Source organism: Pseudoalteromonas sp. Ld20 (genome assembly GCF_045064175.1).
Taxonomy (GTDB): Bacteria; Pseudomonadota; Gammaproteobacteria; order Enterobacterales; family Alteromonadaceae; genus Pseudoalteromonas; species Pseudoalteromonas neustonica.
Map to the genome: position 1 here is coordinate 1 of NZ_JBISHB010000044.1, position 57,671 is coordinate 57,671.

The 57,671-nt window shown below is 40.5% G+C and carries 46 protein-coding genes, 2 tRNA genes and 1 rRNA gene (1 of these 49 running past the window's edge); 22 read left to right on the plus strand and 27 right to left on the minus strand.

Features of this window, described 5'->3' with window-relative positions; translation table 11 throughout:
- Positions 1 to 200, minus strand: a 16S ribosomal RNA gene (locus ACJJVX_RS19120); the annotation flags it as partial.
- Between the two features lie 684 nt (positions 201 to 884).
- On the opposite strand from ACJJVX_RS19120, the gene ACJJVX_RS19125 reads away from it, so the two are divergent.
- The 4 genes from ACJJVX_RS19125 to ACJJVX_RS19140 all read left to right on the plus strand — a co-directional run bounded on the left by ACJJVX_RS19125 (position 885) and on the right by ACJJVX_RS19140 (position 4,624).
- Positions 885 to 1,721, plus strand: a complete 837-nt coding sequence (locus ACJJVX_RS19125; protein WP_169326901.1) for a metalloregulator ArsR/SmtB family transcription factor — start codon at positions 885 to 887, stop codon at positions 1,719 to 1,721.
- 104 nt (positions 1,722 to 1,825) lie between these two features.
- Complete coding sequence (locus ACJJVX_RS19130) at positions 1,826 to 2,836, plus strand: ArsJ-associated glyceraldehyde-3-phosphate dehydrogenase (RefSeq protein ID WP_054204808.1); 1,011 nt, start codon at positions 1,826 to 1,828, stop codon at positions 2,834 to 2,836.
- 5 nt (positions 2,837 to 2,841) lie between these two features.
- A complete protein-coding gene (gene arsJ / locus ACJJVX_RS19135; RefSeq protein WP_054454837.1) occupies positions 2,842 to 4,068 on the plus strand; it encodes an organoarsenical effux MFS transporter ArsJ in 1,227 nt (408 codons plus the stop codon).
- Between the two features lie 133 nt (positions 4,069 to 4,201).
- Positions 4,202 to 4,624, plus strand: a complete 423-nt coding sequence (locus ACJJVX_RS19140) for a hypothetical protein (protein ID WP_152960623.1) — start codon at positions 4,202 to 4,204, stop codon at positions 4,622 to 4,624.
- Between the two features lie 48 nt (positions 4,625 to 4,672).
- On the opposite strand, the gene ACJJVX_RS19145 is transcribed toward ACJJVX_RS19140, so the two are convergent.
- A tRNA-Ile gene (locus ACJJVX_RS19145) sits at positions 4,673 to 4,749 on the minus strand.
- 278 nt (positions 4,750 to 5,027) lie between these two features.
- A complete protein-coding gene (rtcR, locus tag ACJJVX_RS19150) occupies positions 5,028 to 6,632 on the minus strand; it encodes an RNA repair transcriptional activator RtcR (protein WP_405633007.1) in 1,605 nt (534 codons plus the stop codon).
- 253 nt (positions 6,633 to 6,885) lie between these two features.
- Here rtcR and ACJJVX_RS19155 point away from each other — a divergent pair.
- From ACJJVX_RS19155 to ACJJVX_RS19185, 7 genes are all read left to right on the plus strand, one after another.
- Positions 6,886 to 6,955 (plus strand) — tRNA-Leu (locus ACJJVX_RS19155).
- A gap of 253 nt (positions 6,956 to 7,208) precedes the next feature.
- Positions 7,209 to 8,378: a slipin family protein gene (locus ACJJVX_RS19160; protein ID WP_405633010.1), complete on the plus strand. Its 1,170-nt coding sequence runs from the start codon at positions 7,209 to 7,211 to the stop codon at positions 8,376 to 8,378.
- A 55-nt stretch (positions 8,379 to 8,433) separates the two neighbouring features.
- Positions 8,434 to 9,657 carry an RtcB family protein gene (locus tag ACJJVX_RS19165; protein WP_405633013.1) on the plus strand — a complete coding sequence of 408 codons (1,224 nt, stop codon included), beginning with the start codon at positions 8,434 to 8,436 and terminating at the stop codon, positions 9,655 to 9,657.
- Between the two features lie 10 nt (positions 9,658 to 9,667).
- The gene (rtcA, locus tag ACJJVX_RS19170) at positions 9,668 to 10,717 is read left to right on the plus strand and encodes an RNA 3'-terminal phosphate cyclase (RefSeq protein ID WP_405633016.1); all 1,050 of its coding nucleotides are present in this window, start codon (positions 9,668 to 9,670) and stop codon (positions 10,715 to 10,717) included.
- A gap of 38 nt (positions 10,718 to 10,755) precedes the next feature.
- Positions 10,756 to 12,033, plus strand: coding sequence for a multifunctional CCA addition/repair protein (locus tag ACJJVX_RS19175; protein ID WP_405633018.1), 1,278 nt, complete (start codon positions 10,756 to 10,758; stop codon positions 12,031 to 12,033).
- On the plus strand, positions 12,020 to 12,847 hold the full coding sequence (locus ACJJVX_RS19180) for a nucleotidyltransferase domain-containing protein (protein WP_405633021.1): 828 nt from the start codon (positions 12,020 to 12,022) through the stop codon (positions 12,845 to 12,847). Before ACJJVX_RS19175 ends, ACJJVX_RS19180 begins: the two co-directional genes overlap by 14 nt.
- 749 nt (positions 12,848 to 13,596) lie before the next feature.
- Complete coding sequence (locus ACJJVX_RS19185; RefSeq protein ID WP_405633023.1) at positions 13,597 to 13,893, plus strand: hypothetical protein; 297 nt, start codon at positions 13,597 to 13,599, stop codon at positions 13,891 to 13,893.
- A 54-nt stretch (positions 13,894 to 13,947) separates the two neighbouring features.
- Here the strand turns inward: ACJJVX_RS19185 and ACJJVX_RS19190 are convergent, their stop codons facing one another.
- From ACJJVX_RS19190 to ACJJVX_RS19200, 3 genes are read right to left on the minus strand one after another with little or no spacing between them, the layout of a single operon-like run.
- Positions 13,948 to 14,292, minus strand: a complete 345-nt coding sequence (locus tag ACJJVX_RS19190; RefSeq protein ID WP_197279067.1) for a low molecular weight protein tyrosine phosphatase family protein — start codon at positions 14,290 to 14,292, stop codon at positions 13,948 to 13,950.
- Positions 14,292 to 14,978 (minus strand): peptide chain release factor H, encoded by a 687-nt coding sequence (gene prfH / locus ACJJVX_RS19195; RefSeq protein WP_405633025.1) that lies wholly within the window; start codon positions 14,976 to 14,978, stop codon positions 14,292 to 14,294. Before prfH ends, ACJJVX_RS19190 begins: the two co-directional genes overlap by 1 nt.
- Positions 14,975 to 16,165 (minus strand): RNA ligase RtcB family protein, encoded by a 1,191-nt coding sequence (locus tag ACJJVX_RS19200; RefSeq protein ID WP_405633028.1) that lies wholly within the window; start codon positions 16,163 to 16,165, stop codon positions 14,975 to 14,977. Before ACJJVX_RS19200 ends, prfH begins: the two co-directional genes overlap by 4 nt.
- 454 nt (positions 16,166 to 16,619) lie before the next feature.
- On the opposite strand from ACJJVX_RS19200, the gene ACJJVX_RS19205 reads away from it, so the two are divergent.
- From ACJJVX_RS19205 to qatD, 7 genes are all read left to right on the plus strand, one after another.
- Positions 16,620 to 17,279, plus strand: a complete 660-nt coding sequence (locus tag ACJJVX_RS19205) for a hypothetical protein (protein ID WP_405633031.1) — start codon at positions 16,620 to 16,622, stop codon at positions 17,277 to 17,279.
- A gap of 2 nt (positions 17,280 to 17,281) precedes the next feature.
- Positions 17,282 to 17,809, plus strand: a complete 528-nt coding sequence (locus tag ACJJVX_RS19210; RefSeq protein WP_405633034.1) for a hypothetical protein — start codon at positions 17,282 to 17,284, stop codon at positions 17,807 to 17,809.
- Positions 17,810 to 17,816: 7 nt separating this feature from the next.
- On the plus strand, positions 17,817 to 18,269 hold the full coding sequence (locus ACJJVX_RS19215) for a hypothetical protein (protein WP_405633036.1): 453 nt from the start codon (positions 17,817 to 17,819) through the stop codon (positions 18,267 to 18,269).
- Between the two features lie 326 nt (positions 18,270 to 18,595).
- Positions 18,596 to 20,359 (plus strand): P-loop NTPase fold protein, encoded by a 1,764-nt coding sequence (locus ACJJVX_RS19220; protein ID WP_405633038.1) that lies wholly within the window; start codon positions 18,596 to 18,598, stop codon positions 20,357 to 20,359.
- Positions 20,359 to 21,231, plus strand: a complete 873-nt coding sequence (locus tag ACJJVX_RS19225) for a hypothetical protein (RefSeq protein WP_405633039.1) — start codon at positions 20,359 to 20,361, stop codon at positions 21,229 to 21,231. The genes ACJJVX_RS19220 and ACJJVX_RS19225 overlap by 1 nt, the downstream gene beginning before the upstream one ends.
- The gene (gene qatC, locus ACJJVX_RS19230) at positions 21,224 to 22,555 is read left to right on the plus strand and encodes a Qat anti-phage system QueC-like protein QatC (RefSeq protein ID WP_405633042.1); all 1,332 of its coding nucleotides are present in this window, start codon (positions 21,224 to 21,226) and stop codon (positions 22,553 to 22,555) included. The genes ACJJVX_RS19225 and qatC overlap by 8 nt, the downstream gene beginning before the upstream one ends.
- Positions 22,555 to 23,283, plus strand: a complete 729-nt coding sequence (gene qatD, locus ACJJVX_RS19235; RefSeq protein ID WP_405633045.1) for a Qat anti-phage system TatD family nuclease QatD — start codon at positions 22,555 to 22,557, stop codon at positions 23,281 to 23,283. The genes qatC and qatD overlap by 1 nt, the downstream gene beginning before the upstream one ends.
- A 231-nt stretch (positions 23,284 to 23,514) precedes the next feature.
- Here qatD and ACJJVX_RS19240 read toward each other — a convergent pair whose 3' ends face one another.
- Positions 23,515 to 24,699, minus strand: a complete 1,185-nt coding sequence (locus ACJJVX_RS19240; protein ID WP_405633048.1) for an NAD(P)/FAD-dependent oxidoreductase — start codon at positions 24,697 to 24,699, stop codon at positions 23,515 to 23,517.
- Positions 24,700 to 25,012: 313 nt separating this feature from the next.
- On the opposite strand from ACJJVX_RS19240, the gene ACJJVX_RS19245 reads away from it, so the two are divergent.
- Positions 25,013 to 27,163, plus strand: coding sequence for a S8 family peptidase (locus tag ACJJVX_RS19245; RefSeq protein ID WP_405633051.1), 2,151 nt, complete (start codon positions 25,013 to 25,015; stop codon positions 27,161 to 27,163).
- Positions 27,164 to 27,268: 105 nt separating this feature from the next.
- Here the strand turns inward: ACJJVX_RS19245 and ACJJVX_RS19250 are convergent, their stop codons facing one another.
- The 5 genes from ACJJVX_RS19250 to prlC all read right to left on the minus strand — a co-directional run bounded on the left by ACJJVX_RS19250 (position 27,269) and on the right by prlC (position 34,025).
- The gene (locus ACJJVX_RS19250) at positions 27,269 to 27,742 is read right to left on the minus strand and encodes a peroxiredoxin (RefSeq protein WP_054204822.1); all 474 of its coding nucleotides are present in this window, start codon (positions 27,740 to 27,742) and stop codon (positions 27,269 to 27,271) included.
- A gap of 72 nt (positions 27,743 to 27,814) precedes the next feature.
- A complete protein-coding gene (locus ACJJVX_RS19255; protein WP_405633054.1) occupies positions 27,815 to 29,740 on the minus strand; it encodes a methyl-accepting chemotaxis protein in 1,926 nt (641 codons plus the stop codon).
- A 118-nt stretch (positions 29,741 to 29,858) separates the two neighbouring features.
- Positions 29,859 to 30,614, minus strand: coding sequence for a class I SAM-dependent methyltransferase (locus ACJJVX_RS19260; protein WP_054204824.1), 756 nt, complete (start codon positions 30,612 to 30,614; stop codon positions 29,859 to 29,861).
- A gap of 57 nt (positions 30,615 to 30,671) precedes the next feature.
- Positions 30,672 to 31,853 carry a PleD family two-component system response regulator gene (locus ACJJVX_RS19265; RefSeq protein ID WP_054204825.1) on the minus strand — a complete coding sequence of 394 codons (1,182 nt, stop codon included), beginning with the start codon at positions 31,851 to 31,853 and terminating at the stop codon, positions 30,672 to 30,674.
- 120 nt (positions 31,854 to 31,973) lie between these two features.
- A complete protein-coding gene (prlC, locus tag ACJJVX_RS19270) occupies positions 31,974 to 34,025 on the minus strand; it encodes an oligopeptidase A (RefSeq protein ID WP_054204826.1) in 2,052 nt (683 codons plus the stop codon).
- Positions 34,026 to 34,155: 130 nt separating this feature from the next.
- On the opposite strand from prlC, the gene gorA reads away from it, so the two are divergent.
- Together gorA and ACJJVX_RS19280 are read left to right on the plus strand one after the other, a co-directional pair.
- Entirely contained in the window at positions 34,156 to 35,517 is a 1,362-nt protein-coding gene (gene gorA / locus ACJJVX_RS19275) for a glutathione-disulfide reductase (protein ID WP_405633057.1), read from the plus strand.
- A gap of 167 nt (positions 35,518 to 35,684) precedes the next feature.
- Complete coding sequence (locus tag ACJJVX_RS19280) at positions 35,685 to 36,512, plus strand: mechanosensitive ion channel family protein (RefSeq protein WP_054204828.1); 828 nt, start codon at positions 35,685 to 35,687, stop codon at positions 36,510 to 36,512.
- 143 nt (positions 36,513 to 36,655) lie between these two features.
- Here the strand turns inward: ACJJVX_RS19280 and ACJJVX_RS19285 are convergent, their stop codons facing one another.
- From ACJJVX_RS19285 to ACJJVX_RS19305, 5 genes are all read right to left on the minus strand, one after another.
- Positions 36,656 to 37,225, minus strand: a complete 570-nt coding sequence (locus tag ACJJVX_RS19285; protein ID WP_064435816.1) for a DUF2799 domain-containing protein — start codon at positions 37,223 to 37,225, stop codon at positions 36,656 to 36,658.
- Positions 37,226 to 37,338: 113 nt separating this feature from the next.
- Complete coding sequence (locus ACJJVX_RS19290; protein WP_197279068.1) at positions 37,339 to 38,274, minus strand: polysaccharide deacetylase family protein; 936 nt, start codon at positions 38,272 to 38,274, stop codon at positions 37,339 to 37,341.
- Between the two features lie 18 nt (positions 38,275 to 38,292).
- Positions 38,293 to 38,832, minus strand: a complete 540-nt coding sequence (locus ACJJVX_RS19295; RefSeq protein ID WP_054204830.1) for a YbhB/YbcL family Raf kinase inhibitor-like protein — start codon at positions 38,830 to 38,832, stop codon at positions 38,293 to 38,295.
- Between the two features lie 35 nt (positions 38,833 to 38,867).
- Positions 38,868 to 39,968, minus strand: a complete 1,101-nt coding sequence (locus ACJJVX_RS19300) for an alkene reductase (RefSeq protein WP_405633181.1) — start codon at positions 39,966 to 39,968, stop codon at positions 38,868 to 38,870.
- Positions 39,969 to 40,168: 200 nt separating this feature from the next.
- Positions 40,169 to 40,573 (minus strand): hypothetical protein, encoded by a 405-nt coding sequence (locus ACJJVX_RS19305; RefSeq protein WP_054204831.1) that lies wholly within the window; start codon positions 40,571 to 40,573, stop codon positions 40,169 to 40,171.
- A gap of 113 nt (positions 40,574 to 40,686) precedes the next feature.
- Between ACJJVX_RS19305 and ACJJVX_RS19310 the strand changes: the two genes are divergently transcribed.
- Entirely contained in the window at positions 40,687 to 41,580 is an 894-nt protein-coding gene (locus ACJJVX_RS19310) for a LysR family transcriptional regulator (protein WP_405633062.1), read from the plus strand.
- Between the two features lie 63 nt (positions 41,581 to 41,643).
- Here ACJJVX_RS19310 and tldD read toward each other — a convergent pair whose 3' ends face one another.
- The 10 genes from tldD to ACJJVX_RS19360 all read right to left on the minus strand — a co-directional run.
- Positions 41,644 to 43,083 carry a metalloprotease TldD gene (gene tldD / locus ACJJVX_RS19315; protein ID WP_054204833.1) on the minus strand — a complete coding sequence of 480 codons (1,440 nt, stop codon included), beginning with the start codon at positions 43,081 to 43,083 and terminating at the stop codon, positions 41,644 to 41,646.
- A complete protein-coding gene (locus tag ACJJVX_RS19320; protein WP_405633064.1) occupies positions 43,080 to 43,898 on the minus strand; it encodes a carbon-nitrogen hydrolase family protein in 819 nt (272 codons plus the stop codon). The genes tldD and ACJJVX_RS19320 overlap by 4 nt, the downstream gene beginning before the upstream one ends.
- A gap of 10 nt (positions 43,899 to 43,908) precedes the next feature.
- Complete coding sequence (locus ACJJVX_RS19325) at positions 43,909 to 47,757, minus strand: YhdP family protein (protein ID WP_405633066.1); 3,849 nt, start codon at positions 47,755 to 47,757, stop codon at positions 43,909 to 43,911.
- Complete coding sequence (gene rng, locus ACJJVX_RS19330; protein ID WP_054204835.1) at positions 47,757 to 49,229, minus strand: ribonuclease G; 1,473 nt, start codon at positions 49,227 to 49,229, stop codon at positions 47,757 to 47,759. The genes ACJJVX_RS19325 and rng overlap by 1 nt, the downstream gene beginning before the upstream one ends.
- 1 nt (position 49,230) lies before the next feature.
- Complete coding sequence (locus ACJJVX_RS19335) at positions 49,231 to 49,800, minus strand: nucleoside triphosphate pyrophosphatase (RefSeq protein WP_054204836.1); 570 nt, start codon at positions 49,798 to 49,800, stop codon at positions 49,231 to 49,233.
- Positions 49,800 to 50,279: a rod shape-determining protein MreD gene (gene mreD / locus ACJJVX_RS19340; RefSeq protein ID WP_054204837.1), complete on the minus strand. Its 480-nt coding sequence runs from the start codon at positions 50,277 to 50,279 to the stop codon at positions 49,800 to 49,802. The genes ACJJVX_RS19335 and mreD overlap by 1 nt, the downstream gene beginning before the upstream one ends.
- On the minus strand, positions 50,272 to 51,114 hold the full coding sequence (gene mreC / locus ACJJVX_RS19345) for a rod shape-determining protein MreC (protein WP_170173838.1): 843 nt from the start codon (positions 51,112 to 51,114) through the stop codon (positions 50,272 to 50,274). The genes mreD and mreC overlap by 8 nt, the downstream gene beginning before the upstream one ends.
- Positions 51,114 to 52,157 (minus strand): rod shape-determining protein, encoded by a 1,044-nt coding sequence (locus tag ACJJVX_RS19350; protein ID WP_016709506.1) that lies wholly within the window; start codon positions 52,155 to 52,157, stop codon positions 51,114 to 51,116. Before ACJJVX_RS19350 ends, mreC begins: the two co-directional genes overlap by 1 nt.
- 137 nt (positions 52,158 to 52,294) lie before the next feature.
- On the minus strand, positions 52,295 to 54,325 hold the full coding sequence (locus ACJJVX_RS19355) for a formylglycine-generating enzyme family protein (RefSeq protein ID WP_054204838.1): 2,031 nt from the start codon (positions 54,323 to 54,325) through the stop codon (positions 52,295 to 52,297).
- Positions 54,326 to 54,694: 369 nt separating this feature from the next.
- Positions 54,695 to 57,671 carry the 3' portion of an H-type lectin domain-containing protein gene (locus ACJJVX_RS19360; RefSeq protein ID WP_064435810.1) on the minus strand. 767 nt of this gene lie beyond the right edge of the window, so the window shows 2,977 of its 3,744 coding nt (coding positions 768-3,744); the start codon falls outside the window, past its right edge — the gene reads right to left on this strand; the stop codon is at positions 54,695 to 54,697.

Sequence of the window (57,671 nt, forward strand, 5' to 3'; positions counted from 1 at the left end):
CACTTTGGTCCGTAGACATCATGCGGTATTAGCAGTCGTTTCCAACTGTTGTCCCCCACCAAAAGGCATATTCCCAAGCATTACTCACCCGTCCGCCGCTCGTCAGCAAAGTAGCAAGCTACTCTCTGTTACCGCTCGACTTGCATGTGTTAGGCCTGCCGCCAGCGTTCAATCTGAGCCATGATCAAACTCTTCAATTAAAAGTTTTTTCTGTTCTCATCCAATAAGGAATGAAGAACCTGCTCAATGAATTCTGAATTTATTTAATATCTTTCGATATTGAATTGACTGTGCTGAATAATTACCGAAATAACTATTCTGTTGGTCACTCAGTTTCTCTTTCGAGAAATCACATTGAGACTCTAAATTTTTTGCCTTGCTTACCTATCTAAAAAGAAAGTTAAGTTCGGCTGTTAGAACTCAATCTGCACGAGTGCCCACACAGATGATTGCTTTATATTGTTAAAGAACGTTGCGATTAAAGTTAAACTTTATCTCGCTAGGGCTGCGCATACTACGCTTTCCTATTTTTTTGTCAACACTTAAATTTAAACTTTATAAAAATTCAAACTCAAGTTTTACTCGACTCACTGATTAACTCTTGCCCCGCTATGCGTTGCGCTCTGCCGTCTCAGTGGGGTCGCATTATAGGGCGCGGCGGATTTTACGCAAGCGTTATTTGAAGAAAACTTGAAATAAAGTACTGTTCGAGCAAATATCAAACGAAACGTTCGAAAACACATCTAAACTAAGCCAGTATTTAGTAATTAGAGCAAGGTGCACTTGAACAAGTCACTACATCGGACAAAAAAACAGCAAAACCATTTGTATATATGAAATTTCATATATATAATATTGAAAAACACCTGATTGATACACTCTTTATGCCTAACAGTTGTAAACCAAAAATAACCGTGCTGTTTATATGTACTGAAAACTCAGCACGTTCACAAATTGCTGAGGCTCTACTACGCCATAAAGCAAATGAGCGGTTTGAAGTATATAGTGCGGGTACTACACCAAGCATTATCGACCCACGAACGCTTTTGGCTTTAGAGACATTTGCTATTCCAACATCATCACTACTTGCAAAAAGTATTAAGTATTTTGAAAGTAGGCAATTTGATTACGTTATTACGTTATGCGATCAAGCTAATCAAGAATGCCGTGCTTATCCATATGCAGTAAATCAACTTGCATGGGATCTTCCAGATCCCAAAACACGCTCAGGCTTAAACCCATTTTTAATGACTATTAATGAATTGAATAATCGTTTAATTATGTTTCTTAAGGTAATAAACAATACCGAGCAAACCACACACGATGAACTCACCAAAAATACTTTTATAAATGAACAAGCGCAGCCAGTGCATTTTGATCCCATTGTTTTTTATAAATGCCTAACGGATGAGATACGCTTAAAAACACTTATGCTTGCCAATTACCATGGCGAACTATGTGTATGTGAATTAATGATAGCGCTAAATGAACAAAGCCAACCTAAGGTATCCCGTAATTTAGCTGTACTAAAAAAAGCAAACATAATCACTGATAGAAAGAATGGCCAATGGGTATTTTATCAAATCAACCCGTTTTTACCTGATTGGGCTAAAGCAATCATTAACCAAACGACTGAAAGTAACATTGCTTTAATAACTGACGACTTAAAAAGATTAGCTGTAATGCATGACCGCCCAGATAAAGTCAGCTTTTGCCGCTAACGACTATTAATAAGAGTTTCATTTAAAATTAAACACATACACATACACATACACATACACATACACATACACATACACATACACAACCAAGTAAGGATTTAACAATGGCTATAAAAGTGGGTATTAACGGTTTTGGCCGTATGGGACGTTTAACAATGCGCGCAGCGTATGATTGGGCCGATATTGAAATTGTTCATATTAACGACCCCGCAGGTAATGCTGAAACATTTGCGCATTTAATGACGTTTGATTCTGTCCACGGTAAATGGCACCACGAAGCAGAGCATACTGACAATACAATAGTTATTAATGGTAAAGCTATTGGCTTTACACAAAATACCAAAACTCAAGACACTGACTGGTCTAACTGTGATGTTGTTATTGAAGCCTCAGGTAAAATTAAAACCAAAGCCTTATTACAAGCCTATCTTGATCAAGGTGTAAAACGCGTTGTAGTAACCGCACCAGTAAAAGAAAATGGTATTTTAAATGTTGTAATGGGGGTAAACGACCACCTTTATAATAAAGACACTTACCCAATTGTTACTGCGGCATCGTGTACAACTAATTGTATCGCACCTGTTGTTAAAGTGCTCCAAGAGCAAATAGGTATTAAACATGGATCAATCACTACGATTCATGACATAACTAACACACAAACTATTATAGATGCGCCGCATAAAGATTTACGTCGTGCGCGTTCATGTGGCACTAGTTTGATCCCTACAACAACAGGTTCAGCAACGGCTATCACTCATATATTTCCGGAGTTACAAGGCAAATTAAACGGCCACGCAATTCGTGTACCTTTAACAAATGCATCAATTACTGATTGTGTATTTGAACTTAACCGCGATACCACGGTTGAAGAGGTTAACAGCTTGCTAAAACAAGCCTCTGAAAATGAACTTAAAAATATCATGGGTTATGAAGAGCGCCCGTTAGTCTCTGTTGATTATAAAACAGATCCTCGCTCAAGCATTATTGATGCCTTATCGACCATGGTCATTAACAATACACAAGTAAAACTCTACGTCTGGTATGACAATGAATGGGGCTATGCAAACCGCACGGCAGAGCTCGTTTTAAAAGTTGGCTTGGCAGATAAGGAATAACCAACATGGGGCTAATTACGTCATTATCACCGCAAATAAAACAATATTTGGTGATTACAGGCAATTATTGGGCATTCACCCTGACTGATGGTGCACTGCGTATGTTGATCGTGCTGTATTTTCATCAATTAGGTTATGATCCATTAAGTATTGCTATGCTATTTTTGTTTTATGAGATCTTTGGCGTAATTACAAACCTTGTCGGCGGTTGGTTAGGCGCTCGCTTTGGTTTAAATAGAACCATGAACATTGGTCTTGCATTACAAATTGTTGCCTTGGCAATGTTATTAGCCCCAACATCTATGCTAAGTATTTTATATGTAATGGCAGCACAAGCACTTTCTGGGATCGCAAAAGATCTCAATAAAATGAGTGCAAAAAGTGCCATTAAATTACTCGTTCCCAGTGATGAACAAAGCCAACTATACAAATGGGTAGCATTACTTACCGGCTCAAAAAACACCCTAAAAGGAGTGGGTTTCTTTTTAGGTGGTTTACTACTTACCCTACTTGAATTTCATGGTGCAATACTTGCCATGATTTGCATGCTTACAGCAGTATGGCTATTTAGCTTATTCGCGTTAAAAGAAGACTTAGGCAAAGCTAAAAACAAAGCTAAATTTAGTGAGTTATTTTCAAAGAGCAAAGCGATTAATGTACTCTCCGCGGCGCGGTTATTTTTATTCGGCGCCAGAGATGTCTGGTTTGTAGTGGCGCTGCCAGTATTCTTGGCTGCAACATTTGGCTGGGATCACTGGTGGGTTGGCGGCTTTATGGCAAGCTGGGTAATTGGTTATGGCATAGTGCAATCATTTGCACCTGCTTTTACTGGTAAAAAGTCAGGGCAAGTACCCAATGGCCGTAGTGCATTTTTATGGGCTAGCTACTTAACCATCATTCCTGCACTGATAGCCTTAGCGCTGCATTATGATTTTTATATACAAGCAGCCATTATTATCGGCTTACTGATATTTGGTGCTGTCTTTGCTATTAACTCATCATTACACAGCTATTTAATTGTCAGCCTTGCTGATAGTGATGGCGTGTCACTTGATGTGGGCTTTTACTATATGGCCAATGCCATGGGAAGATTAATAGGCACTGTTTTATCTGGTTGGGTATATCAGCAATATGGGCTTGAAGCGTGTTTATGGATCTCAAGCGCGTTTATTGCGTTAGCCGCCTTACTTTCTTTAGCATTACCACAAACGGCCGAAGTACCCTCACCATAATTTAGTTTATTCCTGTATTGTATTTTTCACGATACAGGAACGCCCTCAACTACTATCCCTAAATATGGAACGGTTAACGCATTAACTTTTGACTATAAAAAACATGTCAATTTTTAGCCGCACGGGACGCACAATGAACTTAACAACAACACCCTCATCACTGCTCACAGATCCAAATTATTTAAAACAATCACAAGCAAACACCCAGCAAGCAAATAACACGGAAGAACAAACAACTTCGACTAAAACGGCTAAAAATATTGATGATGAAGCAACTCAAAATAAAACTGACAGTGACGAAACAGCTGAAACCGCACAACAACAAATGATTAAAAATATTAAAGATCTACAAAATAAAATGCAGAGCCTTGAAACTGACAAAAGCCTGTCTAAAACTGAGCAACAAACTAAACTTGCAGAGTTACAACAAGAATTAGACAGCGAGCTTATTTCAATACAGATAAGTGTTAAAAAGAACGTATCAACATTGATGGGGAATTTATTTTCATCAGCAGGGAATACTAGCTCAGGTTTATTGTTTAACCATCGCGCCTAATGACAGCATTTAGAGTTGTTAATTATTTTTATTGGAAGTCTTTAAAAGTGGTGGCCCCTCCCAGACTCGAACTGGGGACCTAACGATTATGAGTCGTGTGCTCTAACCAACTGAGCTAAGGGGCCATTTTGTATTAGCATATGTTAGTTAACTAACGCTAAATTTTGAAGCGTTTAACCACAAGAGCGGTTAAAGCGGGTTGCAGTATAAAAAGTTTTTACCGCCTTGTCACTAGCAAAAACCTTTATTTTAACAATGAATAAGCCAACTGCTTAAATAGTAATCGCAAAACACTTAATTGCACATTAAAACCGCAACTAGTAATGCTTAATCTATCTTTTGACCTTGGTTAAGCTAAATAATAATTAAGCATCGGGGTAAATTACATAGCTTTAAACTACCGTTACTTTGATTTAGAAGAGATATCACTCCATTTTAAACCAAATTTACTCAAATACTTTTGTAACCTACTTGAATCGTTTATTTGAGACTTAAGCGTGCGGCTTACGTTAAATAACTCCCTCCCCGCAGAGGCCATACTATTGTGCTGCTGGCAAATAGTAAGCACATAGCCAAGCTGATTAATATCAAAATCATCTAATGTATCGACCTGAGTTTTTTCGAGATAATGTAAAAGCACATTCGAGGATGATTGCTGATTGTAAGGATACCACGCTTGCTTTAAGCGCTTTATTTCATCGTTAACATCTTCCACCGTGATCCGAGAAGAATCCGCCAAAGTACACAACCTTGTAATTGCAGAGCTCAAATCGCGAAAGTTGCCAGTCCATAGAGCCTCGTTTGATGTGGCAAAGTTAATGAAGGTACTTTTAGCTTCTTTGTTAAATTGTACACGGCGCCCCATTTTTTTAGCATAGAGATCGACTTCGTAATCGATATTTGCAGGAATATCTTCTTTTCGATCTTTAAGTGCCGGTAACTCGTATGTCCACAAATTAATACGGGCAAATAAATCAGCTCTAAAATGGCCTTTGGCTATCTCTTGCTTCAAATTACGATTTGTACCTGCAATTAATTGAAAATTACTTTGTATGGGTGTATCACTGCCAACAGGATGAAAAGTTTTATTTTCAATTGCATGGAGTAACATTGCCTGTTCTTCTAAACCGAGCTCACCTATTTCGTCTAAAAATAACACGCCGTCATGGGCTGTCAGTAAAAAGCCATCTCTTGCTTGTTGCGCGCCAGTGAATGCCCCTTTTGTGTGGCCAAAGAGCGCAGCCATCGCATTTTCACCTTTTAACGTGGCGCAATTTACTGATACCAACGTGCCTTTTAACATAGAACGTTTTTTCTTTAATTGAAATATACGGGTTGCCAGCTGGCTTTTACCCGCCCCAGTCGGCCCGGTTAAAAGCATTGGGTCGTGCGAGCGAATTGCTACTTTTTCTATTTGCGTGATCAGCTGATTAAAAAAGACGTTTTTAGTTTCTATCCCGCCTTTTAAAAACTCTTTACCTTGCTGATGCTCTACATCAAACCGAGTTGCTAATTGATCATACTTGGATAAATCCAGATCGATGACCTGTATACGTCCTATCGATTTATTATTGTTATTGTGATCCGGTGATGTTTGAATCAAACGCCCTGGGAAATGGCGGCTTTCTGTAAGCAAGTAGCTGCATATTTGCACAACATGCGTACCTGTCGTGATATGAAATAAGTAATCATTTTTATCTGTATCAAAAGTATAGTGCTGGCACCAATCAAACAGCTTTGCATACACTTCTTCAAAATCCCAAGGATCACTAAAATTAAGTTGATGCAACTTAACATTCGTCTCAGGCGAGATAGACTCAATATCCACTGCAACATTATTAGCAAGGCGGTGACTGTGATTATCATGCAGCATATGCAGCTGGTTAACGATTAGATCATCTTGACTGCACAAACTTACGTTGGGCCGCCACTTGGCCCATTTATCAGATCTTTTACCTACATAATCTAACTGTGTACCAATTAAACTAACGACAACGGTGCCTTTCACTTTATATCCATATAGATAACCTTAATATCTAAAAACAATACATAACAACAAAAAACCAATCAAGCTTAATAATCAAAAACGGTGATGAAAATAATTTAAATTCATTAAAACAACAACTTAAAAATAAAAACAAACATTAAAATGCACTTGGCACGTGACTTGTAATTACATAGGAGTCTGATTAATTGGATGTGATTCAAAAAGTCACTCTGGTGCGCTCAACACTGTTGCCACGTATTCCTAATCAAACAACTATTAAAGTAGCTCAGAGGTAGAGCAACGGCTCAGTGCCGTGTGCGAAGGTTCGAATCCTTCCTTAATAATACCCTTTAAAGGTAGCTCAACTGGTAGAGCAGCGGTTATGCCGCTTGTTGTGGGTTCAAGTCCCACCCTAAACATAAATATAAATACGTTAGTAAGTAGTTAGTACCACTGCTTGATAAACGCCTAACACGAATAAGCCTTGGCAAGCCGGATGCTCCCCATCGCAATCTCGTTTTGAGCTTTTATCAAAAAAGTATTTAACCCTTACTAACCCCTTAACTTAAGGGGAGTAAAAACAATAAGGAATTTAAAATGTTAAGCAAAAAATTATTTAAAAAAATAGTAGAAATCACTGAAAACCAAAGAGTGCTAGTGTACAAAAATCAACAGCTCATCAATGTGCTCACAGCTGGCAAACATACGTTTTGGGATTTTAAGAATGAATTATCATTTGATTATTTTGATATAAACGCCCTTTATTTTTCAGAGAAAAATGCCGAAAGGCTATACCGAAATAGTCCGCAATTAAGCGAGCATATTTTCCACTGCAAGTTAAATAACACCGAAGTGGGCTTGCTGTACATTAACGATTTACTTGAAGGCATAGTGGCACCCAGCGAGCAATTATACCTATGGCAAGATGCCGGTGATATTCGCCTAGAGAAAATATCAATCGATAAAGAGATAACCTTAGACGATAAAGTGCTTTTTTTAATTAACCGAGCTGGTGCAAACACAGCGTCACGTTTAATTAAAAGTGAGCGTACCGTTGCGATTAAACCAATTGCTGATTTACACGTAGCAAAAGAACACGTTGGTTTACTGTATGTAGATGGCCAACTATTAAAACAACTCACACCTGGTCATTATGGTTTTTGGCAATTTAACCACGAGATTGAATTAAAAACGTTTGATTGCAGAACGCAGTTACTCGAGATCTCAGGGCAAGAGATCCTAAGTAAAGACCGCGTAAGCTTGCGCATTAATTTAAGTGCCAACATTAAAGTACATGACGCTCAGCTTGCAGCGCGAAGCGTTGATAACGTGAATGACTTTGTCTACAAAGCTTTGCAGTTAGCATTACGTGAAGCCGTTGGCACAAAATCGCTCGATGATATCCTGTTGGATAAATTGTACGTAAATGAAACAGTAAAAGAGCTAGTTGCACAGTCTTTAACAGACATTGGCATCACCCTTGCGAACGTTGGTGTAAAAGACATTATTTTGCCAGGCGAGATGAAAACAATACTAAACCAAGTGGTTGAAGCGCAAAAAGCAGCTGAGGCCAATGTCATAAAAAGACGCGAAGAAACATCAGCCACCAGAAGCTTGCACAACACGGCCAAGGTGATTGAAAACAACCCAACACTAATGCGCTTAAAAGAACTGGAAGCGTTAGAAAAAGTAGCTGAGCGAATAAACAACCTAACCGTGTATGGCGGTTTAGAAGGGTTAATGAATGGTGTAGTAAAAATAGCCTAACCAGCTAGCGCTATTCTCAATAAAAACAACAATAAAAAGAATCAAGGAAAAACAAATGTGTAAAAATTATAACGTTATCGAAAACCAAGGCAGCGTACCAATTAAAGCGTGGACCAAAGGTGTGCCGTTTGAAGAGCAAGCCCAACAGCAACTCAACAATATTGCACGTATGCCCTTAGTACACTCGCATATTGCCGTAATGCCAGACGTACACTTAGGTAAAGGCGCAACCATTGGCAGTGTTATACCCTCTGTTAATGCGGTTATTCCAGCAGCAGTTGGTGTTGATATTGGCTGTGGTATGGTGGCCACTAAAACCACCTTAACCGCAAGCCAACTACCTGATAATTTACTGGCGATTAGGCATGCTTTTGAGTCTGCAGTTCCCCATGGTAGAACCAGCAATAGAAGCAAAGCTGACAGAGGTGCATGGCATAACATTCCCGATATAGTTGCGGGTGAATGGCAAAAGCTACAAGCACGGTTTGAACGTATTTGTGAAAAACACCCTGCAATAAAAAAGAGCAACAACGTTAACCATTTAGGCACTATGGGTACGGGTAATCACTTTTTAGAGCTGTGTTTAGACGAACATGATGCCGTATGGATCATGCTCCACTCTGGCAGCCGTGGCGTAGGTAACCGCATTGGTACGTATTTTATTGAGTTAGCTAAAAAAGAAATGCAGCGTCATCAAATTAACTTACCCGATATGGACTTAGCCTACCTTGAAGAAGGCAGCGTCTTTTTTGATGACTACGTTGAAGCCGTTGAGTGGGCGCAAGATTTTGCTGCCAAAAACCGTGAAATTATGATGTTTAATGCCATAGCCGCATTACGTAAACAAATACCTGTTGTGTTCTCAACCCATGAGCTCGCGGTTAATTGCCACCATAATTATATTTCGCGTGAGCATCACTTTGGTAAAGACTGTTTTGTAACACGCAAAGGCGCCGTAAGAGCAGAAAAAGGCGAAATGGGCATTATTCCTGGCAATATGGGCGCACGCTCTTTTATTGTTAGAGGCTTAGGTAACCCTGAAAGCTTTAACAGCTGCAGCCATGGTGCTGGGCGTATTATGTCTAGAACAAAAGCCAAAAAGGTGTACAACGTTGAAGATCAAATAGCCGCCACACAAGGTGTAGAGTGCAGAAAAGATTCATCAGTCATTGATGAAATTCCTCATGCCTATAAAGATATTGAAAAAGTAATGGAAGCACAAAAAGACTTGGTTGAGGTGGTATATACCTTAAAACAAATTGTTTGTGTAAAAGGATGAAGATAATTATATGACCACACAATTTATAAAAATAGATGGCTCACAAGGTGAAGGCGGCGGCCAAGTATTAAGAACTGCCCTCACGCTCTCGATTCTAACCCAGCAAAATATTGAGCTTTGCAATATTAGAGCCGGCAGAAACAAAACAGGCTTATTACGCCAACACCTTACATCTGTTTTGGCCGCACAAGAAATATGCGATGCCAGCGTAGAAGGCGTTGAACTTAGTTCAACGCATATTCGCTTTTCGCCGGGCAAAATAAAAGCAGGTAACTTTCATTTTGCTATTGGGAGTGCAGGCAGCACGGTACTAGTATGCCAGACTATTTTACCCGTGTTGGCACTGGCGCAAAGCAGCTCAACCGTGACGTTTGAAGGGGGCACACATAACGGCATGTCACCTTCTTTGAGTTTTTTAGAGCAGTCATTTTTACCCATACTCAAACGTATGGGCATTAACTGCCACGTTAAAACAACAGCACTTGGATTTTACCCTGCGGGCGGCGGAAAATGGCAAATTAGCATTCAACCAGCAACTAATTTTACGCCCATTCAATTAACTGATGCCGGTTCTGACCTTGCTAAAAACATCAGTAACTGCTCACTAACGGCACTAGTAAGTTCACTCCCCTCGAGCATAGGGCAGCGCGAAATAAACACGGCTAAAAAAGTACTCAATTGGCAAGATGCACCAAGCCATGTGCAAAACGTGATCACCCCAGGACCGGGTAACAGCTTTCAATTAGGTATTGATAGTGAAACGCATCGTACTGTGTTTGAAGTGACGGGTGAAAAAGGATTATCAGCCCAAAATGTAGCAAAACGCGCAGCAGGAAGAGTAAATGCATTTATTCAATCCCAGGCCGCCGTTGAAGAACATTTAGCCGATCAACTGTTACTTCCTATTGCATTGGCGGGCAGCGGCAGTTTTACAACAACGAAACCAAGCCTACATACACTAACCAATATAAATGTTATTAAACATATATTAGGAAAGGAGATAAAGTTAAAGCAACTAACAGAGTCCCTGTGGCATGTTTCGCTATTACAAAAGACTTAAACGACCTAAATTCGGATAATAAATACAACGGTAAGGTAATGAATAATAAATTAAACAAAGTTTACTTAGTGGGCGGCGCAGTACGAGACTCATTACTTGGCCGGCAATCAAAAGACAAAGACTATGTTGTAGTAGGCGAAACACCTGCCACTTTAATCGCATTAGGTTATCAGCCTGTTGGCAGTGATTTTCCGGTTTTTTTGCACCCAAAAACTAAAGACGAATACGCCCTAGCACGCACCGAGCGAAAAAGCGGCAAAGGTTATTGCGGCTTTACAGTGGATGCCAGCACATCAGTAACGTTAGAAGAAGATTTAGCCCGCCGCGATTTAACCATCAATTCAATGGCAATGGATGCTAAAGGCAACATTATCGACCCTTTTAATGGCCAAGCTGATTTAAAAAATAAAATACTCAGGCACACCACCGACGCCTTTGCAGAGGACCCCGTGCGCGCATTGCGCATTGCGCGTTTTCTTGCCCGTTTTGGTGAGCAATGGTCAATCCACCCAGACACTCAAGCACTTATGAAGCAACTAAAAGAAAGCGGCGAACTTGCGCATTTAGTGCCCGAACGTGTATGGAATGAAACCGAAAAGGCATTGAGCGAGAAACACCCCCAGTTATTTTTTCAAGCGCTTAATGGCTTAGCGCTATTTCCTGAAATCGAATCTATGCAAGGCATCCCTCAACCTGAAAAGCACCACCCTGAAGGTGATGTTTACATTCATACTATGCTGGTACTAAAGCGAGCTGCTGACTTAGGGTTTGATGTTGAAACACGCTTTGCTGCCCTCACCCACGACTTTGGCAAAGCCTATTGCCATCAGCAATATGGGAATTTACGCGGCCATGAGCAAATAGGCATTAAAATAATTAATGAATTTTGCGAACGCTTAAAAGTACCTAATAAATTCAAAGCACTGGCAGTTTTAACAAGTGATAACCACACCCGCTGTCACACGTTATTTGAGCTAACACCTAAAAAAGTACACAAACTCATTGTTGAAAAAATGAATGCAATAGTCCATCCACACCGTTTTTTACAGTTTCTTCAAGCTTGTTTGTGTGATGCACAAGGCAGAGGTGAGACTTTTGTAAATAAAGACTATCCGCAATTACAATTTGCACAGTCGCTATTAAACGCACTAAATCAACTCGATAAAAAAGCCATAGTACAACGTGCTATTTCACAAGGTAAAAGCGGCCCACATATTGGCACCGCGATGCGCGAAGCGGAAATAAACTGTTTACGTGACTATCTAACTGAATTTAAGAATAATGAAAATAAAGAACCAAACCATGAAAATAACTAAAAAAGAGAATACGGTACATAAACACATCGACAAAGATATTCACGCCGAAATAATGCGCAGAATAAAAGCCGCAGAACTAGAGCATGATGTTAAGGTACTTTACGCGATAGAATCAGGCAGCCGAGCGTGGGGATTCGCATCCCCTAACAGCGATTACGACGTGCGATTTATTTACGCCCACCCAACAGACTGGTATTTAGCAGTAAACCTCGAAGATAAACGCGATGTGATTGAATACCCAATCGTCGATGAAATCGATATAAACGGCTGGGATATTCGTAAAGCCTTAAAGTTATTTTATAAATCTAACCCCGCGTTTATTGAGTGGCTACAATCACCCATTGTTTATGTAGATGACGACCATTTTGCAACAAAAGCGCGCGAATTGATGCCACTCATCGCATCATCAACACGAGGGATTTATCACTATTTACACATGGCTAAAGGCAATTTCCGCGAATACCTTAAAAAAGAGCAAATACCTCTGAAAAAGTACTTTTATGTTTTAAGGCCTTTGCTTGCAATTATGTGGCTTGAAAAATATAACGAGCCAGCACCCATCGAGTTCGATACTTTACGTAAATTAGTAGCCGACGATACCCCGCTTAATAATGCAATATCAGCGCTTTTAGCATCAAAACGCGTCAGTTTAGAAAAGGAGTATATTAAAAGCGTGCCTGTAATTAATGAGTTCATTGAATCAGAACTAGCCAGACACGAAAACTACACATCAAAATTTGAAAAAAGATCTGTTGATTTTGAAGAATTAAACCAACTTTTTATTGATATTTTAAGCAGAAGTGTGGATAAGTAAGCCATTGCTTTTACTTAGGAAATAAGGATATAAAAGTGAACAAAAAAATGAGTTAGAGGAAGAGCTTTCCCTCGCAATAATAAAGTTAGTCAAATTATTTAATTCACCTCAAAAGAGGCCCCCTCTATGCCCAGTTTCTCTTGTAACATCACAATGGCAATTGGGTAATCTAGATTACTGGGAAAGATTTATTCGTGATGAATATGAAAAAGCTCTTTCTTCGCAGCCAAAAAACATATGGAATTTTTGGTCTAATACTCCATCGAAAACAACATGGATTGATTTGTGCAGTTGGGATGGCCATAAAAGAGAATAAGCACTTCGCAGTATAGAGGGCGGTGCACAAAATAGATTTGTTTTAGCATTAGTATGTCGAAGGCTTAACGACTGGGTACCTCAAGTAAGACAAGCAGCTAGCGAAGTACTTAGCAAAATCATTGAAAACACTGATAAAAACGATGTTGCAGATGTCATTTACTTTACCCTAAGTCACTGGTCATCATGGAAAAGAATTGATGATAAAAGCAAAAGCATATTATTAGAAGTAATCACAATCCCCTCTATTTTAGATAAGCTTAAATTAAATTTAATAGCATCACCAACAGGCCCGTTAGCTTTAATATTTTCACAAATTGCCCGTAAGAGTGCGATAGATCATTTCCTTGTAGACATCGCCCACAATGCTATTCAACCGTCACTTCGTACCAAGGTTTACAAGTGCTTATTTAACAAAGAAGTATCTTGGTTTAATGGTAGAGAATGGCAATGGACAGATATTCGATATTGCAAAGGGTCGTGAAGTGCCAGTTATTGCACAGCGGTATTTGACAATTCAAGTACCACTTGTTCCGCTGCTTAAATCCGCAGCCAGCGATCGATCTTCAATCGTGAGGCGCGTAGCTGCTGAAGTGTTAATTAGAGAATTAGATAGTTTAGGCGATGAATCAATACAACTTGCTGAACAACTATCATTGGATCACGCTGCTCCCGTTGCTGAACGCGGTAAATTTGCACTCCGGAAAATTGCAGGCTCCACATTATTCTAAAATAAAAAGCGCCCTTGTAATTTAGGGTCGCTTTCGTATATCTATCAATATTCTTTAAGTGAGACCTAAATAGCTGCCCACTGATTGCTTCATAATTTCGACTAATGCGTTATCCATGTATTGGTATTCGTCAGGAATATCTAATACATGAATATCTTTGTAATCTAACAGTCGAGTAAACTGTGCCTTTAAGCGGCTTTTATGTTTTTCTTGCATGACGAAAATCACATCAGCCCATTGAATAGTTTTAGCATTTACCGTTCTATTAGCATTAGGGCTTGTACCCGCAGACTTAACAGCTAACGCGGGATGATTTTTCCATACTTGCTCGCCCGTTGGGCTTCGCCATTGGTTACGGCTACAAATAAATAGCACTTTTATGACTTTATGTTCCTTCATTAAATAAGTCCCCCCTTATTAACTGAGCGCTCTTGGCTTAAAATAAACTTTTTACCGTTAAATATTTTTACTGGGTTACCGCGCTCTACCTCCCAGTGTTGTTGCCAACGTGCTTTTTCTTGTTGCGTCATTGTGTCCAATTTTGTTGCTTCGAGCTTTTGAAACAATAAGGCTCTTGCCAAGCGCTTATTGGCATGTTGACTTCGTTCACTCTCAACGCGCACTGAAATACCTGTTTCTGTATGCGTGGCTCGAACTGCTGAGTCGGTGGTATTAACATGCTGACCACCAGCACCCGACGCGCGGCAGGTTTGAAAGGTCACACTGTTATCAAGCTTACTTTCATCAATAACGTACACTTGGCCGCTAAAAAACCAGTTTTTACGTTTATGCTTAGGCCGATACTCACTTTGGCATACCCACAACATAGCGCCTTGCCATAACTGAGCCAATTGCTTAACTTGGCTTTCCTTTTCTGAATAAGCTGTTGTTGAATCGAGTTGCCCTGAACCAACTTGTAATAGTACCGATTTAAAACAGTCCTGTTCTTTAGTCGCAACGGTTTCAACAATATCTAGCTTGATGCCCTTTTCTCGACATTGCTTTTCAATCGTTTTCAGCGCCAAACCAACAGCTTTGCAACACTCGACAGGGCCTTGCCCAGCAGATAGTTGTAGTAATATCATGATGAACAATCTCCATTTGTTTTAAAGGTTAGTATCGGGCGTAACTTAGCCACAACTTCAATTAGCCCTGCATCGACCATATCGCTGATCACCGTTTCGCACTTTTTGTATGCTTGTGGGGCTTCGTCGTATAACAGCTCTTTATTACCACACACTACGCGACTACCTAACGCTGTTCGGTATAAATCTTCGCGCTTATATTTATGACCCAATCGACCATGACATTCACCACGCTGCCACTTTCGCCCGGCGCCATGCGCTAATGAAAATAAACTGGTGTTGATGTTTTCAAGCATGGCTGAGTTATCATCGTTTAGCTCTGCTAATATAGGTTTTACAAGGTAACTATAATCCCCCCGAGAGCCCGGAATAACCACATAGCCTTTATCACTTGGTGTTGCGCCTTTTCTATGTAACCAACCATCACAGCCATCAATGTTTTTAGGCGAGACTAAATTGTGGTTAATGTCCAAGCTACACTCACCATTGGCGCGTATTGCTTCTAAAAACCGCATTGCTATCAACTCACGATTCAGCTCTGCAAAGCGTACGGCTTCATCATGTTTATTCATGTAATCGTTGAAACCTAGATCGCTTTCACATAGCCCATCGTGATTATATTTTGCAATATGATCCACCAATATTGATTGCCCCAGCCCTCTAGAGCCCGAATGAACAAGAAGCTGAAGATGCTTTTTATTCAACCCTAACTCATCTAAAGCGGCTTGATTATAAATCTCATCAATCGCCTGAAATTCAGCAAAGTGATTACCGCCACCAATGGTGCCTAAAGTACGATCATGACCACTAACAGTTATGTTTTTTGCCGCTTTTCGGCTTTGAATAATCGCAAGCCAACTGTCATCAAGTGGCAACTCAACATGTTCAAATTTTTTGGCGAGTTTATCTAAATTTACTTTTGCTACTTTTGCTGACGTTTGCCACAGTGACATGCCACAGCCTATATCGTTACCAACCAGCGCAGGGTAAATTTTGTTTGTTGTAAAAAATGCAGCCCCGATAGGATAACCTCTCCCGGGGTGTAAATCAGGCATGCCCGCAACGCGTTGCATACCATTTAGCTCTGATGTTTTGATCAGTTGCTGTATTGCCAGCCCTTCAATCCACGTATTTTTAGACGCAATGAGGCTCACATGTTCAGAAATTTTTTGGACGGATTTGCCCATAATACCAATTCCTTTTTCTTTATTAGAAAAATAGGATTAAAACGAAATTCGAATTGGCAGGTCTGGATCTATTTTGAAATCAAACGAAAGGAACGCGTTTAAACGCAATGTTTACCTAAATGTACTTAATATATAAATACGTAGCTAAGTAACCGGTTTCTTATCGGATAAGACCTGCAAAGGATGTTGATGTAAATGTCATAGTATTTTCTCCCTTACAGTTAGTTGATGAACCCAACACTTAGGATAAGTGCTGAATAATTGAACGAGCGCATGGTAATCAGTTTTTGCACATAAAGCAAACATAAATTTATTTTATGTTTGCTTTATGTGCTGTATTACATAGTGTTACACCTATGTGCAGCGACAATAAAGTTTGTAACCTTGGGGTGATCGCTTCACCCCTTAACCTTGGTGATTGAATTTTCAAATTAGTATGACTTAGCATAGTATATTGCAAGTCTTATTAGGAGATGTTTCAGCCACTATGATTATCAATGACTTTTATACTCGAGAAGTTGAAGTTTATCGAGACCCTGAATTAGCCATTTCAATTAACAAAGAAACTGGCGAAGAAAACTTAAAACTTGCTGAGTCTAAAGATGAAGAACAAATCAAAGTTCATATTCTGATAGACCCTCATGGTTATTTGGTTAAACCTGCCTGTTTATATTTATATTGGAAAAAAGATGAAGAACAAGTCAAAACAACTGCCACTGAAGCTAAAGCTTTATTGCTCTACTTTAGGTTCTTGCATCAAAATCAGCTAAATTATTGGAAATTTCCTCACTCAAAAAGTCGCAAGCAGACCTTTAAATTTGCTGATTTTCTTGTTGCTTCAATAAATTCTGAAGATATCGCTATTTCAACAGCTAAAACGTACTTAAGAGTTATTGTTAATTTCTATAAATTTTTGGGGCGAAATAATCTTATTGAATTTTCAGAAAAAAATAAGCCATTTGATTTTGAAATGATCTCAATTAGACAGTCAGGGATGCTGTCACATACTCAGCGGGTTATTAGTGTCCAAACTACTAATCTAATGAAAAGGTTACCTAGAGACCAGAAGAAACATGTTACCAGAAAGCTATCTCCTTTAACTCAAGAGCAATGACCATGTACTACGCCCGAAATGCCAGCTCATTCCAAAAGATGTTTCATGATCTAGAAAAAGAAAAGGTAAGACAACAAGCCCAACTATATTCAAGACTTGAAGGCAAAGCCTATAGCGGTGAAAAGTTAGGAGGAGGTCAAGGTAAAAATATGTACTCTGAAAGTTATGTAGATAGAAATATTTCATCGCAGTACTATGAGAAAGAAATTAAATCAGGTAGAAAGCATATTCATGCTTTGGCTCCTGGCATGTACTGTATAAACAACACTTGTAGCATGAGGATTGGTATTGAAATTGGAGAATGTGTTGATTGTGATTGGGCTGTTATTGAGAGTGGCACATATGCTCAAGCAGTTAGACAAGAAAGCATCAAAATATTGAAAGGCTTGCAAAGCAAAAGGGAGTTAACCGCTGATATAATTGCTTTTCAAGAGGTACGTATTCGATCTGCCGAGAAAATATTAAACGATCTTAGTATTAGCTATATACCTTATCAAGCCAGTGAATGCTTAATTACATCAACAATATAAGATTTTTATGACAAAGATACGCAACCCTGAAATTACTAGGAAAAAATTAATTGATGCTCTTCAACGTTTAGTCGATGGCGACCCAGAGCGCCTAACCGGTAAGTATAAAATAAACGTTAAATCTGTTCAGGAAGAAGCTGGTTTAAGCTTAGGTTCGGCTTATAGATATCCTGATGTGATGGATACAATTGCGTTAGCGAAACAAACCCAAGCGAAAAAAGCAGGAAATGTTCGTAAGCGTTCGGCTAGCACTGATTTAGAAAGGCTTAAAGAAGAAAAATCAAAAGAAAAAAGGCTAAAGGATAAATACCGACAAGAATTAGATGTTGCCAATCAAAGGTTAGATGAAGCCTATGCAGAACAGACGATGCAGTTAACTGCGACAATGAATTTGCTGGATATTGAGGACAGAATTAAGCTCCTTCAAGAGTCAAAACCTAAAGTCATTAGAATCAAATGAAAGATGTTATGAATCAAGGAAAGATTCATTGCTGTAAGATAATATAGTTAGCGAGTGCAGAGAACTTGCAACCTATAACTGTGTGAGTAATGTAGGAAAAAAATTAACAGCTTTATTGATGTAGTGTACTCTGATCCAGTAATCAAGAGGGAGGCCATATTTATTAAGCCTGTAAATAGATCAGTGACTCTGTTGTCTAATCAAGCTTAAGAGTTGTATCCGCTAATAATGGTTACTTGGGAAAAGCCCCTTTAAAAATAAAAAAAGTTCGATTTTATACATGCTCAAAATCAAATGAGTAAGATAAAAATTAGCAAGGAAAGCAAATGTGGTCAGATAAAGAATCCAAAATTGATTTTTTAAACTTTAATGAGATTGCTGAATCAATCAGAGATCTCATAACAGAAAAAGAGCTAATGCCGATATCTGTTGGTGTATTTGGTGATTGGGGAGCCGGTAAGTCAACTATTTTAGAGCTGACAGCTAACGCGCTTGAAAAGGAAGAGCAAGAGTATATCCAGATTAACTTCGATGCATGGACATTCCAAGGATATGACGATGCAAAAGCCGCTCTATTAGAAACCATTGCAGCACAGCTCGTCGAAGCTGCTGCTGACGATGAAAAGCTACTTGTCAAGGCTCTCGATTTTGCCAAACGTATCGATAAAGTCAGATTTATGGGTCTTATGGCTGAAGGCGCTGCTGCTGTTTCTGGTATGCCTACATTTGGTGCAATTCAGAACTTTTTCGGATGGGCTAGTGATGCCACTGAAGATGACGATTTAGATCTTGAAGATGTTCAGAAAGATGCCAAAGAGCTTGGCAAGGTAGGTAAAAAAGCTAAAGGACTTGTAAAAGCTAAGAAGAAATTCTCGCCTCCAAAAGAAATTAGAGAATTTAGAAAGTCGTATATATCGTTATTAAATGCTTTCGATAAGCCTGTAATTGTCTATGTTGACAACTTAGACAGATGTTTACCTGAAAACACAATATCCACGCTAGAAGCAATTAGATTGTTCCTGTTCATGCCTAACACGGCATTCGTTGTTGCGGCTGACCCGGACATGATCCGCTTGGCAATTCCACATTTCCATAAAGGTGCGTCAGTACGTCATCAAACCGATTACCTAGACAAGCTGATTCAAATCCCAGTGCATGTGCCAAAGCCCGGTGTTGCTGAAGTTAGAGCTTATTTGATTATGCTAATTGCACAAGACAGAAAAATCCCGTTCGAAGAGTTTGATCGTTTAAGAAAAGGGCTTGAATACTCGCTCAAATTCTCTTGGAAGCAAGAACGGGTATCTATTGATGACTTGCTAGAAGGATGTCAGCTTGATTACGTTGCTGAACTTAGAGAAGAGTTCAAGATTGCTGAGCAAATGGCTCCAATATTGGCAGAGTCTGCAAACATTAACGGTAACCCTAGAATCGTTAAGCGATTACTGAATCAAATTAAGATGAGGAAAAAGACTGCTTATCGAAGAGGTATGCAACTCGATGAAAGAACAATAACTAAGTTAGTGATTTTTGAACGTTGCATGGGTATTCAAGCTACAAATAGATTGTATGAACTCATCGATACTGAGAATGGTAAGCCAACTCTCATAGCCGAACTAGAAAATACAGATAAAGAGTTTGACGTAAGCAAGTTGCCTGACGAATGGAAGAAAGAGTTACGCTTTTTAGATAAATGGTCTCGATTACAGCCTCAATTTACAGGTGTAGATTTAACAGCTGCTGCATACCTAAGTAGACAAAACATTCCTATGGGTTCGGTTAATTCTGTTATGTCTGGTGCTGCACAAAGAATGCTAGAAGGGTTATTAAAACAAAAAACTCGTTCTAGTAAAGCAAGTGCTGAGCTAATAGAGATTACAGCAAGTGAAGAATACATCTCCGTAATGGATAGCCTCATTGAAGAGTTACGTAACGTTGAGGATTGGGGCTTAAAGACTTTGGGGATTTATGGGGCGAGACAGCTGGCCGTGCACGATGAAAGATGTAAGGATAATTTCCTAGCCTTCGTGAAGAAGGCTCCAAAAAAACGATGGTTAGAATCAATGATAAAGGAATTAGAGGGAACTAAGTAATGGGAACTTCAGCATCAAGTACTGGACCGAACAATAAGAGTCCACTTCTGCCCCCGTGGGCAGAGCAAGGCGATCCTGTGGAAGTCGGAGCTGGTGACGGAAATGGTCAACAAGCACCAGATGGAGATGCTGCCGAGGGCAACGAGCCATCGAAAGAACTCGATAATGGAAAAGTACAAGAGCAAATCCCGGGACCAGTTCCAAATATCCCATCACCAAACCGACTGGCAGGTGCAAGAAGAGCGTTCGGGGATTACGCAAAATCAGGTGGCAATAACTCTAATTTAAGAGGCTCCCTTAAAAAGTATTCCAGAAGCTCCGGTGGAGGTTCTGGTACAAGCCGCAGATTAGCAAGCGGTATCACAGCAGGTTCCGGTTTCTTAGGAGTGATGCAAGGTGATAGTGTTAGAGTTAATGATAGAAAGCTTTCTCTATCCGACCTTAACGGACTATCTACTGACCAAGCAATAGACCGTATTAGCGAGCATTTAACGCCTGAAAATGGTGATGCAGAATCTGTGCGTTTAGCAATAGATTTCGCATTAGCGGAGGTGTTGCCGGAGGAAGATACATTTAATGAGTCTATGTTTACGGATGAAGTCGTGGAAGAAGCTATCTCTTGTTACTTAACAGATCTTATTTTTCAAGATGTTGTTAATGGCATGGGTAAGGCTTGGTTTCATGCTGAACACCCAAGTAAACATCATAGAATGGAAGAAGAATTAAGGGATCTAATAAAAGTGATAACTCAATCTAAAGTAGAAAAAGTGACGGGTGATAATGGAGGGGATATATCGCAAGACAATATCGCTAAAATACAAATCGACGCGATATCACAGACTGTAGATGAATGGGAGTCTTTCAATGATTAATTTTTATTTTAATAATGATCCTTCTATGCTCCCTGCTTACTCTGAGACTTGTCACCCAGTTCAGCTCTTTAACACGCACCCACATAATAGCTCTCAGCACAGTAAGGCTTCTGGCAGCTTACTAAAACGAGTACGTGAACTTGGTATTAATGTCGATGCAAATGCCATAGATTTGATAACGATAGCCAGTGCAGTTACTGCTGCTGAGACATTTGAGCGTAGAGGTGATGCGGCTGATGCGTGGTCAAGGGTAATGCATCTACACATCCCGGTAACTGACGAAAAATTGTGGAATATATTATCGGATCGATTGAGTTCTATTTTGAGTTTTTTGACTGGCGATCAATGGAAGTTTACATTCACTAAAACATCACTTCAGTTGCCAAAACCTATTGTTAGCAATGAATCCAAAGCAAGGCTAAATAGCCTTAAAGGATTAAACTCAGTATGTCTTTTCTCTGGTGGATTAGATAGTGCAGTTGGTGCAATAGACATACTTAACGGTAAATCTAAATACAAGCCACTGCTTTTGAGCCATGCTTACCGTGGCGATGGTGTTAAGCAAGAAAACATAAAGAAGCTTCTAAAATCTCAGTATGGTGAGCTTTCTTATAGTATTTCACCTAGTTTAATGTCACGGTTAAAAGGCAAAACTGATGTCACGATGCGTGGAAGAAGTTTTAACTTTTTAGCTATGGCTGTATTGGGTATATCAGCTCTTAGAAATGCTAATGATGATAGTAGTATTTCAACCATTATTGTGCCGGAGAATGGGTACATTTCTATCAATCCTCCACTCACAAGACGTAGAATTGGTAGCCACAGTACACGGACTACTCATCCGTATTTCTTGAACCGTCTTGAAGAGCTCTTAAAAGACGCTGGTTTCCACGTGAAATTTGTTAACCCATACCAATTCAAAACTAAGGGCGAAATGTTAGCAAAATGTGTTGATCAAGCTGCAATTGCTAAAGCAGTACCGTTAAGCGTATCCTGTAGTCATTGGCACCGAAAGCATTTGCAATGCGGTCACTGCGTTCCTTGTTTAATAAGGCGCTCGTCGGTTCATCATGCAGGGTTTACGAAAGACGCTCCATACGTTAGTCAGAACTTAAAGTTTGTCTATAAAGAGAAATACACTAGGGATGATCTGCACGCGGTGCAGACGGCAATTATCAGGCTTAAAGATAGCAAAGACTATAAAGGCTGGATTAGACAAAGTGGCTCATTACCAGACGATCAAACTACAAGAAAAAAACTGGAATCTACAATTAAACGTGGACTGAAAGAAGTAGAAACGTTTCTCAAGGCGAATAAAATCTAATGATGGATATGCATTGTCATGTCGATCTTTACCCCGATCATGGCGTAATCCTAAAAGACATCATTGATACAGGATTTTATGTCTTATCAGTTACCACAGTACCTTCGGCTTTCGAAGGTACTCGTAACCTAACGCGTGATATAAAAAACTGCCGAACAGCATTGGGGTTACACCCACAGTTAGCCCATCAGAGGAAAAATGAGCTTGCTCTGTTTGATAAGCTGATAGGGGAAACCCGGTATATTGGCGAGATTGGCCTTGATGGTTCAAAAGGATTTAAAGAGCACATTGATGATCAGTTACTCGTCTTTAATCACATTCTCAAAAAATGTGAATCATACAACAACAATATATTGACGATTCATAGCCTCAATGCTGTCGATATGGTTTTGGAGTGTTTAAATGAACACCCCAAAGCAGGCATACCGATCCTTCATTGGTTTTTAGCAACAAAGAAGCAAATATCAAAAGCAATCGACCTTGGTTGTTATTTTTCAATCGGGCCCGCCATGTTAATTTCAGCTAGAGCAAGAAAAGTAATTTCTTGGTTACCTAATGAAAGGATTCTGTTAGAAACGGACGGTCCATTTGCTAAGGTTGATAGAAACATATTATTCCCATCAAATGTACAAAGTGTTATCGAATATTTGTCGATTGATTGGGGTAAGTCTCGAGAAGAGGTTTTAGCAAAGCTTTCGAATAACTTGAGGAATTTAGTTTCTAACTAACTTGATTGACAATATAGTGTAAATCAAGTTAAAACTATGACTTATTTGTCTATAAATTTATCATATTTTTATATATTTTATGACTAAAAATATGACTAATGATCAATGCGGATCTAGACCTTGTAATCCAATGTCTATAGCCGTAAATCATAATTTAAGTAACATTTTTCACCAAGGTTAAGGGGTGAAGCGATCACCCCAAGGTTACAAACTTTATTGTCTCTACACAACCTAACAATACTGCCCTGCTGCGAAGCCGCAGCTCCATGCGTATTGGAAGTTATAACCGCCTAGCCAACCTGTTACGTCGGTGACTTCGCCTATAAAATACAGGCCTTGGGCTTTTTTAGCTTCGAAGGTTTTTGAGCTGAGTTCGTCGGTGTCTACGCCGCCTAGGGTCACTTCGGCGGTGCGGTAGCCTTCGGTGCCGTTGGGTTTAATTTGCCAGTTATGAATGTAATTAGCTAGCTCGTCAATTTGGCTGTGGGTGAGCTGGTTTACGTTACAATCTGGGATCGCTTTACTCTCATGTAATATTTCAATAAAGCGCTTTGGTAAAATAGTCGCGAGGCTGTTTTTTAATGATTTTTGTGCTTGGGTTTCTCGCCATGTTGCTAATTGCTCTTTTAAATCAAGCTCTGGTAATAAGTTAATTGTGACCGCCTGCCCTGCACGCCAAAACGAGCTAATTTGTAAAATAGCAGGGCCTGATAAACCACGGTGAGTAAACAGGATATTTTCTTTAAAGCGAGTGCCGTCTTCACTACTCACAACACAAGGAATACTGATACCTGAGAGCCCTTCAAAGCGATCTTTGTCATGTTGATGCAACGTAAATGGCACTAACGCTGCCATGGTTGGTAAAATATTTAAGCCAAACTGCTCAGCAATTTTATACCCTACTGGCGTTGCACCTAGCTTTGGCATGGTTAAGCCACCAGCGGCGACCACTAGCGATTCACACGTATATGATTGTTGCTCGGTGATCACGAGATAGCCGCTATCCGTTTTTTCTACGTTCAGCACTTCGTTACGCAACGCAACATTAACACCCGCCCACTCGCATTCGGACAATAAAATATTAACAATGTCTTGGGCGCTGTTATCACAAAATAACTGGCCTAGGGTTTTATGGTGATACGCTAAACCATGGCGCTCTACCAGCTCAATAAAGTCATGCTGGGTATAACGACTTAAACACGATTTTACAAAATGCGGGTTACCACATAGGTAGTTTTCTGGGCTGGCGTTTTCGTTAGTAAAGTTACAACGCCCGCCACCACTAATGAGAATTTTACGACCGGGCTTTTTACCCATATCAAGTACTGTAACACTGCGGCCACGGTAACCTGCTTGCGCTGCACACATCAATCCTGCGGCACCGGCGCCTATTACAATTACATCTACTTGGGTCATTTGTTAATCTCATTAAAAAATTTGGCTAATTATAACAAGTTTCACACCTCAGCGGAGAACTTTGATTGTTTTTATAACAGCAACAAATGTAACTGATACAATATAATAAAAATAAAAAACCAGCACTTTATAATTAAATACTAGGCTAAAAATCAATTAGATAAGTAAATTTGGCCATTTAAACATCTCCATATAACCAAAGTAGAGACATACATAACAAAACGTTATTTTAACCTTTTTAACATATAATTTACCTTTGTACCACTTCGCGACATCTCATTGCGAAGAAACCAATAACAATCTAGGGATAATTATGACAACAAGTACAACATTTAAAAAATGCGCTGTAGCCCTCACTTTGGGTACACTTTTCGCTGCATCATCAAGCATGGCTAATCCAAGTCAGGTAATCATGCCATCAATGGCTGACACAACAGCTAAGCTTCAAGGGCAAAGTGCACTTGGTACTCGCTTTATCATTAAATATAAAAATAACAGTAATGATATGGCTACTTTCTCGATTGCTGACGCAAGCCCACAAATGATGAACCAAAAAGCGCAAGGTTTTGTGAGTGCATTTACAAGTAAGAAAGCTAAAGTAAAGGCGCAATATGTTCGCCCAATGGCATTAAGTAATCATCACGTTATGCGTGTAGACAAAAACCTTAACGCTGATGAAACACAAGAATTCATGCAAGAGATGATTGCATCTGGCAATGTTGAATACATCGAAATTGACCAAATGTTACAGCCGTTTGCTACGCCTAACGATCCGCGTTACAACGATCAATGGCATTATTATGAGCAAGCGGGTGGTCTTAACTTACCAACAGCATGGGATACTGCAACAGGTAGCGGTGTAGTCGTTGCTGTACTTGATACTGGTTATCGTCCACATGTTGATTTAAATGCCAATCTTTTACCTGGCTATGACATGATCTCAGATACGTTTGTAGCTAACGATGGTGGCGCACGTGATAGCGATGCGCGCGATCCGGGTGATGCAACTAATACTGGTGAATGTGGCACAAATCAATTGGGCCAACCAGTTCCAGCATCTAACCAAAACTCTAGCTGGCATGGAACTCATGTTGCGGGTACTGTTGCCGCTGTAACTAATAATGGCGAAGGTGTTGCTGGTGTTGCGTATGATTCTAAAGTTGTGCCTGTACGTGTACTTGGTAAGTGTGGTGGTTTAACGTCTGATATCGCCGACGGTATTATTTGGGCATCAGGTGGTTCTGTATCCGGCGTACCGAGTAACGCAAACCCAGCTGATGTAATTAATATGAGTTTAGGCGGCGCGGGTTCTTGTAGTTCAACAACTCAGTCTGCAATCAATCAAGCTCGTGGCAATGGTACTGTAATTGTTATTGCAGCAGGTAATGATAACGATAACTCTGCAAACTATAACCCTGGTAACTGTAGTGGTGTTGTTAATGTGGCATCGGTTGGCCGTAATGGTGGCCGTGCTTACTATTCAAACTATGGTGCTAACATTGATGTTGCAGCACCGGGTGGCGCGCAAAGCTTTGCTAATGATTCTGAAGGTGTGCTTTCAACGCATAACTCAGGTTCATCTAGCCCAACGGGTGACAGCTATCATTACTCACAAGGTACATCAATGGCGGCACCTCACGTTGCCGGTGTTGCTGCACTTATCAAGCAAGCTAAACCAAATGCAACGCCTGATGAAATTGAAAGCATCTTAAAATCAACAACACGTTCATTTGCTGCAACATGTAATAACTGTGGTACAGGTATTGTTGATGCCGCTGCGGCCGTTACTGCTGCGTCAGGTGGTACTACACCACCACCAGGTGGTAATGAACTTGCTGATGGCCAAGCAAAAACGGGGTTAAGCGGCGCTGCAAATAGCGAAACTTTTTACACAATGACTGTACCAAGTGGTGCTACAAACGTGACCTTTACAATGAGCGGTGGTTCAGGTGATGCTGATATGTATGTGCGTGCAGGCAGCAAACCAACGTCATCAACTTACGATTGTCGCCCATACAAAGGGGGCAACAGTGAAGAGTGCTCTATCGATAACCCTACCGCTGGGACTTATCATGTAATGCTACGCGGTTACTCTGCTTACTCTGCTGTTAGTTTAGTGGGTAATCTAACCACTTCAGGCGGTGGCACGGGTGCACCACAAGCTGGCGGCGGCACTGTTGCTGACATTTCAGCAAGTGCAGGTCAATGGAAACATTATACGCTAGATGTACCAGCAGGTATGGCAAGCTTTACAGTGACTATGTCTGGTGGTACTGGTGATGCGGATTTATTTGTTAAAGCTGGTAGCCGACCAACAACGTCTAGCTATGATTGTCGTCCGTACAAAAATGGTAACGCTGAAACATGTACCTTTACTAATCCACAAGCTGGAACATGGCATTTAAGTGCTAATGCGTATAGTACATTTTCAGGTGTTACTATCGACGCTCAGTACAAGCCATAAAGTATAGCGTGAGTAAAAATCACGCTTACTAACTTAGCCAGTTCCCCTGGTAATTTTTAGCCGAACGAGAGTTCGGCTTTTTTAGTTTAGCTTTATTCTTCAAGTTTAAAGTTCAGCAAGTACCGCTTCAGCTCTACTTACTACAAACTCTTTACCTTGCTCAACAAATAGACCTGTCACTTTTTGGTCATCAACAATCATTGCGTAACGCGTTGATCTAACACCACCAAAACCGGCTGTATCTTTATCTAAACCAAGTGCTTTTGTAAAGCTGGCATCGCCATCAGCTAGCATTTCAATTTCTTGTGCGTTATGCGCTTCGCCCCATGCTTTCATTACAAATGCATCGTTCACTGATACGCAGTAAATAGCATCCACGCCGTTGGCTTTGATTTTATCAGCAAGCGTAATAAACTCTGGTAAATGTGCATTTGAACACGTGGGTGTAAACGCGCCAGGCACTGCAAATAACACTACTTTTTTACCCGCAAACAACGTTTCGTTGGTCAGCGTTTGCATGCCGTCTTCGGTTAATTGTGTAAGGCTAACCGCTGGTAATGTTTGGTTTTGAGAAATCATGGTATTTCCTTTTAAATTGACTCTGGATTCATTGCGACTAAAAGTATCACAAAAGCAAAATCAACCCTACCATCATAACCCCAAGCTACCACGGATTGTTTGCATCTGTTGTTGCAAGCGTTGGTGAATGTCGCTCACTAAGTTGCTTGATTCACTCACTTGCCCTTTCATGCTTTGCATTGATTGACTAAAATTATCTAATAGTGAGTTTTGCTGCTTTGCTAATTCCATTGCATCAAATGCCACTTTATTTGCATCTTGTGCGCTACTTGCCACTCCTTCTGAGTTGCGTTTAAGATCTTGAGCATTACTTGTTTGCAATTGGGCATCATCTGCCAGCGCCGAAATTTGAGTTGAGACCATGGTGGAATTTTCACTTAATAGGTTCAACTGATTATTTATATCACTCAATGAGCCTTGTGTTTGCCGTGCTAACTTACGCACTTCGTCAGCCACAACCGCAAATCCCCGGCCATGTTCCCCTGCTCGTGCTGATTCAATGGCAGCATTAAGTGCAAGTAAATTAGTTTGATCAGCAATGTTCCGAATAACCTCTATAATTTGGCCTACATCTTGTACGCCACTTAATAGCTCTTGTAGGCTATGTAAACCTTGCCCTACGCGTTCTTGTGTATGCGAGCTTGCACTTAGCATATTTTCTGCAAACCCTAAGCTTTTATCCATTGCTGAGAAAGTATGCTTGGCGTTATCTGCAACTTGACCATTAATAGCATTTACCTGCTCACCTATTTGTTGAATATCAGCCAGTAAACTTTGATTTTGCTCCACTTGATGATGACTAGCATCTGTTTGCTGACTAATCGTGTGTAAATGCACACTCATTTCTTGCATAAAATCGTTAACAACCTTGAGCATTTGTGCCCGCTCTTGCGCTTCAATACGTTGCTGTTCAATTAGTTGGTTAAAATAATTAGCGATTTCACCGACTTCGGTTTTTGGATTTTTACTTTCAATATTTTTTAATTCATTGCTTTCAATCAAAAATGCAAACCCATCTCGTAATTGGCGTAACGGCGTTAATACTTGGTTACGCTGCACAACGTATACACCCACTGCAAGTATCACTAACATGCCTATCGCAACACAAAACACCACTAATACTTGTTGCTTTAAAATACCTTGCTCGGCTTTAAGTTGTTGCTCTGCATTTATGACTGTGCCAGACAATATACTGATTTGCTTACGTAAAGCATGTATACCAACTTGACGCTGCTGAGCCTGATCTATGGTATTAGCTAAATCACGCGGATAACGATTAGGCCAACTACTTAACTCTGCTTTTATCTCATCAGCTAAATCTTCAGCTTCTTCATCTATAAATAAACTGTCTTCATCAACGTCACTCATCACACCTAAATTTTCAAGGCTTTCAATTTGCTGTGCTAAGTGGTTTAAGTTGTTTACGCTTTGCTGTAAGTTTTTTTGGGTATCTTGATCAAAATTAAGGATCAATTGATAAGTAAAAAGCGACAAGGTTGTGACTTCGCTGTAATAATCACTGGCGAGTTGGTAATAAGTGTGTGTATTCGTATTTTGCTGTGCAGACTTGTTAGCATAACTAATTAGTGAAGATGCTGATCCAGCCATTTGCCTCAAGGCATTATCCAGCAATGCGGTTTCATTACCTGAAAGTTTACCAAGAGCGCGGTATTTGCCTTTTATATCTGTATCAAGTTGGCTCAGTTGTGAGTTTAACTGCTGCTTTAAAATCGTGGGTAAAATGGTGAGTTGAGTGTTTTTTAACTCTGTAATTAAATCAGATGCTTGCCCCAAATATTGGCTATCACCTTGGTCTAAATAATCTTCTAACAAGCTTTCAAGATCAATTAATATACTATTTTTTAGCTGGTTATATGATTGATCTTGGTGCTCTAATTTAACTAAGGTTTGACTTGCCCAATATAAAGTACCGCCTAAAAGTAAACTGGCGAGCGCCAACAAAATAGCTAATAAACGAGTAAATGATGACACGCGCATGAGTTGATTCCTCTGAATGACTGCGCGCTTACACTATTAACTATTTATGACAGTTTAATGAAAAACCACTAAAACACATAAATTAATGGGGACAAAAACATTTAATAAGAAAAAAGACTTACACCATTGCCGCTTTTACATAAACATCAAAGCGGTTCTTTTTCGTTTTAATTTGCATGCTGGGGGTTTTGTTGTTCAAAAATGGCGCGTAATCGGGACGCTTAACTACAACGCGCTTACTGGCAAGAGGATATGCAAATTCAAGTAAGTCATCAGCATCGTTGTCTGCTCCTACTAAGTCTTGAAATACCCGCATTTCTTTTTTTACTAATGCAGACTTTTCACGATGCGGAAACATAGGATCAAGGTAAACCACATCGGGCATACTTTCACACTGGGCCAATAATGTATGACTAGAGCCAAACACTAAGCTCATGTTTTCTTTCATCCATGGGCCTATTTCAATGTCGTTATAAGCACGCTCTAAGCCATCATAAAGTAATGCGGCAACAACTGGATGGCGTTCATGCAAAATCACTTTACAGCCTAAAGATGCTAAAACAAAACCATCGCGGCCAAGCCCTGCTGTTGCATCAAGTACAACTGGTGTGGCGCCTTTATTTAGCCCTACCGCTTTAGCAATTGATTGACCTTTACCACCCCCAAACTTGCGCCTATGGGCAACCGCTCCGGTCACAAAGTCAACGCTTATCGCGCCAAGCTTTGGCTCATCTGTTTTACGAAGTGTTAAACCATCTTCACCATAATGAAGTGAAAAACCAGACGTTTCTGCAGCCCATTTTTCAAGCCCAAAGCGCTGCTCAATACCAGTAAGATAATGACGTAATTCTTTAAAAGGACACTGTATAACCAAAATAAACTCCGACCGTAAATAGCTCGCGAAGTATATCAACTGCAAAGCGCTATAGCACTAAAATAGCTCAATATCAGTTTGTGACGTAATATTATCTGTAAACTCTGGTGTGGCTATTTTACTTAAGCTATCAATTAATTCAGTACGTGAGTCAATAATATGGTTAAGCTGATATTTTACAAATCCTAAATCATCATTGAGTGATGCAAACAATAACTGTGTTTTTTCTAACTGTTCAACATTAAGGGCTAACGCTTGATTATTGGCTAGCTCCGGATATTGCTGCATGGTTTTACGAATTTCTGACAATTGCTCTGTCATTTGATCCACAGCCTGCTCTCGGGTATCACTGTTTGCAAACATTAACTCTGATAGCTCTGAAAAGGCATTGCCTACGTTATGCGCTTGCGAAAGTGCTTTTTCGTTTACTTCCATATCTTGAATTTTAGCGTTAGTAACCTCTAAAAGGTGCGGGAATAAATCCTTATAGCGGCCATAAAGTGCTACATCACTCAAAGGCATATTTTTAATTAAAATAGATACTTTAGGGAAATTAATAATTGTACAACTGCTAAAATCAACAAATCGGTTAGCATAACGATGCTTTTCTAGTAGCTCTTGCTCTAATGGGCAAACACAGCCATCTGTAGTACAAAAAACGCCTATTTCCTGATACCAAAAAGCAACAATAACCTCAAGATCTAGGGGTTTAAAAAATTCGAAAAAATACTCAGATAAAGTTTGTATATCATGGGCATGATAACTTTGCCCAACATAGCGCATTATTCGCCCCATATCGCCTGAATCTGTCATCGCTATTTCAGCAGTGATCTCCGCTTTTTTAATATCATCTTTTAGCTTATTTGAATGCTGACGATACTCATAAAGCACTTGTATTCGGGCCATTAATTCTTGTGCGTTAAAAGGCTTGACGATGTAATCTGCAGCGCCGGCGTTATACCCTTTAACACGCTCGGGCAATTCACTTTTTCCTGATAAAAACATCACGGGCGTGTCTTTGGTTTGGTCACTATTTTTTAATTCAGTACAGACTTGATAACCTGATTTACCAGGCATTTCAACATCGAGTAAAATAATATCTGGGTTGTATTTTAATGCTAACCTTAATCCTTCCTCGCCATTTTTTGCATGAATTAATTTACAAAACCCTGCTAATGATTCTTCAATGACATGGTGAACGTATTTATCATCGTCAATCGCTAATACCAGTTTTGTCATGCTCCATTCCCTTTTAATGAATTACTTAAAAAAGCATAGTACGGAGGGATTATTTTGCGACAATTTATTACTCTAAATAGTAAAAAAGCGCCATAAGGCGCTTTTTTACTTAAAAACTGACTATGCAGTAATGCCGCTATGGCGCAATAATGCGTCTATATTTGGCTCACGGCCTCGGAAGTTTTTAAATAATTCCATTGGTTCTTCGCTGCCGCCTTTTTCTAAAATATGCTGCATAAAGGCTTTACCTGTTTCAGCGTTAAAAATTCCCTCTTCTTCAAACTTAGAAAAAGCATCAGCTGACAATACTTCGGCCCATTTATATGAGTAATAACCTGCGCTATAACCACCTGCAAATATGTGACTAAAGCCATGCTGAAAACGATTAAACGCGGGTGGTTTAACAACTGCAGTATGATCTCGCACTTTATCTAAAGATGCTTGAATTTGGCATTCACCTCCTGCTTGATAATCATTGTGGATTCTAAAATCAAACAGTGAAAGCTCTATCTGACGCAGCATTTGCATGCCTGAGTTATAGTTTTTAGCCGCAAGCAGCTTATCAAGTAACTCTTTTGGTAATGGCTCACCTGTTTCAAAATGGCCTGAAATAAAATTAAGTGCTTGTTCTTCAAAACACCAATTTTCTAAAAACTGACTTGGTAGCTCAACAGCATCCCATGCAACACCATTAATTCCTGCCACAGGCGCGGCATCAATTTGGGTTAGCATGTGGTGAATACCGTGACCAAACTCATGGAACAAGGTTGTTACTTCGTCATGCGTAAACAGTGCAGGCTTATCACCCACCGCTTTATTAAAGTTACACACTAAGTAGGCAACCGGTGTTTGTAGTTCGCCATTGGCACGGATTTTACGGCCCATGCAATCGTCCATCCATGCGCCACCACGTTTATGATCACGCGCGTATAAATCTAAGTAAAAACGGCCACGTAACGTATTGCTACTGTCGTAAACTTCAAAAAAGCGTACATCTTTGTGATAAGTATCAATGTCATTCAGCTCTTTTACAGTAATACCAAATAAACGGTTTACTGTTTCAAATAAGCCACCTAGCACTTTATCTGCAGGGAAATAAGGACGCAGTACTTCGTCTGAAATTGCGTATTTTTCTTGTTTTAGTTTTTCACCATAATAAGCGTAATCCCATGCCGATAACTGCTCTATAGCGTGTTTTTCTTTTGCGAATGTTTGTAGCTCAGCCAACTCTTGTTTTGCTTGTGGCTTGGATTTAACCGCTAAGTCTTCTAAAAATGAGAATACTTGCTCTGGTGTTTCAGCCATTTTTGTTGCCAGTGATTTTTCAGCATAACTTGCAAAGCCTAACAACTGCGATATTTCATGACGTAGCGCTAGCTCTTCACTCATAATCGCTGAGTTATCAAACTCCTCAGCATTCGGACCTTGGTCAGATGCGCGCGTTACAAATGCCGTATACGCTTCTTCACGAAGCTCACGATTATCGGCGTACATCATAATAGGTAGGTAAGATGGGAAATCTAAAGTAAACACCCAACCGTCTAATTCTTTATTTTTTGCAGTTTCTGCTGCCAACGCTAATGCTGACTCTGGTAAACCAGCTAATTCGCTTTCATCTGTTATGTGCTTTTGCCAAGCAAGTGTGGCGTCCATAACGTTATTGCCAAATTTTGCTGCTAATTCAGATAAACGCGCACTGATTTCGCCGTAACGCTTTTGCTGCTCTGGCGCTAATGCAATACCTGATAACTCAAAGTCGCGCAGTGCATTAGTGATCGATTTTTGTTGAGCTGTCGTTAAGCTTTTAAATTCATCGCTATTGTGCAATGCATTATATGCCTCATAGAGGCCTTGATGCTGGCCCACAAAGGTAGAATACTCTGAAATAATCGGTAAACATTGCTCATACGCTTCGCGAAGTGCATCGCTGTTTAATACTGAATTTAGGTGTGATACCGGTGAAAAAACACGTGACAGTTTGTCATCAACTTCTTCTAGTGGCAGTACCAAGTCATTCCATGTAAATGATTTATTAGCTAACACGTCGTCTATTTTTGTACGGCATTGTTCTATTGCGTGTTTTAGCGCTGGGACAACATGCTCAGGTTTAATTTTTGAAAATGGCGGTAAGCCTTCAAGGCCTACGAGTGGGTTATTTGTTAAATCGGTCATGTTAGCTCTCAAATCATTGCGAATATCATTTTGAAGTTGGGGCGAACTGATGAAATACAAGGGGCTTTTAACAGGTCTTCCTTGTGCTATCATCACGTTAATATGATCATTTCATCTTTGAGGACTAACTATGGCTCAGCATTTTGACTACATTGCAATTGGCGGCGGAAGCGGCGGGATCGGTTCAGCTAACCGTGCGGCAATGCGCGGCGCAAACGTTGCATTAATTGAAGCAAAACATATGGGTGGCACCTGCGTAAACGTAGGCTGTGTACCAAAAAAAGTAATGTGGCATGGCGCTCAAATTGCTGAAGCAATTAATTTATATGCTCCTGATTACGGTTTTAATGTTGAAGTAAAAGATTTTAACTGGAGTAAATTAGTTGAAAGTCGCGAAGCTTATATTGGTCGTATTCACAAAGGGTATGATAATGGCCTAGCGAAAAACGGGGTTACTGTAATAAAAGGTTTTGCTAAATTTATTGATAGTAAAACCGTTGAAGTAGATGGCGAACTATACACAGCTGATCATATTTTAATTGCCGTAGGCGGTCGCCCTAGCATTCCAAATATTCCAGGTGCTGAACACGGCATTGATTCAAATGGCTTTTTTGAGCTGAACGAGCAACCAAAACGCGTTGCTGTTGTGGGCGCTGGTTATATTGCCGTTGAGATCGCAGGCGTACTACATAGCCTAGGCACTGAAACTCATTTATTTGTTCGTAAAAGTAAACCACTGCGCACCTTTGACCCATACATCATCGACACACTGGTTGATATTATGGCTAAAGAAGGCCCTACGCTGCATACCGAATGCTCACCAAAAGAAGTGGTTAAAGAAAGCGATGGTAGCTTAACCATTCACTTTGAAAATGGTTATAGCCAAAACGTTGACCAAGTAATTTGGGCAATTGGCCGCCAGCCAACAACCGATAAAATTAACCTTGCAGCTGCTGGTGTTGAAGTAAACGAAAGCGGTTTTGTTAAAGTTGATGAATACCAAAATACCACAGCAAAAAATGTTTATGCTGTAGGCGATATCATCGAAGGCGGCATTGAGCTTACTCCTGTTGCAGTAAAAGCAGGGCGTACACTGTCAGAGCGGTTGTTTAATAAAGACATGCCAGATGATCTGAAAATGGATTACAGCTTAGTGCCTACCGTGGTATTTAGTCATCCGCCGATTGGAACGATAGGTTTAACTGAGCAAGAAGCGATTTCACAGTACGGTGCAGAAAACGTTAAGGTTTATAAATCAAGCTTTGCTGCTATGTACACCGCCGTTACTCAGCACCGCCAAGCATGTAACATGATGCTAGTATGCGCAGGCCCTGACGAGAAAGTTGTAGGCTTACACGGCTTAGGCTTTGCGGTTGATGAAATGATCCAAGGTTTTGCGGTAGCCATGAAAATGGGCGCTACCAAAGCTGATTTTGACGCCGTTGTAGCACTACATCCAACGGGCTCAGAGGAATTTGTGACGATGAGATAAGCCCTGCGCTTATTAACATAAAAAACCCCTTAGGATTAATTTTCTAAGGGGTTTTTTGTTGTTATTAATGTTAAATTACAGCCATTGTAAAAAGTGCGATGCTTTCATTGTGTTTCATAAAGCGCCCACTATGATAATGCTAAATTTATTCAGCCTATTAGGAAGTTATGATCAAAGATATACTACTACATCCATTTCTTATTTCATTGATAATGCTAACAATTGCATTCATCCTAAAAATGCTTGTTGATAAGTTAGCGCGAAATCGTGCTGAGAAAAAAGAAAAAGACATTCGCTACATTGCACACAACATTAAGCATTTTATTAATTTTGTGATGGTGTTATCACTGCTGTTTGTTTGGTCAACTGAAATACAAAACTTTGCGCTGTCTATTGCTGCATTTGCTGTTGCGATTGTACTTGCTACGCGAGAGTTTATTCAATGTGTGATTGGCTTTTTCTACTTGGTAACAACACGCCCCTTTCGAATCGGCGATTGGATCCAAGTTGGTGAGTATTATGGTGAAGTGGCTGAAACTGATTGGATCAAAACTACTATGCATGAAATTGATATGCACACCTATCAATTTTCCAGAAAAACCATATATATACCAAATAATAAACTGATCACCAGCCCAATTAAAAATTTAAACTTTGTAAAGCGCTTCGCAACACACCACTTTACTATTATCCGTAAAGAAAGCTTTAATCCTTATCCAATTTATGAAAATTTAATGGATGAAGCCAAACGCCATTGTGAAGAATTTGAAGAAGTAGCAAGCCGTTATAATTCAATTATTGAGAGAAAGCTGGATGCTAAAATTTCAGGCCCCGCGCCTGAAATTCATTTTGGCACCACTGAAATAGGTGAGTTTAAAGCAAGCTTTACGCTATTTTGCCCAACAGACAAGGCGCTTCAAATAGAGCATAAACTAACAGAGTGCTTTATGACGCTGTGGTATAACGAGGCAAAAAAACAAGAGACTCGAGGCTAGCCTCTGTAAATCTTTGCGAAGTAATATTTGCAGCGGCATGTTTATTTTTCAGCCAAAGTAGAGCTTAATATTCTCTTGAATTTAGGCCTTAAAATAATACACTTGGTACACATCGCTTTTAAACTTGGTGTGTACCAAGGTTTTTATAGTTCATAGTCAATATGAACTGACGGTAGCTTATTTAACAGTGGAATAAGCGCACGCTCCCTTCTTAAATCATTGCGCTCATCATCAAGATCTCTTTGCTCGTTAATTAGTACTGCACGTTCGTTACTCGATATATTTGCAGCGCTTAATTCGCTTCTGATTACTTCAAGTCGTCTGTTTATTGTGTCTAGCCGATTTTTTATTTCGGTTTTTCTTACTTCGACTTGGTAACGATCATTGCCCTCTTCCCACGCCTTTCGAAATTGTTTGCTGTTGCATACACCATTAAATGACTCACCACGAATACCCACTGCAAAGCCGTTTTCAGGTTTACAATAATATCGCAAGCCATTGTCATAACCTTCTTTATACTGTGCAACGTCAGGTGAAATACCAAACTCCTGACAGGCTGTTACGGTATCAACACCTTGGCTGTAAGTTTTTCCTGATTGGCCATGATCATAGCCAAGCTGCTGCCAATTCGCGTATGCGCACTCTTCTTGCGATAGGCTTGTACAGCCGCTAAGAGTAATAAGGGCTAGGCTAAAAACACATTTTTTAATCATAAAAAATAACATCTGTTTTCATTTGAATATGCAAGCATACTATTCCTTCTTTAGGGCCATATCAATAGGCCCTAAAGCTGCGTATGTTTACTCTATCATTCAGTGCTATTTCATCAGTCGTTAAATTTTCTGGCTGGATTAGTCGGCACCTGTGTTTGTTGCATGATCCATTTTGCTATATTGTCTTTACGCATAAACTTAACACCTTGATGCTGTTTGGCGTACAGAATAAAGTCATCAAGTGCTTTAACTCTCGCAGGCGTCCCAGCAACACGGTCATGCGCACTTATCGACATAATTCGCCGTCTTGTTTTACCTTCGCTATAAAGTACATCAAACTCATCTTTTAGTTCTTGTAAATAGGCTTTACTTGTCATCGCTGTGCTGCCCGAGTAACGCACAATATCGTTATTTCTAAAGGTATAAGGCACCACAACAAAAGGCTTACCATTTACAGGCGTATACGATGGTTCATCACGAGATAAGTCGTCAATGTGATAAATAAAGCCTAAATTTTGTAATATGGATAATGTGTTTTTTGAGTGTCGCATCCAAAAAGCATTAAAACCAACAGGGCGAGTGCCCGTTATTTTCTCAATTATATTGGCGCTTTTTATATATGAAGCACGCTCTTGCTCTGCTGTCATTGAATATTGCGGGGTCCACGCTTGACCATGACCAGATGCTTCATGCCCTCTTGTAACAACTTCTTTGGCTAACATAGGATTTAACTCAACAGCCCTGCCCACCATGTGCGACGTTACTTTGATATTATGCTTATCCCATAAGTCGAGCAACCGTGGAATCCCCTCGTTCATACCATATTGAAACCATGTTGGGGAAATAGTATCGTGATAGCCCACCTCTATTTGAGGAAATGGTCCAGCATCAGTCGCATCCTGTGCGGTGGCTTCAAATTGCATTGAAATAGAGATCACTAGCTGTGCATTATCTGGCCAAAACTCTGATTTTTCAGATAGCTGTTCAGCGCTAGTTGGTAAACTGCCAAGTAATACGGTTAAACACGTAAACAGAGATAATATTTTCATCTGTATATCCTAAGTTAATTAACGCGGACCTGCCGCCACCGTGATACTCGCTGTACCTAGGGCATGCTGGTGTATGAAAAACCCTATTAATGCACTCGTTGCCCCCTTTGGTACATCAAGCTTTTCAACATCCAATGCATATACTTTATAAGTGTAATTATGCTTTCTTCCTTCTGGTGGACAAGGGCCAAAGTAGCCAGCTTTGCCCATATCAGTATTGCCTTCAACAGCACCAAGTGGTAATGACTTGGATGCAATTGAGCTCGTATTTGCTGGAATATCGTACACTACCCAATGCCAAAACCCGCTGCCTGTCGGTGCATCATTGTCATAAACTGTCACTGCAAAACTTTTGGTTTTTTTAGGCGCATTTTGCCAATCAAGTTGCGGCCTAATATTGCTTCCTTGACAGCCAAAGTGGTTCCAATATTGTGCCTTCGCTATTGCCTGACCTTGCTGTAAATCAGGGCTTGATAAATTAAATTCAGCAGCAAAACTTACATTACTAAACAAACCGGTCAGTATTAATGCGGCAGCTGTTTTTGTTATATTAAACATAGGTATTCCTTGTCTTTATTTTTTAAAAGCCTGATTTATTGCTGATAAGGAAGGTAGTCGGTATAACCTACCGCTGTGCCACCAAAAAGTGTGGTATGGTCAGTAATATTGCTCAATGGCAGTTGGTGTTCAATGCGATACGGTAAATCAGGGTTCGCAATGAAACGTCGACCAAATGCAATAAAGTCAGCAAGGCCTTTATTAATAAGCTCAGCCCCTGCTTGTTCGGTGTAATTACCAGCAACCATAATAGCACCACTAAAACCGCGACGTAGTGCCTCTCTAAATTCGAGTGTCACTGTTGGCGCATCGTCCCAATCTGCTTCGGCTAGGTGAATATATGCAATGCCTATGTCATCAAATTTATTTGCCGCGAGTAAAATTGTTTCAATAGCTTCACTGTCATCCATCCCGCGCTGGGTTATAAAGGGTGCGAGCCTGATACCGACTTTGTCCGCGCCAATAGTTCCACTAATTGCAGCGATAATTTCACACGCAAAGCGTATTCTGTTTTCTTGACTGCCACCATATTCATCAAGGCGCTTGTTCGATGAGCGTCGTAAAAATTGGTCAATTAAGTAACCGTTACCACCATGTACTTCAACACCATCAAAGCCTGCTTTTATTGCATTAATAGCCGCTTGTTTATAGTCGGTCACAATTGCTTTAATTTCTAAAGTGTTAAGCGCACGTGGGGTTGGGCAATCAAGCATGCGCCCTTGTCCATCATCACCCACAACCCAAACTTGTGCATCTGGAGCCAGTGCTGATGGCGCAACAGGTAAGCCATCACTATGAAATGAAGGATGTGACATACGCCCTACATGCCACAGCTGTAAAAATATTTTTCCGCCTTCGTTGTGCACAGCTTTAGTTACGAGTTTCCAACCTTCAATTTGCTCCTGCGAGTAAATACCAGGCGTGAACGAATAGCCTTTGCCTTGCGGGCTAATTTGCGTTGCCTCTGAAATAATCAGCCCAGCACTTGCGCGTTGAGCATAGTAAGTTGCCATTAACTCAGTTGGAATATCGCCCGGTTGCGCTGTGCGTGAGCGGGTCATAGGCGCCATAACAATTCGATTATTAAGGGTTGTATCGCCAATTGTTTTAGCATCGAATAACGATTTTATAGACATAGATTTTATAGACATAATTTTCTCTCTTATTTAATAATTTACATTAGGGCGTGTTGACCTTTTGTCATAGATCTGAGCCAGTAGAATAACGCAGGAGCAGTTATCGAGCCCACTCGATTCCAAACCTCGCGTCGCGATTAAATCGCCCCTAGATTGAACAAATTTCAATCCACAAAGGTCAACACGCCCTAGGGTTAAAACTAAATTTCATTACTATTAAATAGCATTTCGATTTTTAGCCCTTCAGGCCCATCAATAAAAACCTGATGCTCTAGCAGCTCAGGCACTGAGCGCTCAAAATAAATGACTCCTGTTTGATCTAAACGATTCTTAAATACTTGATAACCTAAGCTGCGAATTGCAATATGATCTACAACACCTCGGCCTTGCATTTTGGTATTAACCGCTGATAAATAACGCTGCTGTGCTTTATTTCCAGCAGCATTGACTAAGTGGACCAACGCAATATTATCGGTGCCATATAGCCAACTACCTTCAAACGAAAAAGGCGGGCGGTACCCTTGCGTCAATCCAATTGAGCTGATAAAAAAGTGACGCATAGCTTGATAGTCAGCACTTGAAATTAATACATGATCTAATCGCATTCGTTTTCTCTTGTCGTTTTTAATACAATCAGTTTAATTGTTTATAATAATTTGATAATTGAGTTAATATTAAAAAGACTATTCATAAAAGCTGAATATAAAGGTGAGGGTTAATGACTAAAATTGATGATATGCAGCTTTTTGTTCATGTAGTGAGATCCGCAGGACTTGCGGCAGCAGGACGAAAAATAGGTTTATCGCCAGCGAGCATGACGGCACGAATTAATCAGCTCGAAAACCACTATCAAACACGTTTATTGATCCGTAATACCCGTAGCATTAAGTTAACTGATGCAGGTGAGCGATTTTATCAGGGCTGTTTAAGAGTGATTGCTGAAGTTGATGCCACAGAGCAGAGCATCACAATCAGTGACAACGAGCTCTCAGGCAGCCTAAAAATCACTGCCCCTTCTGATTTTGGTAAGCAGTTTGTTGCCCCTGCACTATCAAAATTTGTTGCCCTTAATCCGCAAGTAAAACCACATCTTCATTTAACGGATGGCTTAATCAACTTAGTTGAAGAAGGTATTGATGTCGCTATCCGCTTTGGTAACTTACCAGACAGTAATTTAATCAGCCGTAAGATCAAACCCAATAAACGGGTGCTATGCGCCTCAGCTGATTACATAGAACAACATGGGCAACCTTTATCACCGAGTGATTTAGCTGATCATCGATGCCTAGTGATGGAACGATTTGGCCAGCCGATGAATGACTGGCATTTTAAAAACACAATAATACGTGTTCCTGTCGCCATGAGTAGCTGTGATGGTTCAGTTATCAGGCAATGGGCTATTGATGGAGCCGGCATTGCACTTAAATCATTGGTCGATATTAGTATTGATTTAGCTAACGGAGGCTTAGTAACTATATTAGATGAGCATATTCTGGGGTTTAGTAATAAAGATAAAGAACAGATTGGTTTACAGTTTGTCTATCCGTCTCGTAAATTTCAGCCGAAGCAAGCTGTGGCCTTTATGGACTTTTTACAGCAACAGTTAATATAAAAAAACCTTGAGAGCCTGCGCTCTCAAGGTTTTAATTTTGAGGCTATACGATACTTACAAAAGTTAAGCTGTACCACCAACCGTTAGGTTATCAATTTTAAGGCTTGGCTGACCCACGCCAACAGGAACACTTTGACCGTCTTTACCACATACGCCTACGCCTTTATCTAGCGCTAAATCGTTACCTACCATCGAGATTTGTTGCATTACCTCTGGGCCGTTACCAATTAAAGTTGCGCCTTTAATTGGTTGTGTGATTTTGCCATTTTCGATCAAGTACGCTTCTGAGGCACTAAATACAAACTTACCTGAAGTAATATCTACTTGGCCGCCACCAAAGTTTGGTGCAAAGATACCCTTTTTAACAGTACTGATTATATCTGCTTGGCTGTGCTCGCCGCCTAACATGTAGGTGTTGGTCATACGTGGCATAGGTAAATGGGCGTATGATTCACGACGCGCATTACCTGTTGGGTTTACTCCCATCAAACGTGCATTTAGCTTGTCTTGCATATACCCTTTTAAAATACCGTTTTCAATCAGTACATTGTAAGCCGCTGGTGTGCCTTCATCATCTACGTTAAGTGAACCACGGCGATCGGCTATAGTGCCATCATCTACCACAGTACATAACTCAGATGCGACTTTCTCACCTACTTTACCGCTAAATGCTGATGCACCTTTACGGTTAAAATCACCTTCTAAACCATGGCCAACAGCTTCGTGTAGTAATACGCCAGGCCAGCCTGCACCAAGTACCACTTCCATACTACCAGCGGGTGCATCAATGGCTTCTAGGTTTACTTTTGCTTGGCGAACAGCTTCTTCTGCGTATTCCATCCAACGTGGTTTGCCATCGACTAACTCTTTAAAATAACCATAATCTAAACGTGCGCCGCCACCTGCGCCACCGCGTTCACGTCGACCCTCTTTTTCAAGTAGTACTGAGCAGTTTAAGCGGATCAATGGGCGAATATCAGTAGCAAATGTACCATCGCTTGCGGCAATCAATATCTCTTCATAGACGGCTGACATTGAGCTAATCACTTGCTCTGCATCTGGGGCTAGTTCGCGAATATAATTTTCAAGCTCACGTAACAAACTTACTTTGTCGTTATCGCTCATACTTTGAATTGGCTGTAATGGTGCAAACTGCTGCTTGGCTTTTACATCACTAAAGACTTGAATTGCTTTACTCTCACCCGCCTCGGCGATACTACGCGCAGCTGTAGCGGCTTTGTTAAGCGCCTCAAGATTGATTGCATCTGAGTACGAAAAGCCTGTTTTTTCACCACTTACAGCGCGCACACCGACACCGCGCTCAACGTTGTATGAGCCTTCTTTAACTAAGCCATCTTCCAGTACCCATGATTCATGGTGACTAGATTGAAAATAAAGATCAGCGTAATCAACATTATGCTGATGAATAAAACCAAGCGTTTTTTCGAGTTCTTCTCGATTTAGCTGGCTGTCGTGTAATAAATGCTGTTCAACCGTATTCATAATAAATGCTCTCTAAATCGTTGGTGAGATTGCACGGGCATATCTCGACGAATGGCATGTAATTGGTTCAAATCTGGCTGGCAGCCAATAAACCCTATGCCATTTGCAAGCTCACTGAGGACGTCGCCCCAAGGAGAAATAATAATGCTGTGGCCGTATGTTGCGCGGCCATTTTCATGTTGCCCTGCTTGTGCAGCGGCAATTACATAACTTTGTGTTTCAATCGCTCTGGCCTTTAATAAAGGTTGCCAATGCGCTTCGCCAGTGACCGTAGTAAATGCACTAGGCACTAAAATAACTTCAGCCCCTTGACGTTGCAATGCACTAAATAAACCACTGAATCTAAGATCATAACATACTGTGAGGCCGATTTTACCAAATGGAGAATCAACCACGACCACGTTTTCACCTGCTTGTGTGAAGTTTGATTCTCGGTATGAACCCGTGCCATCGGCCACATCAACATCAAATAAATGAATTTTGTTGTACTGCGCTAACACCTCGCCACTGCTATTAAATAGTAGCGATGTTGCAAAATAGCGATCATTGTTAGCACTGATCGGTAATGTGCCTGCTGCTAACCAAATATCATGTAAACGACACAAAGCACTTAATTGCTGTTGATAATAATCACTTTGCTTTGCTACGGCTAATGCATCTTGGCCACTTTTGCCAAACACTAAAAAGCTCTCAGGTAAACACACCAGTAATGGCCGTGTTTTAGGGAGCTTTAAAAGTAGTTGTTTAAGTTGATTGATATTCTCATCTGCACACACGCCTGAGCACATCTGCATAGCAACTATCATTGGTTGCATAATAAAACTCTCATTGAGTGGCTGTCACTGCGGCGTCTTTGAGTGTTAACTCATGAGACTTTTGCGCTGCTTGTGGCTGATTTTGTGCAGCTTGCGGAATAGTTACTTCGCGACTTTTACGATCAACTTCCTGTACAACAGGATCGCTCATACTGCCGCTAACTTTAAAATTTATTTCCGAGATAACCCGCGCAGAATGAAGTACTTTGTCAATCGCCAACGCAGCTAAACCGGTAACAGGGTTTACCATCCACGCAACTATCACGGGAATACTTGAGGTTACTTGCGGGGCAACCGCTAGGTCATAATCAATTTCCATGGTATTAAGGTTAGTGTGGCCCTTAATGGTTAAATCTGCGGGTACACCATCCATTTTAGTGTCTTGTGTATAAGCAATGCCTTTGTCCAACTGCATAGTGCCTTGCATGCTGTTATAGAAAAATCCCTTTGAAAAAACATCTCTAAAGTCGAGCTTAAGCTTACGCACCAATGAATCTAGGCTCAGTAATGAAAACACCCGCGCTCCACCATCACTGACTTCAGCTAAATGACCTTCGCCTAATTGCCAATCTAAATCCCCTGATAAACTGGGTATATCAAATTGATAAGGCGCATCTTGCCACGCTAAATCAAATTTAATATCTGCGGTTGAGTCTTTAACTGTGGTGGTTATATCAAATTCATCAAATAACTCACCTATGTCAGTACTTTGCATATTGCCATTAAACTGTGTGAGCCCATTTTTCCATTCGCCTTTTGCGCGTAAAATATGCTTACTTTTATCAACAACTAATTCTGATACCGTTAGTTTTTGCCCATCACCATAAAACGATGCGCTCACTTTATCTAGTTGGTAGCTTGCCACTTTACAGTCTGCGCACTCAAATTCTATTGCGGGTAAATCGTTCAACCATGTATAGTTTTCAGGAATTGTTGATATATTGGAGTTGTCATTTGAAGGCGTAAAGTTAACTCTTAAATAATCAGTAGCAATATGGATAGGACGACTTAATTGCCCTAAAGGAATAAACACCTGCGAGCGTAATTCTTTGGCGTTCAGCTTTAAACTTAAGTCGTTATCAACAGGCGCTAAACGCATTTCGAAATCATTAAATGCAATATCCGCGATCGTTAATTGCTGCACCTTGCCAACCACTTCGCTGAGGGGAGGAAGTACTCCTTGAGCATCAGATGCTGTTTGGTTAATGCTCACTATTTGTTTAATTAAACCAAGCCATGGCAGCAGATCGGTTTGATCTAAATTGATCGCTACCGTTAAGTTTTCACGGTTCAAACCTAAATCTTGTGCCCCTAAAATTAAATGAGCATTGCTGAGTTGGCCAGTGTCGTTGGCTAAAATTCCATTAAAGTACACGTTTTTATTGATATTAGCAGTGATCAAGTTTGAAATATTATCGCCTTGAATAACGGCGCTAAGTGGCCAAACTTGCTCTGCATTTTTGGTATAAGGTGCAGGTAATTCACTTTTGAGCCCTTTAAGTTGAGAGCTCACGTTGGCATGATAATTAAAACCATCAGCTAAAAAATTAAGCCCTATATTTATAGCAACTTCACTTTCGCCACTTAAATAATCTTTTAAAAGACCTTGCCCGTGCTTAATCAAGGTGTGTGCGTTTAATTGTGCTTTAATGTCCACATCACCACGGTAGCTATCTTTGATACTTTTACCATCAAAGTTAACCTTAAGCGGCATACCTAACCACGTTGCTTCGGCATTTTTTAAGCTTATATGGTCATCATTAAAATACAGTTTGCCTGTTACTTGCTCTAATTGTACGCCTGGTTGCGCTAAATAAACGGGGAGTTTGCTTAAGTTAACAACCCCTTTGGCATTTACATTCAGGTCATTTAAATCAACCAACAACTCTATATCCGCACTCGCTTCACCTTGGCCTTGGATCACTTCAAATACATTTGCCAGAGGAGCTGCAATGGGGGTGGCTTTAAAAAAAGGTAATAGTTTTTTTACATCTGCTTGCTTGTTAATTTTAACATTAAGAATGTCTGCATCCATTAGATCTGCAATACTCACATGCACTGCATTACCCACGGCTAAATTAACAAGTTCACCTTGTTGAGAGTAAATATCCATACGTTCATTTTCAAAATGCAGCTTTGCGCTACCTTTTGTCACTGCAGGCCAATTAGGCGCAAATTGATAATGTGCTTGTTCAACTTGGGCTAACACTTCAAACTGCCCTGAATTATCAGCAAACGGGAAACCTGTTAATGGCCCTGAAAACAACACTTGCGCTTGTGGTATTTCTCCCCCTTTAATCGCACCAGTTAAATAATCAACTAAACTATTGGTCATAACTGGGAGTGGGAAGTAATGACTTACAATACTCGCGTTAGGAACGAATGCTTCGGCGTATAAATCAAGCCTAGGTTGCCCCCCTAAGCTAAGCTTCATTTCAGCGGCAATTGTTGCCTCATCATTATCAAGCCAAATATTATCACTGCTTATCTGCCAGCCTTGCTCACTGCTGGCCAAATCAATTTGCATATTGAGCTGATTATATTTTATTGGATGACTAAACGTATCGCCGGTGAGTAATTGGTTATGCTCGCCAAATAAGTTAATACGCCCATAGTCTTGATTTAACAATCCATCAATACGTAAATCTTGCGCGCCTGGAATACCTTGCTTAGCAAGCCAGCCTAGCCGCTGCGCCTCAAACCATAATTGCCATTGCTCAGGAGACGAATATTGAAAGTAAGCGTAATCAACTTGCCCACTTGGTTGAAGGTTGATAAGTTGATCAAGGACTGCAAAGTTGCTTAATTGAGCCAGTTTTGAAACCAAGTCAAAATCAAGTTGCTGTATCCAAAACTGCTTTTGTTTTTTATCTAGCTGCGCTTCAAATTGAAAATCAGGCCAATATTGCTGATCATTTTTAATGCCTAAACCCGTACTTTTTAAACGCCAACCTTGCTGAAATGGATAAAGGTGAAACCCCCCTTCACTTAAGCTAAATTGGTGATTTTTTGTATCTTGCTGCCAATTAATATAGCTGGGTAGCCATTTAACGGTGACATCTTTAATTAAGCCTTTTTCAATACTCACCCAAGACTCTAAATTAATATCTGAATTGAGCTGCTCTTTACTAGCATTAATATATTGCGCAAGCCACTTAGAAACATCAACATTGCCAGCTTGTATATAAACATCACCAGCCATGCTTTCTAAAGTAGTGCCAACGAGCGCTAAACGCGCATCAAACGTGCCAACCGAAATCCCCGGCAAAGCCAAAGTACCACTTCCTAGATGCTGTTCAGGTTCGTTCTGCCAAACAATATTTTCAAGAATTAAACGGCGATCTTTACCATCTCCCAGCATAAAATTAAGACTGCTATTCTCTACAGCAAAATGCCCGGTTTCACCTAGGAATAAACCTTCAATTAGTTCTTTTTGCTCAAAAGATACATCCGTACTTTTTGAATCCAACATGCTCGGTATATTAACATTGGCATGAAAGCCGTTAATTACAAAGTAGCTGGATTTTAATTGCTGCGTTTTGATGGTTTCCCATACATTTAACTCAAAGCTTGCTTTGGCAATCGTCAATGCTATAGGTGATGTTTGATTATCTTCAAAGGAAATTTCTTCCAATACAATAGAGGGTCCTTTGCCATGCCAACTCGCTGAGATAGCGCCAATTGACAGATTAACGGCAAACTTTTCATAAAGGTAATTTTCTAAGTCACCTTTATAATCATTAGCGTACGGGAGTGTATATTTTAATACGGACACAATAACGGCCAGCAGCACCAATGTTATAGCACAGGCTTGCCATAACTTACGGATACAAAAAAAACAGGCCGTCTTTGCTTTCATTACATCATAACCACATCAAACTGCTCTTGACTATAGAGGCTTTCGGTTTGAATGCTTACTTGCTTGCCAATAAATAATTCAAGCTCTGCAAGGTTATGATATTCATCATTAATCAAGGCCTCACTCACAGCTGGTGCTGCATAAACCATAAATTTGTCTGCTGCATATGCTCTGTTCACACGTACAATTTCACGCAGTATTTCATAGCAAACGGTTTCTACTGTTTTTTGCGAACCTCGTCCTGAACACGCGGGACACACATCACATAAAATATGCTCTAAGCTTTCTCGCGTTCGTTTTCGTGTCATTTCAACTAAACCAAGCGCAGATAAGCCATTAATGTTTGATTTAGCACGATCTTTACCCAGTGCCGACTCCAGTGAATGTAATACGCGGCGTTTGTGATCTTCACTAATCATATCAATAAAATCGATGATGATTATGCCACCTAAATTTCGTAACCTAAGCTGACGAGCTATTGCCGAAGTAGCTTCAACATTAGTATTAAAAATGGTTTCTTCTAAATTCCTGTGACCAACAAAGGCACCTGTATTTACATCAACCGTGGTCATTGCTTCAGTTTGGTCGATAATTAAATACCCACCTGATTTAAGTTCCACTTTACGATGTAGTGCTTTTTGAATTTCGTTTTCAACATCAAATAAATCAAAAATCGGGCGCTCACCTGGGTAGTATTCAAGTACCTCTGAGAGTATCGGTACAAATTCAGCAGTGAAGGCTTTTAGTTCTTCATATGTTAACTTTGAATCAACTCTAATGCGCTCCATGTCCTCACCTACATAATCACGTAAGGTTCTAAATGCGAGAGTTAAGTCTTCATGAAGGATGCTTTCTTTGCTGGTTTTTTTGCGTTTTGCGACTATTTTTTCCCACAATTTTTTTAAAAACTGTGCGTCGTGGCGCAGTTCAGCTTCGTTTGCACCCTCTGCTGCTGTGCGAACAATAAAGCTGCCGTTTTCATCGGAATAATCAGCAACAATATTTTTTAATCGCGCGCGTTCCTCTTCTGTTTCTATGCGCTGACTCACACCCACGTGAGTTGCATCCGGCATAAAAACTAAATAACGCGAAGGAATTGTAATATCTGTGGTTAAACGCGCACCTTTAGTACCCAGTGGATCTTTTACCACTTGCACCATAATGTACTGTCCTTGACGAACTAGCTCACGGATGTCTTGCACTTTTTTTATTGGTTGATCGTCAACGCCTTCTACAATTGAAGCACTATTAACGATATCTGATGCATGTAGAAATGCAGCCTTGTCTAAACCAATATCAACAAATGCGGCTTGCATACCCGGCAATACGCGACTAATTTTACCTAAGTAAATATTACCAACAATCCCTAAGTTACCAATTCGCTCTAGTTGGATCTCTTGTAATACGCCATTTTCTATCAAAGCAACACGACTTTCACTCGGAGTGACGTTGATCAGTAATTCTATACTCATGTTACCTACTTAAGAATTCGCTTAATAATTTTTCGCATTCATATAAAGGTAAGCCTACAACTGCAAAATAGCTACCTGAAATATGCGTTACAAATCGACCACCTAACCCTTGAATACCATAACCACCGGCTTTATCTTGTGGTTCGCCACTTTGCCAGTAATCTTCTAACTCTTGATCTGATAATGTTTTAAAGCTGACCTGTGTTGTTACCACACAACTCATTACTCGCTCTGGCGTAGCAAATGCTATTGCGGTTAGCACCTGATGCTCTCGCCCTGACAAACGCTTTAACGTTGCCATAAAGTCCGCTTTATCCAGTGGTTTACCTAGCGATTGATTGTCGATAACCACGACAGTGTCGCTGCCCAATACAGGGCGATCGGTGTAACCCATAGTCACGCCCGTTTGAGCTTTTAAGCGCGCTAAACGTTCAACCAGCTCACGTGGAGATTCGTTGCTTAACTGGCTTTCGTCGGCATCCACACTAAATTGCGAAAATTCAATGCCTAGCTGAGTTAGCAATTCTTTGCGCCTTGGAGAAGCTGACGCTAAATAAATGGCGGTTTGCATTATCGGATCCTGAAATGACGACGGTATTTACGCAGCAGCAAGAAAATCCATGGCCAACTTAGCATGCCAGTAACCACTGGCCATAAGTATTGCGGATTAAAATACACATCCATTAAAAAGTGATTCAGCCAAAATTGCATTAAATGATAAAGCGTTAAAAATAGCCCAACCAATATTGCTTGCTGCCAAATCGAGAAGTTACGGATTTTTTGAAAATTACTCGCAGTAACAAAAATACAAATTGAGTAAGTGAGTGAGTTTACACCTAATGGCGAGCCTGATGCTAAATCAATTAAGAGTCCCACCACCCAAGCAGTACCAATGTTTAAACGATGCGGAACCGCCAATGACCAGTACATTAAAACGAGTAGAACCCAGTCTGGACGAAATGGTTCAAATGAAAACGGCAACGGCATCAGTGCCATGATCAATGCAAAAAAGATGCTAAAGCCGATAAGTAATGTGTGTCGGCTATTCATCGCTGATAATTTCCTGTTGACTACGCCATAAGATCACTAATAAGCGAATTCGGTCTAGCTGAGCAATTGGCTCCGCGTATACTTGCGCAAACGGACGCCCTTCATCGCGGTTTATCTCTGTCACAACTGCAACAGGATATCCTTCAGGAAACGTGCCACCAAGACCTGATGTTACCAATACATCACCATAACGTACATCTAGGCTATGCGGTACATGGGAGAGTTTTACTGAGTTTATTTTCCCTACACCTTCCACGACAGTGCGCACATCATTGCGTAAAATGCGCACCGGTGTTGCGTGGGTCGTATCTGTCATTAAAAGTACACGAGAGGTTGTTGATCCCACTTTTGTAAGTTGACCTACCACGCCCATTTCGTCAATCACAGCTTGCCCTTCACTAACACCATCAATCGCACCGCGATTGATCACCACTTGGTGACTATATGGGTTTGAATGAACTGACAGTACTTGTGCAATGATTTTACGGTTAGCTTGTTTAGCTGAAGAGCCAAGTAATGCCCGCAGTTTTTGATTTTCTTTGGCTAAAAATTGATATTGCTGAAGTTGTTCACTTTGCAGTAATTGCTTTTGTTTTAATGCTTCGTTTTCGGTTAGTAGTTGATCACGCGTATGCAAGCTTTTAGCACCAAGGCTAAAAACTTCATAGGGTAAATTAGCTAAATACAATAATGGGCTGACTAGCGTATTTAAACTGGTGCGAACCGTGGTGCCGCCTTGTGTATAACGATCGCCTACGATCAGCATGATACTCAACAGCACTGCGACAAAAAGTCGCAGTTGCAAAGAGATGGCACGCCCAAACATTAACTTCATTAGTCGTAGCTAAATACGTCACCACCATGCATATCTATCATCTCAAGTGCCTTACCGCCACCACGTGCTACACACGTTAATGGATCATCAGCAACCACTACCGGAATACCTGTTTCTTCCATTAATAAACGGTCTAAGTCTTTAAGCAGTGCACCACCGCCTGTTAGTACCATACCTTTAGCTGAGATATCTGACGCAAGCTCTGGTGGTGATTGCTCAAGTGCCACCATCACAGCGCTTACAATACCCATTAATGGCTCTTGCAGTGCTTCTAATATTTCGTGCGAGTTAAGCGTAAATGAGCGCGGTACACCTTCAGCAAGGTTACGACCACGCACTTCAATTTCAATCGGTTCATCAGTTTTAAAAGCTGACCCTATTTGATGCTTAATGTTTTCAGCTGTCGCTTCACCAATCAAGCTACCAAAATTACGACGTACATAATTAATGATTGCTTCATCAAACTTATCGCCACCAATACGCACTGATGATGAATACACTACGCCGTTAAGTGAGATAATTGCGACTTCAGTTGTACCGCCACCGATATCAACAACCATTGAACCCGTTGCTTCTGACACAGGTAAACCCGCACCAATTGCAGCCGCCATTGGCTCTTCAATTAAATATACCTCACGCGCACCCGCCCCCATTGCAGATTCACGTATTGCACGTTTTTCTACCTGAGTTGCACCACATGGCACACATATAAGTACACGTGGGCTAGGACGCATAAAATTGTTGTTATGAACTTGCTTAATAAAATGCTGTAACATTTTTTCAGTTACATAAAAGTCAGCAATTACGCCATCCTTCATCGGGCGGATCGCTTTAATATTACCTGGAGTACGACCAAGCATTTGCTTTGCTTCGGTGCCTACTGAGGCAACACTTTTAGGGCCACCAGCGCGTTCTTGACGGATCGCAACAACAGATGGTTCATTAAGGACAATGCCTTCGTCTTTAACATAAATAAGGGTATTGGCTGTACCCAAGTCGATCGATAGATCGTTTGAAAAAATACCACGGAGCTTTTTAAACATGAGGCTGGATGACCTTTGAAAACGTTCTTATGTTAGCTGACTCTACTTTAACATACTGAATTATTTCAGTAATACAAAGCGCAGCTACCTTTGTTAATTGGGTAAAAAGGAAGCATTGCTTCCTTTTTAAATTATTTTTATCGCTCGCGTACTAAGCGAAAACCGATATAATTTGCACGAAAGTCCGGCGCTAAAATCAAACGAGTTGAAGCGCGAGCTAAACTCGGTGCAAAATTCCATGCACCACCTCGAACTGTTACATCCGATTGCTGAGCTGACTTATGAGTCCATTCCCATACATTTCCTACGGTGTCGTAGAGACCAAATGCGTTTGGCGCAAAAGCACCTGTCGGTGATGCACTTTTGTTTGACCATTCACTACCACACCAGCCACAATTGGCTAAATTTTTACCGATTTCATTACCCCATGGGTATTCGGTTTTAGTACCCGCTCGAGCTGCATATTCCCACTCAACCTCATTCGGTAAGCGATATTGTTGGCCTGTTTGACCTGATAACCAATCAGCATATGCTTTAGCATCATTATAGGTTAAGCATACAGCTGGATAATCATTGCCTTGCTCAAAGCCAGGGTTACGCCAATTTAAATTAGCTTCCCAAACTGGCTCACCATTTAAATAATACGCACAGCCACGATTGCGTTCAGCTTCTGTTTTATAACCGCTATTGGTAACAAACTGCTTATACGCACCGACTGATACTTCTTTGCTTTGCATTGCAAATGAGTTGGCTATGGTTTTCTCAACAACAGGACGCTCATTAGCAAGTCCGTTGCCATTGATATCACCCATTTCAAACGTGCCTGCTGGAATAACAACCACAGCCGCACCGGCTGCATTGCCAACCGCTGTAGTCGTAGATGCTGTATTTCGTTGCTCTCGAGTGTATGTCGGTGCAGCAATCGACTCAGGCTTTTTTACCAACTTGGCATGAATGGTTTGCGGTTTACGCAAATCAACACGCACACGATATGATTGGTAACCTTGTTTTCGTACTTCAACATCATGTACGCCACTTGGCAAAGTAGTCGCTAAGCGTGTTGAGCCAAAACTCACACCATCAATAAACACTTCATCATCAAATACATTTGATCGCAGTGTTAGTTCAACCATTCTATTTTTGTTGTTATCAACAACCAATGGATCAACTTTTGGCATCAACATTGGCTTTACTGAGTAGTCTCGAACCGACTGCGTATTTAAACGCGACACTGAAACTACGTCATTATCCTTACTATCACTGAATGTTAACTGACTATCTGAGTAGCTAGTACCGTAACTTGCTTGATAAGGTGTGCTCAGTGGTGTGCCGTACTCAGAACAATAGCGATTATCAACACTTAATAAGTTACATAAACGGCTGCTATTAACATCTCCGCGCATGGTAACACTTAAATTTACGTTGTAATTACCTTGACCACTGAATGCACTATTTACTACATGGCTACTTAATATTTGTACTTGCGCACCAGCCATATTGCGTTTTGGTTCAACCAATCGCTCTTCAGTTAGGTTTGCAAATATTTGATCTACGAAGCGTTTTGTTGCTTTTTGTAAACCCATTTGCTGACCGCGTTGCTCACACGCTGCTAGCGTTTCTGTACGCTTACAGTTGATGGTGTGATTAACTTCTAACGTTCCCTCGCGGGTAAACTCGTTACGCAAGCGCTCTACTCGTGCTGTTGTTAATTGTTCTTTTAAGCTTTCAAGCGTGTTTAGCTGGGTATGTTTAGCTACGCGAATTTGTTCAATATCTTTGCGGTGGGATGCAATTGCCGCCAACTGCATCGCTATATCATCTTTATTTTGTTTATGATCAACCACGGCTTGTTGATAACGTGCTTGTGCGGTACTGATATCAAGCGTTGGATCATCAATTAAACGACGGTACATCTCGTTCATTGCATCAAGTGCTTGGTTCTTTTCTTTATCGAGTGCAGTTGAACGAGTACGCAATAAATCAAGTTGGCTTTGTAACTGACTTTCTTCTTTTAAATGTTTTTCAAGTATCTGTGTAGAGTTATCGTATTCAGCTTGTTTAATACTGATCTCAGATTCAATCCCAGTTACCGTCGCTGTATCTTGTGCAAACGCACTTGATGCAAGCAAACTTGCTGAAATTAACAGAGATAAAGGAGCAATTCGCATATATTCCATTCCCAAAAAGCGGCAATTATTTGGTCATTATTTATTTTTTATAATTAAACTCTTATGCTATGTACTTGCAAGGCAAAACACAAGCTTTGTTCAAAAATTATCTGAGTTTATACCTAATTAGCCTCAAGATGCGAGCTTCAGTTGGAATTAAAAGTGATTTAAACAAGGCATTGATTGCAAATAATGGCTATTCCCTTATTAAAATTAGTCTCTCATAACAGTAACGCAGTATAAATCTGCTTTTAAGCTTCTCTATAGGATGCTTCACAGGCGTTGCCATTTTTGTCAAATCACGCCTTGATAGCCATCCCCTGTAAAACACTGAATTCTGTATCTTGAGATTGACTGGACATACTACTATTATCGGACTTCACGCCAGTAAATAACTCTGTCATTTCCTCTAAAACTGCCAAATTGAAGTATTCCTCTAGGATTTAATTGGCTAGCATCAGCTTGCCAATCCCACTCAAGCCAATTTTCAGTATCGTATTCAATTATAAAAATACCAATACCCTGAGGTTGCGCATAAATTCCGTTAGTATTTGGGTAACTACCATTTTCAAAGACACCACTATTGCCTGTACTGTAAACATAATTAAGAACAGGTAATGCCGGTGAAATTTGACTTATTTCAGGGTGCGTAAATACACTGCAGTTATCATTGGCATTACGAACAAACTCAGTACCATTATAATATTGCATCTCCATTGGTACGAGTAAATCATCTAAGTCAGAACCTGCATTATTCCCCAAATCCAGACGCCCAAACCGAAAACTAATTGGTGCACTATTAAGTCTAACGCTATCGCAATTTGCCACACAGCTCCCCGCAATTATTGGGTTATCGTTAGCACCCATTAAAGCAGCCCCCTCAAGCCCTGTTAGTGTTGCCATAAGGTTTACACTTTCGAAAGGCCCATCTGGGTCATTAAATTCTTGGCGTGCCAAAATGGTGTCGAGGTCGTTTAATTGCCATTGTCCAGCGTCTGCAGGTGTACTCCCCCATGCTGGTGAGTCTATGTTCTGCAGCCTTGGTGTTAAATCAAGTGCGGATACATAATTACCGGCCTCACTGTTTTCAGCATTAACTACGATATTTGAGTTAATAAACCCACCCACATAATTTTTCATTGTTTGATTTTTATGATTTTGAGCGAGTACTGTAAACCCAAGTGAAAATGGCTCACTTAAGTAGGTTTGATTACTGCCATAACGTGTACATTGAGCAGCGGCTTGAATACCTTGTAATACATATTGAGATGGAGCAAAACGGCCAACATTGGTGATCTCACCTCGCACATCTCCAGCACCTAAGTAATCGCCATCTTGCAAGCCCACAGCTAAATCAATAATCCCGACTTGATCATAATTATATTGTGATAGGGATTCACTTAAGCTACCCGAATCAGTAAACGCGGATAGTGTATCTACGTCTAGATTACCTAATACTCCGCCCGAAGGTAATAAGGTGGAAGGTGTCACATTGGGTGACTCACCAATAAAGTGTTTAGCGATTGCATTGCTGTTTATTACTGAATAATCATCTGGGTAACCATCATTGTTGTTATCTTGTCCAACAAGCCATTGTACCGCATTCATTTTCAATGAAAATGGCTCACCAGTGAGCTTTAATAAACTGCCGTTTGCATCACTTGCAAATGCATTATTGCCGTCATTAGGAAAGTTTATAGCAAGGCCAAATGGCTTAACAACAAATTCATTTGAACTCCCCGCTAAGCTTACTGATAGATTGGTTGCAGGATCCAGTATCAAGTTTAACCTAGTATTTAAGCTTACCTGTCCTGCATCAGGGTAATTAATGGTAATCTCAGCTTTGGATTCACTACTAAACTTTAGTGGTACCGCTTGATAGCTTTGCCCAATTGCATGCGTATTACCGTTATTCACAAGCGCCAACTCATCACTACAAACAGACCCCGAACTACAGCTATAAGCCAAATCAATTGCAACTTCTCCATCGGTAGGAAAAGCAGCTTCGCAGACTCCTGTTGTTGTGTTGGTTTTAACAGCCTGTATCGCTAACTGTTTAGCATTAAAGCCTGTATCAGAAGGTTTTCCTGATAACTGAGTAGGTATTAAGGTGTTATTGTCACTGTCATTTCTAAAAATAAACCCTGCATCAGAGAACGTGACTTTACATCCACCAAGGCCAACATTAATCCCCCCAATATAACAACGTAACGGCGCTGATGGATCAGCTAAGTTATAACCAAATTGCACTTGACCAGCCGTACGCTTAGCAAAGCGTATATCTGTCATGCTTGTAAATGTTATGTTCTCCCCTGTAACCCAGCTTTGTGACCCGCTGGTACTTGGCGAAAGATCGAGTGTAGACTCTTCAGCATAAAGTACATCACATGCATCATTCGCACATGCTGTAAGCGTCATTTCTTTAGCCTGACACGTTAAACCCTTGTTATCACTCATGGATATGCGGTAATGATCTAATAATACTGGTGGTGTAATTCCACAAAAACCGGGGATATTATTCGGTACTGGTGTTCCCGTAAATGAAGAGCTTTGCTCTGCTATAATCTCAGTGCCAGAGGTAATCATACCCGTATACTGTACTTCTTGCGCAATACGCACCTCTCCCGTTGCGACTAAAAATGCGTTAAAGTCGACACTCGCTCCAATCGATACAGCACCATCAATGTAGATAGCCAAATACGCACCATCTTCAATAACTATATTCGTATTAGCGACCGTTAAAAAAGCGGTTGATAATATTGAGTCTGAATTTTGCACAAATATTCGGGTGGGCTTTGTTACTCTGTATTCAGGTTCGACCATCGTTATTTGCAATTCATCAAAAAAGTAATCACCCGCTAAACTCGTTGGTATGGCACTTCCAGATGAGCCATCATTTGCTATTGTAGGCACCCGTGAAGCTTGCCCTGCGGTCAGCGAATTTTCTCCCTTTGCAGCACAAGGCTGACCATTGCATAAAGGAATATTAGTAATCGCAGTTGAAATGTAATTCATTGTTGTTAAAACATTCGCATTGTTGTCTGTAACCGTAACGCCTTGAACAAGTTGAATCTGTCCATTATTGTATGTAGCAATAGCCCCTGGAAAGAGCGTATCACAACTCAAAATGTCCCCGTTGGATACAAACGTACTCGTCATGGCTAAAATAGATGCCTCTTCATTTGGGTGATTACGCTCCCTATCGCCATCTCTATCTTCATCAACCACTATACCCAGCCGAGTTCGTGTTAAATTACAACTACGTAACCACCCCCCATCTTCACCAACCCGACTATTCTTACTTGCGACAACTAAAGGGGCTACGTCAAAGTCATTATTAAAGTAA

What these genes read in the sequence shown, in the direction of transcription:
- ACJJVX_RS19325 (WP_405633066.1), bottom strand. Translation starts at nt 47,757, where the DNA reads ATGAAAGCAAAGACGGCCTGTTTTTTTTGTATCCGTAAGTTATGGCAA.
- ACJJVX_RS19305 (WP_054204831.1), bottom strand. Translation starts at nt 40,573, where the DNA reads ATGCGATTAGATCATGTATTAATTTCAAGTGCTGACTATCAAGCTATG.
- ACJJVX_RS19355 (WP_054204838.1), bottom strand. Translation starts at nt 54,325, where the DNA reads ATGCGAATTGCTCCTTTATCTCTGTTAATTTCAGCAAGTTTGCTTGCA.
- ACJJVX_RS19175 (WP_405633018.1), top strand. Translation starts at nt 10,756, where the DNA reads ATGAATAATAAATTAAACAAAGTTTACTTAGTGGGCGGCGCAGTACGA.
- arsJ (WP_054454837.1), top strand. Translation starts at nt 2,842, where the DNA reads ATGGGGCTAATTACGTCATTATCACCGCAAATAAAACAATATTTGGTG.
- ACJJVX_RS19200 (WP_405633028.1), bottom strand. Translation starts at nt 16,165, where the DNA reads ATGGGCAAATCCGTCCAAAAAATTTCTGAACATGTGAGCCTCATTGCG.
- rtcA (WP_405633016.1), top strand. Translation starts at nt 9,668, where the DNA reads ATGACCACACAATTTATAAAAATAGATGGCTCACAAGGTGAAGGCGGC.
- ACJJVX_RS19130 (WP_054204808.1), top strand. Translation starts at nt 1,826, where the DNA reads ATGGCTATAAAAGTGGGTATTAACGGTTTTGGCCGTATGGGACGTTTA.
- ACJJVX_RS19290 (WP_197279068.1), bottom strand. Translation starts at nt 38,274, where the DNA reads ATGAAAATATTATCTCTGTTTACGTGTTTAACCGTATTACTTGGCAGT.
- ACJJVX_RS19280 (WP_054204828.1), top strand. Translation starts at nt 35,685, where the DNA reads ATGATCAAAGATATACTACTACATCCATTTCTTATTTCATTGATAATG.
- ACJJVX_RS19255 (WP_405633054.1), bottom strand. Translation starts at nt 29,740, where the DNA reads ATGCGCGTGTCATCATTTACTCGTTTATTAGCTATTTTGTTGGCGCTC.
- ACJJVX_RS19320 (WP_405633064.1), bottom strand. Translation starts at nt 43,898, where the DNA reads ATGCAACCAATGATAGTTGCTATGCAGATGTGCTCAGGCGTGTGTGCA.
- ACJJVX_RS19220 (WP_405633038.1), top strand. Translation starts at nt 18,596, where the DNA reads ATGTGGTCAGATAAAGAATCCAAAATTGATTTTTTAAACTTTAATGAG.
- ACJJVX_RS19125 (WP_169326901.1), top strand. Translation starts at nt 885, where the DNA reads ATGCCTAACAGTTGTAAACCAAAAATAACCGTGCTGTTTATATGTACT.
- ACJJVX_RS19285 (WP_064435816.1), bottom strand. Translation starts at nt 37,225, where the DNA reads ATGATTAAAAAATGTGTTTTTAGCCTAGCCCTTATTACTCTTAGCGGC.
- mreC (WP_170173838.1), bottom strand. Translation starts at nt 51,114, where the DNA reads ATGAAGTTAATGTTTGGGCGTGCCATCTCTTTGCAACTGCGACTTTTT.
- ACJJVX_RS19335 (WP_054204836.1), bottom strand. Translation starts at nt 49,800, where the DNA reads ATGCAAACCGCCATTTATTTAGCGTCAGCTTCTCCAAGGCGCAAAGAA.
- ACJJVX_RS19250 (WP_054204822.1), bottom strand. Translation starts at nt 27,742, where the DNA reads ATGATTTCTCAAAACCAAACATTACCAGCGGTTAGCCTTACACAATTA.
- ACJJVX_RS19140 (WP_152960623.1), top strand. Translation starts at nt 4,202, where the DNA reads ATGAACTTAACAACAACACCCTCATCACTGCTCACAGATCCAAATTAT.
- ACJJVX_RS19350 (WP_016709506.1), bottom strand. Translation starts at nt 52,157, where the DNA reads ATGTTTAAAAAGCTCCGTGGTATTTTTTCAAACGATCTATCGATCGAC.
- ACJJVX_RS19300 (WP_405633181.1), bottom strand. Translation starts at nt 39,968, where the DNA reads ATGTCTATAAAATCGTTATTCGATGCTAAAACAATTGGCGATACAACC.
- ACJJVX_RS19215 (WP_405633036.1), top strand. Translation starts at nt 17,817, where the DNA reads ATGACAAAGATACGCAACCCTGAAATTACTAGGAAAAAATTAATTGAT.
- ACJJVX_RS19310 (WP_405633062.1), top strand. Translation starts at nt 40,687, where the DNA reads ATGACTAAAATTGATGATATGCAGCTTTTTGTTCATGTAGTGAGATCC.
- gorA (WP_405633057.1), top strand. Translation starts at nt 34,156, where the DNA reads ATGGCTCAGCATTTTGACTACATTGCAATTGGCGGCGGAAGCGGCGGG.
- ACJJVX_RS19160 (WP_405633010.1), top strand. Translation starts at nt 7,209, where the DNA reads ATGTTAAGCAAAAAATTATTTAAAAAAATAGTAGAAATCACTGAAAAC.
- qatD (WP_405633045.1), top strand. Translation starts at nt 22,555, where the DNA reads ATGATGGATATGCATTGTCATGTCGATCTTTACCCCGATCATGGCGTA.
- prlC (WP_054204826.1), bottom strand. Translation starts at nt 34,025, where the DNA reads ATGACCGATTTAACAAATAACCCACTCGTAGGCCTTGAAGGCTTACCG.
- ACJJVX_RS19210 (WP_405633034.1), top strand. Translation starts at nt 17,282, where the DNA reads ATGTACTACGCCCGAAATGCCAGCTCATTCCAAAAGATGTTTCATGAT.
- ACJJVX_RS19240 (WP_405633048.1), bottom strand. Translation starts at nt 24,699, where the DNA reads ATGACCCAAGTAGATGTAATTGTAATAGGCGCCGGTGCCGCAGGATTG.
- rng (WP_054204835.1), bottom strand. Translation starts at nt 49,229, where the DNA reads ATGAGTATAGAATTACTGATCAACGTCACTCCGAGTGAAAGTCGTGTT.
- ACJJVX_RS19180 (WP_405633021.1), top strand. Translation starts at nt 12,020, where the DNA reads ATGAAAATAACTAAAAAAGAGAATACGGTACATAAACACATCGACAAA.
- tldD (WP_054204833.1), bottom strand. Translation starts at nt 43,083, where the DNA reads ATGAATACGGTTGAACAGCATTTATTACACGACAGCCAGCTAAATCGA.
- ACJJVX_RS19225 (WP_405633039.1), top strand. Translation starts at nt 20,359, where the DNA reads ATGGGAACTTCAGCATCAAGTACTGGACCGAACAATAAGAGTCCACTT.
- ACJJVX_RS19185 (WP_405633023.1), top strand. Translation starts at nt 13,597, where the DNA reads ATGGTAGAGAATGGCAATGGACAGATATTCGATATTGCAAAGGGTCGT.
- ACJJVX_RS19165 (WP_405633013.1), top strand. Translation starts at nt 8,434, where the DNA reads ATGTGTAAAAATTATAACGTTATCGAAAACCAAGGCAGCGTACCAATT.
- prfH (WP_405633025.1), bottom strand. Translation starts at nt 14,978, where the DNA reads ATGATATTACTACAACTATCTGCTGGGCAAGGCCCTGTCGAGTGTTGC.
- ACJJVX_RS19295 (WP_054204830.1), bottom strand. Translation starts at nt 38,832, where the DNA reads ATGTTTAATATAACAAAAACAGCTGCCGCATTAATACTGACCGGTTTG.
- ACJJVX_RS19265 (WP_054204825.1), bottom strand. Translation starts at nt 31,853, where the DNA reads ATGACAAAACTGGTATTAGCGATTGACGATGATAAATACGTTCACCAT.
- qatC (WP_405633042.1), top strand. Translation starts at nt 21,224, where the DNA reads ATGATTAATTTTTATTTTAATAATGATCCTTCTATGCTCCCTGCTTAC.
- ACJJVX_RS19245 (WP_405633051.1), top strand. Translation starts at nt 25,013, where the DNA reads ATGACAACAAGTACAACATTTAAAAAATGCGCTGTAGCCCTCACTTTG.
- mreD (WP_054204837.1), bottom strand. Translation starts at nt 50,279, where the DNA reads ATGAATAGCCGACACACATTACTTATCGGCTTTAGCATCTTTTTTGCA.
- ACJJVX_RS19190 (WP_197279067.1), bottom strand. Translation starts at nt 14,292, where the DNA reads ATGAAGGAACATAAAGTCATAAAAGTGCTATTTATTTGTAGCCGTAAC.